We start from the raw sequence: 57,120 nt of genomic DNA, 5'->3' as shown, positions 1-57,120 counted from the left end.
AACTCGCATGATCGACCCTTCGGACGGAACCGCAAGCACGCCGAACTGGCGACTTTGCTTGATTGTAGTTGCCAGAATTGATTCCAACAGACGGACAAAAAAACTGTCGTCGGGCGTGAAAAGTCATTGCGCTTGCGGGGGTGAAATCGCGCATCATGGGCGCAGTCAGCTCAAGGGGATTTCCATGCGCTTCAAATCATCTGCCATGCGTCTTGCCACGTTGTCACTGGGGATGTTGTTCGCCGCGAATGCATTGGCGGCCGACGAGAAACAACTGATTGATTCGATCAACCTCTACCGCAGCCAGGTGCAGCGCTGCGCAGGTCAGGTATCGCAGGAGCTGCCACCGCTGGCCGGCGACCCACGGTTGGCGCTGAACGCCAACAGCGTCGGCAATCTGCAGCAGGCAATGGCCAGCGCGGGTTATCCGATGAAGAATGTACAGGCGATCAGCCTGTCCGGGCCGCGTGATGCGCCATCGGCGATGAAAGCGATTCAGGAGAGTTTTTGCCAGATCGTACTGGACCCGCAATTCGTCGATGTCGGCGTCAGCCACCAGGACCGCGAGTGGCGCATCGTGCTGGCGCGTCCACTGTTGAGCGCTCGCCTGGGCGACTGGCAGGCGGAAGGCCAGAAGCTGCTGGCCGAGCTCAACATCGTACGCAGCCAACCGCGCCAGTGCGGCACGCAATCCTTTGCCGCCACCACGCCACTGGCCTGGAACGCCGCGCTGGCGACGGCGGCCGAGGAGCACGCCCGGTCGATGGCCAACAACAATTACTTCGATCACAAGGACCGCGATGGCCGCATGCCGGGTGACCGGGCTGAATTGGCCGGTTATGGCGGCGGGCAGGTCGGCGAGAACATCGCTGCCGGCCAGGACACCGTGCGCAAGGTGGTCGAAGGCTGGGTGTCCAGCGCCGGTCACTGCGCGAACCTGATGAACCCACAGTACCGGGAGTTGGGCGCGGCCTATGCGGTTGATCCGAAGAGTGATCCGGGGATTTACTGGACGGCGATGTTCGGGGCGCAATAAGTTCAGAACGCCGATAGAAAAAAACCGGAGCCCTGTCATGGGGCTCCGGTTTTTTTTTGCAATCAAATCCTTCATCGACCCTGTCGATCAGCCGGTCATTAATAGTGATTGGACGCCCCTCTAAAGTTGCTCTTAGTCTGCGCACAACAATTCCGGGGATAGCGGAATACTCATTTCACGGAAGCAGGCGAGAATGTCATGTCAGAGCGAGTCTTGATCGATGGGTTCGCCAGGCGTGTGGACTATCTGCGGATGTCTGTCACTGACCGCTGCGATTTCCGTTGCGTGTATTGCATGGCTGAAGACATGCAGTTTCTGCCCCGCCAACGGGTACTGACCCTGGAAGAAATCTATCAACTGGCCGAAAGCTTCGTGGAGTTGGGCACCCGCAAGATCCGCCTCACGGGCGGCGAACCGCTGATCCGTCCGGGGGTGGTGCAGCTGTGCGAAAAGATCGCCGCCCTGCCTGGCCTGCGTGAACTGTGCATGACCACCAACGGGTCTCAGCTGGGCAAACTTGCAGCGCCCTTGTTCGAGGCCGGGGTCAAACGGCTCAACATCAGCCTCGACAGCCTGGACCCGCAACGCTTTCGTGAACTGACGCGCACCGGCGAGCTGGCGCAGGTCATCAAAGGCATCGACGCGGCCAACGCCGCGGGATTTCGCCATACCAAACTCAATTGCGTGGTGATGAAGGGCCGTAACGACCACGAGATCAACGACCTCGTGAGCTTTGCCATCGACCGACATCTCGACATTTCTTTCATCGAAGAAATGCCCCTGGGCACCATCCATGAACACAGCCGCGCCGAGTCGTTTTACGCAAGCAGCCAGGTACGTGAACGGATCGCCGAGCGCTACACGTTGATCGAGTCCGCCGAGTCGACCCAAGGTCCGTCGCGCTATTGGCGCCTGGCCGAGGCCCCGCAGATTCGCCTGGGGTTCATTTCCCCCCACAGCCACAACTTTTGTGGCACCTGCAATCGGGTTCGGTTGACGGTGGAAGGTCGTCTGCTGCTGTGTCTGGGCAATGAGCACGCTGTCGACCTCAAGGCCGTATTGCGCAGCCATCCCGGCCATCCCGAGCGCCTGGAAAAAGCCATCATCGAGGCGATGAAACTCAAACCCTATCGGCACACTTTCGAAGTGAACGACGAGGTCCAGGTGGTTCGCTTCATGAACATGACGGGCGGCTGAACACCATGATCGTTAGACCCAAACCCAATCTGATCGGCGTCCTGACGTCACTCAAGGGCTCGATCGCCAAACGAATTGCCTGGCGCAGTCTTCTGGTGACGCTGCTCGCCTCGGCCATCGTGCTCATCGAAACCTTGCACCCGAGCTATTTTTCCAAGGTCAGTGCAACGCCCTTCACCCTGCTGGGTTTGTCGTTGTCGATCTTCATGAGCTTTCGCAACAACGCCTGCTACGACCGCTGGTATGAAGCGCGCAAAGCCTGGGGCGACATGCTGGTGGATGTTCGCTCGATGGTGCGCGAAACCCAGGTCATCAAGGACGCGAACGAGCGACACCATATCCTCAGCAACCTCTGCGGCTTCGCCCATGCGCTCAATGCCAAACTGCGCAAAGAAAACGAACTGGCGGCCAGTGGTGAATGGCTGAACCCGATGCCCAAGGACAACGCGGCGGATATCAGCGGGCAGATTCTGCTGCAGGTCGGTCAACAGTGCTCGGCGCTCGCCGAGTCAGGCGCGATCAATGAATGGCGCTACACGCTCATGGCCAACCATTTGACCCGCCTGACCCAGGCCCAAGCCGTTTGTGAGCGAATCAAATACACGCCACTGCCCTTCCCCTACACCTTGTTGCTGCACCGGACCATCTACCTGTTCTGCATTTTGCTGCCCTTCGCGATGGCCGAGCCACTGGGCTGGCTGACACCGATTTTCACCGCCATTGTCAGCTATACCTTTTTCGGTCTGGACGCGATTGGCGATGAGTTGGAAGACCCGTTCGGTCGCGATGAAAACGACCTGCCCATCGATGCATTGGTGCGCAGCGTTGAACGAGATGTACTGGCGGCACTGGGCGTGACACAACTGCCGCCGCCGCTGGAACCGGTGGACTATGTGTTGAGCTGATTGGCTCGATGATTCACCGGGCATTGGCACATGCCAGTAGACGCAGAACCTGTGGGAGCGGGCTTGCTCGCGAAAGCGGTCAGTCAGTTGACATCAATGTTGGATGTGCCGACCTCTTCGCGAGCAAGCCCGCTCCCACAGGGGATTTTCGGTTTCAGAACAATTCGCTGAAGGGGCAGGCAGCGGCATCTGGGCCGACGGTGTCACCGCGCACCGGCCGAGCAATCGCCCGGGCGCGGCCTCCGCCGGTGACCGGGGGTTGAAGCATGACGCACTTCACGCCTCCACCTGCACCACTTCAATCCCGAGTTTCTGATAGTCCTCGACATTGCCCGACGCCACGTGGCGCTCGGTGATCAGGGTATGAATGCGCTGACACGGCGCGACCACGAATGGCTCCACCGCCCCCAGTTTGTCAGCGGTGGTGACGGCTACGACATGGGAGGCGCTGGCGAGCATCGCCTGTTTGACCGGCACCTCGTCGAAATGCAGGGAGCTGATGCCAACTTCCGGGTGAATCGCACAGACGCCCGTGAACAGCAGATCAGCCTTGATGCCCTCGATCAGCCGCAGGGTTTCATGCCCGCTGGCCGACATGGTCGCGGGATTGAGTTGCCCGCCGGCCAGAATCACCGTGATGCCTTTGTATTCGGCCAGGGTGATCGCGATCATCGGCGAGGCGGTGACGGCCGTGATTGCAATGTCCAAAGGTAGCGATCGGGCGATCTGCAGCGTCGTGCTCCCCGAATCGAAAATCACAATCTGGCCGTTGTGTACCTGGCGTGCGGCGAGTTTCGCCAGGTGGGTTTTCACCTCATCGGTTTCGCTGACGCGGGTGAAGTAATCCTTGCCGGTGTCCTTGGGCCGCGGCAACGCCCCGCCGTGCACCCGCTGCACCAGCCCGGCGGTCGCCAGCTCCGCCAGATCACGGCGAATGGTGTCTTCGGACACCGCAAAATGCTGGCTCAGCTCGCCCGCCATGACCTTGCCGTCACGTTCGAGAATCAACAGGATTTTTTGCCGACGCAGATGAGGGAGTTCGGCGGCTGAATGTGAATCGTGCATGTTTTTGCCCGCTTTTGCGTGTAGTTGCGTGTTTTCGCGAGACTAGCCAAAGCGCGGGGTAAACACAATCCAGCCAGCTATCGATTGTTTCGATGATTCAAATCATGAAGCCGAATTTTTTATTTGTTTGTGACCTATTCAAGATGGCGCCATCACACATGTTTTGGATGAGAACTTCATGAATCTAAATTTTGCCTTTGCCTGCATGATCGTGGTCTCGTTTGCCATTGCGTTGGGGCACGCCTGATCAGCGGAAACCAAGGGGTTGCCGAAGCAGAAGTGGTCGAGCGCCTGGCAAAAGCCGGCGGAAAAGCCGTAATCCTTCCCAACAAGGTCTATAACCCGTATCCACATGATTTGGATCAGGGAGCCTTGAAGGCGCCCTCGCTAAATTGATCTCTTGAAAAAAGCCGACAAGTGACTGTCCGCCAGGAGATTTCCCCCGCATGAAAGCAGCCCTGAAAATTGCCGCCAGTGATTCCGCATTCGATTGTTTCCACACCTCCCGAGAAGTCATTGCGCTCAATCAAACTGACTACACCGATGTCGCGGTTGCGGTGTTCTCTGTGGAAGATGTGATGACGGGCGCCCTGGACGCCCTGCAGCGTACCGGTTTTGATATTCCCATTTTTCTCGTCGCCTCCCCCGGTTCCGGCAACCGCGCCCGGGACGTCTACCAGCACCTGCAAGATGTTCTGCTTCAGGTGAATGGCATTTTTGACCCCTCACGCAACAACGCCGAATACCATGGCAACCAATTGGAGACTGCGGCAAAAGCCTATGAAGAAAGTCTGCTGCCGCCGTTCTTCGACGCACTCAAGCACTACACCGAATCGGCCAACGCTACGTTCGCCTGCCCGGGTCACCAGGGCGGCCAGTTTTTCCGCAAACACCCGGCTGGCCGGCAGTTCTTCGACTTCTTCGGCGAGACCCTGTTTCGCGCCGACATGTGCAACGCCGACATCAAGCTCGGCGATTTGCTGATCCACGAAGGCCCGGCCCTTCTGGCGCAAAAACACGCGGCGCAGGTGTTCAACGCCGACAAGACCTACTTCGTACTCAATGGCACATCGGCCTCCAACAAGGTGGTCACCACCGCGCTGCTCACGCCTGGCGATCTGGTGCTGTTCGACCGCAACAACCACAAATCCAATCACCAGGGTGCGTTGATCCAGGCCGGGGCGACCCCGGTTTACCTGGAAACCGCGCGCAACCCTTATGGGTTCATCGGCGGAATTGACGCCCATTGTTTCGAAGAAGGCTATCTGCGCGAACTCATCTGCGAAGTCGCACCGGACAAGGCCGAGCTGCCACGGCCGTTTCGTCTGGCGATCATTCAGCTGGGCACCTATGACGGCACCGTCTACAACGCCAGACAGGTCGTCGATCGCATCGGCAAACTGTGCGACTACATCCTGTTTGACTCGGCGTGGGTGGGCTACGAACAGTTCATCCCGATGATGAAGGACTGCTCGCCGCTGCTGCTGAACCTGCATGAAAACGATCCCGGCATCTTTGTCACGCAATCGGTGCACAAACAGCAGGCGGGGTTTTCCCAGGCGTCGCAGATCCACAAGAAAGATCGCCATATCAAGGGCCAGGCCCGTTATTGCAGCCATGCGCAGCTGAACAACGCCTTCATGGCCCAAGCCTCCACCAGCCCGTTTTACCCGCTGTTCGCCTCACTGGATGTGAACGCGCGCATCCATTCCGGCCGCAGTGGCCTGCGCCTGTGGGAAGACTGTGTGAAGTTCGGCATCGACGCGCGCAAGCTGATTCTGGAAGCATGCACCATGGTTCGCCCCTTCGTGCCGGACACCATTGACGGTCGCCCCTGGCAGGACCATCCCACTGAAGACATCGCCAAAGACATCCGCTTTTTCGAATTCCATCCGAAGGATCGCTGGCATGCCTTCAGCGGTTACGCCGACAAGCAATACTTCATCGACCCCTGCAAGTTGCTGTTCACCACGCCCGGCATCGACCCGGTCGATGGCAGTTACACCGACTTCGGTATCCACGCGGGCATCCTCGCCAACTTCCTGCGCGAAAATGGCATCGTTCCGGAAAAGTGCGACCTGAACTCGATTCTGTTCCTGCTCACCCCGGCCGAAGACTGGGCGAAGATGACGCATCTCGCCTCACAGATCGCGCGCTTTGAACGCTTCATCAGTGATGACGCGCCGATGAGCCGGGTGTTGCCGGCCATCTATGCGCAGCATCAGGAGCGCTATCGCAACTACACCATTCGCCAACTCTGCCAGGAGATGCACGACCTCTACCGCACCCACAACGTCCAGCAATTGCAGAAGGCAATGTTCCGCAAGGAACACTTCCCGAAAAAGGCCATGAACCCACAAGCAGCGCAGTTCGAATTCATCCGTGGCAACGTCGAACTGGTGGCGCTGGCCGACGCGCAGGGGCGCATCGCTGCCGAAGGTGCGCTTCCCTATCCACCCGGCGTGCTCTGCCTGGTGCCCGGGGAAATATGGGGCGGTGCGGTGCTCAAGTACTTCCTGGCGCTGGAGGAAGGCATCAACTCACTGCCTGGCTTCACGCCGGAACTCCAGGGCGTGTACTTGAAACAGGAAGGTGATCGCATTCGAGCCTACGGGTACGTGATCAAGACGCGCCCACATTAAGTGACGCGCACATCATCTGTAGGAGCATGGCTTGCCCGCGATGGGGCCCTCGAGAACGCCAACAGCATCGCGAGCAAGCTTTGCTCCTACAGGGCCGGTTTGCACAGATCTCATTCAGATAACAATTGCCCGCAGCCACTGATGCGCCGGATCGCGATGCGGCTCACAGGAGGAAATCAGCCCAGGGGTAAACGTGATGGCGAGTGGATATCTGCGCGAAGCCGATTATGCTTCAAGAAACCTTGCAGCGATGCGAGGCCGTCAGCCTGTGTGCATGCTTCGCGCAATCCGTAATCCGACGACATCAGCCCCAGGGCCTGGGTGCGGCAAAAAGGTAACGAGGTACTCCGGCCTATAACAAGAACGACGGAGAAGACTCATGGCCGCAATCGACAACACTTCCACGGGCAGCGCGCCCCACCACGGGATCACCAAGGAGGAGCGCAAGGTCATCTTTGCCTCGTCCCTGGGCACCGTGTTCGAGTGGTACGACTTCTACCTTTATGGGTCTCTCGCGGCGATCATTGCCAAGCACTTCTTCGCCGGCGTCAATGAGACAACGTCCTTCATCTTCGCGCTGCTCGCGTTCGCCGCGGGCTTCGCGGTACGCCCCTTCGGCGCCATCGTGTTCGGCCGACTGGGGGACATGATCGGACGCAAACACACCTTTCTCATCACCATTGTGATCATGGGTATCTCCACCGCCGTGGTGGGCTTTTTGCCCGGCTACGCGACCATCGGCGTGGCGGCACCGATCATCCTGATCAGCCTGCGTCTGCTGCAAGGCCTGGCCCTGGGCGGTGAGTACGGCGGCGCGGCGACCTACGTGGCCGAGCATGCGCCGAAAGGCAAGCGCGGCTACTTCACCTCGTGGATTCAAACCACTGCAACCCTTGGGCTGTTCCTTTCGCTGCTGGTGATCCTCGCCTGCCGAACCATTCTCGGCACCGAAGCATTCGAGGCCTGGGGCTGGCGGATTCCGTTCCTGCTGTCGATCCTGCTGTTGATCGTCTCGGTGTACATCCGCTTGCAACTCAGCGAGTCACCGGTGTTCTTGAGAATGAAGGAAGAAGGCAAGTCGTCCAAGGCGCCGCTGACCGAATCCTTCGCCCGCTGGGAAAACCTCAAGATCGTGATCATGGCCCTGCTCGGCGGCACTGCCGGCCAGGCCGTCGTCTGGTACACCGGACAGTTCTACGCGCTGTTCTTCCTGCTGCAGACGCTGAAGATCGATCCGCAGACCGCCAACCTGTTGATTGCCGGCTCGCTGCTGATCGGCACACCGTTCTTCGTGATATTCGGCAGCCTGTCCGACCGTATCGGCCGCAAGGGAATCATCATGGCCGGCTGCATCCTGGCGGCAGTGACCTACTTCCCGATCTTCCATGCGCTGACCCAATACGGTAACCCCGACGTGTTCATCGCGCAGGAGAAGAACCCGGTCACGGTGGTCGCCGATCCCGGCCAGTGCTCGTTCCAGTTCGACCCGGTGGGCAAGGCCAAATTCACCAGCTCCTGCGACCTCGCCAAGACGGTGCTGGCGAAGAAGGCCATTCCCTACAAGAACGTGAAAGCCGAACCGGGCACCGTCGCGCAGGTCCGCATCGGCGACAAGGTGATCCCGAGTTTCGAGGGCACCGGCATGCCGGGTGCCGACTTCAAGGTCAAGAACGACGCCTTCGCCGCCACCCTCGGCACCGCGCTCAAGGAGGCCGGCTACCCCGAGAAGGCCGACCCGGCCAAGACCAACTACCCGATGATGGTGCTGCTCCTGACCATCCTGGTGATCTACGTGACCATGGTCTACGGCCCGATCGCCGCCTGGCTGGTGGAACTGTTCCCGGCGCGCATCCGCTACACCTCGATGTCGCTGCCCTACCACATCGGCAACGGATGGTTCGGCGGCTTTCTGCCCACGGTGGCGTTCGCCATGGTCGCGGCCACGGGTGATATCTACTACGGGCTGTGGTACCCGATTGTCATCGCAGTGATGACGGCCATTCTTGGCACGTTCTTCCTGCCGGAAACCAAGGATCGGGAAATTCATCACACCTGAGGCTGGCACCCGCCCTCTCCTGCCAGGGAGAGGGCGATCCGGAAGGAAATGGGACAGATCTATTTATTCGGCTCGTCAGGAACGCAACACGCCAATCGCCCGCCGATACTTTTCAACGCGCTCCAGGTCTTCCCATGACGGCTGCGCGATCCGCGACAAGTCGCTGTTCTCTTCCAGGTCCGCCAGTTTCACCACCCGGCCTATCGGGTTCTGTGCCGCGCGCTCGACGAAGGTTTCATAGGACTCGCCCGGCACTTTGGTGACCGACTCGATGGCGGTCAGAACGGCTTCGCTGAAGCCTTCCTTGCGCAGGTCATCAAGGCTGATGCCGCAGTCCTCGACCACGTCATGCAGCACCGCGACGATGCGTTCTTCCAGCGTGTTGACCCGCAACATGACTTTCAGCGGATGCAGGATGTAAGGGCTACCGCCCTTGTCGACCTGCCCCTCATGCGCGGTGGCGGCGATGGCAATGGCGCGTTCCAGTGTCTGGCTCATGGCGTTCTCGAAAATCCGGGTTCAGCCCAACAGATGCTGTGAAATAAGTTTGGAAATCTCGACCATCGATGTCCTTCCGGTGAATTCAAACTTCACTCTTCCCAGCGCCGAAAAGTAGATTTCCAGCTCAGAATCCAGGTCGAAGGTGCCCGACGTTTCCACGGAGTAAGCGACGATGTTTTTGTAGGGCAACGAAGTGAAGTCTTTTTTGCTGCCGGTGATGCCTTGCACGTTCACTGCGATGATGCGTTTGTTGGTAAACACCACGCCGTCGCGCATGGATTTATAGGCATCAATGACCTGCTCGCCGTCCAGTAGCAACGCGGTGACTCGCTCTGCGTACTCGTTGTTTTGCTTGAGTTTGAAAAAGCCTTTGTTGTTGAAATCGATCATCCGCCATTCCCTTCCTTAAAGAGTGTTCCCTGGATTGCCAGCGCGTGGCGCGGCGAGCATACCATCGGGGCTGCGCTTTTTTCGCCCTCGCCCATGGCGGATCTAAAAAACCAATGGAACCCCGCGCCCCATCGCGTTTTCGAAACCCTATCAGCACTCATCTTTGATCAAGCAAGGCGCCATTGGAGAGGAAATCCCGATGAACAGTAGACTGCTGTTTTTGCTGGCCAGCCTGAGTCCAACCCTGGTCATGGCTGAAGGCTGTGACGTGCTGACCCGCTCTCAAAGCCCTTCCGTGCCGGTGGTCGAAACGCATAGCTGCTATGAGTACGAAGGCATGCCGGTGAACGCCATCGATTGGTCATGCAGCAACGAGAGCAAAGACATGCTGACCAGCACCAAGAAAAAAGTCGAACAGTGCGCCGATCATGCTCAGGCCACTTGCATCGCCACGTTGACCCAAGAATCGCTGGCCAATCCTCACTCCACCAGCAAGGACAAGAGCAGCACATCGCTGAGTATTCCGAACAATGCTCAGGTCACTACGTATTACTACGGCGCTGAGCATTTGAGTCAGGCGAAGATTGATTGCGAGTCGGGTGGAGGTCACTGGAAATCGCAGTAACCCCCAGGAGCGTGGGTTAACCCTTAACAGCCGCTTCAATCGCAGCGATGTCGATTTTTCCCATCTCCATCATGGCGTCGAACGCGCGTTTGGCCGCTGCTTGATCAGGATTGGCTATCGCGGCGCTCAGAACACGGGGGGTGATCTGCCATGACAATCCCCACTTGTCCTGGCACCAGCCGCATACATTTTCCTGACCGCCATTTCCGACAATTGCGTTCCACAAGCGGTCCGTTTCGGCTTGGTCGTCGGTTGCCACCTGGAACGAAAAAGCCTGGTTGTGCTTGATCCCCGAGCCCCCGTTCAGTCCGAGACAAGGGATGCCCATCACCGTGAACTCGACCGTCAGGACATCGCCCTGCTTGCCTGCCGGATAGTCGCCAGGCGCGCGAAGGACTGCGCCCACAGCGCTGTCGGGAAACGTCTTGGCGTAGAACGTCGCAGCGTCCAGCGCGGTGCCGTCGTACCACAGACAAATCGTGTTTTTGCTGATCATCTTGGTTCTCCAGAATCAAAACGGGTTCGTGCATTCTGGTACGGGTTCGCTCTTCGTGCACCTTGAAGTCAGAAAACCCCAAGCGCTGAGTGACGCCCATGCCAATCAGCTCCCCGCGTCCACCGGATGGATCACCAGGTAGCTGTCGACAGCATCGTCGATGGTTGGAAAGAATGCCGTTTCGCCAAGCCGCGCGAACAGCCCGAATCGCTTCAGCTTGTCCTTGACCGGGTCCTTCATCTCGGCCACGCACAACTTGATACCCGCCGCGTGCAAGGTGTCGTCCAGTTCAGCCAGCATGTCGGCAGAGGTCACGTCCACACTGGTGACGGGTTCTGCCGCAACGACCAACCAGCGCACGGGCGTAGGCGACGCCGCTACGGCGGCAAGCACTCGGTCATTGAACAGTTCGGCATTGGCGAAAAACAACGGCGCATCCCAGCGAAACAGCACCATGCCGGGGATAAGGCTCGCGTCGGGATAACGCTGGATGTCGTGGTAGCCCCTGACCCCCTTGGCTTGCCCCAGCACCGCGGAATACGGCCGCCAGCCATCCCACAGAAATTCGATGACGGCGATCACGATGGCCAGCCCGATGCCCTCGATCGCACCGAACACGGCCACACCGACGGTGCAGACGATCGACAACCAGAACTCCCAGCGCTGGATACGATAAATGCGTCGCAGGTCGGCGACTTCAATCAGGCCGATGGCCGAGGCGATCACGACCGCTGCCAGTGCGCTGCTGGGCAAACTCTGCAACAAGTTCGGCGCCACCATCAGCAGCAGGGCAACGGCCAGCGCGCCGACAACTCCGGTCAACTGGGTTTTGGCGCCTGCGGCTTCGGCCACGGGGGTGCGTGAAGAACTGCTGCTGATTGGAAAGCCCTGGAAAAACCCCGCCGCCAGATTGGCAAAACCGAGCCCTGCCATCTCCTGGTTCGGATCGACATAGGAATGGGTCCGTGCCGCATACACACGCGAGAGCACGCTGGTGTCGGCGAACGACACCAGGGCGACGGCGAAACCGCCGATGAGCACGGGGACAATATCGGCGCGGGTGATCCAGGGGATGGCGAACGCCGGTAAACCTTGCGGCAGAGCGCCCAGGACCGACACACCCGCACGCGCGGCAAGGTCCAGCACACCGACGGCAATGGTCGCGCCTGCCACAGCGATCAAGATGCCCGGCACGCGTTTGAAGCCCTTGAGCAGCAGGATCACGACCAAGGTGGCTGCGCCAATCATGAACGCGGTCCAGTTAGTCTTTCCTTCCATCACCGCGGTGATGATCGCCCATATGTTTCTTAGCGGGCCGTCGGACTCAATCGAAAAACCGAAAAACTTGGGCAATTGACTGATCAAAACCGTCAGCGCGATGCCGTTCATGTAGCCGTAGCGGATCGGTTTGGAAAGCAACTCCGTGATGAAGCCCAAACGCATGATGCCCGCCAGGATGCACACGACCCCTGAAACGATCGCCATCATGCCCGCCAGGGCGACGGCGCGATGCGGGTCGCCGCCCGACAGCGGCAGCACGACTGCAAGGATAACGGCGGCCAGTGAGGAATCCGGGCCCAGCACCAGAATCCGGCTAGGCCCGAACAATGCGTAAGCGAGTAGCGGAACGATGGTCGCGTAGAGGCCATAGATGCCGGGTACGCCCGATGCCACGGCGTAGGCGATACCGACGGGCACCAACATCGTGGTGAGCACCAGCCCGGCCATGATGTCGTGACGCAACCAGGCAACCTGATACCCACGCAGCGTGCGAAGCCCGGGAAGCCAGCGGCTCCAGCCCGATTGCACACCGGTATTGCGGTGTGCAATCCGGCCCGGTTCCGGGACGGGAGGTGAAGAATCCGAATCGCTCATAGAGCTGTGGCCTATAGGTGTACAGCGCAGATTCGATTAAAACGTGCCCGTCAGAATTTTTCGGGCACTCGCCGGTGCGGATAATCCGGGTCGCGATAGCCGCCTGGCTTCTGCCGTTTGGGCAATATCACCTCCTCGCGTTCGACTTCCTTGTACGGGATCCGGCTGAGCAAATCGTTGATGATGTTAAGGCGCGCCCGCCGCTTGTCGTTCGAGTTGGCCACCAGCCAGGGGGCATGATCGGTGTCGGTTGCCTTGAACATGTCGTCACGCGCGCGTGAATAGTCATACCAGCGGCTGTATGACTTGAGGTCCATGGGGGTCAGTTTCCAGATTTTTCGCCCATCCTTGATGCGCTCCTGAAGCCGGCGGGTCTGCTCCTCTTCGCTGACTTCCAGCCAGTATTTGAGCAAGATCACGCCCGAGTCGACGATAGCCCGCTCCACCAACGGCGTTGTCCGCAGGAAATTGGCCACCTGCTCTTTGGTGCAGAACCCCATCACCCGCTCGACGCCCGCCCGGTTGTACCAACTGCGATCGAAGATCACCACTTCACCGGCCGCGGGCAGGTGCGGCAGGTAACGCTGGACATACATCTGGCTTTTCTCTCGATCACTCGGCGCCGTTAGCGCCACCACCCGAAAGACACGCGGGCTGACACGTTCGGTAATCGCCTTGATCGTTCCGCCCTTGCCAGCGCCATCGCGCCCCTCGAAGACGATGCAGATCTTGATGCCCTTGGCTTTTACCCACTCCTGCAACTTGACCAACTCGACATGCAGGTGGCGCAGTTGCTCCAGGTATTCCTTGTTTTTCAGCTGCGGGGTTTCAGCAGCATTACGCTTAGGGGCTTTCTTCTTGTCCTTTGCCATGACCAAGACCTCATAGATGCCAGTCGCCGATAGGTATTGAGCGTAGGTTGCTTTCTGCTCATCCGCCGAGCGCGATGATCGCGGTGATCAGTACAGCGCCGATGACTGCTGTCGCGAGACCGCCTTGCCACGGTCTTGCGCCTGCGTACTTCGAGAGCATCCAACCGGCGATGAACAGCACTCCAAGTCCGATCAGGTTAGACAGGCGCACGGCGAGTGCCGTTTGGTCGAGCAACAGAAACGGCACGACAAGCGGGAATGTCGAGAACACCACCAACAGGAAAACGCCGAAAGCCCCCCTGAAATCATCCCAACCGAGGCGCGGCTGTACCGGCATGGATGAATATTCGACCAGGCGGCGACGCAACGATTCCAGCTCTTCAGGGCCGGTCGCAGCGGCGAGACGCGGGGGTAACGCCTCGGCAATGAGCGCTTGCCCGGCGGCGGCATCCGTCGCGCCGAGCAGGTTGGTGCGAAGCGTACGGTTGCGCGTGCGCTCAATCAGGGTTCGCAACAAATACATCACAGCGTCCGCGAGTCCCCAGGCGAGGTTGCAACCCAGCGCGGCGATCATCATCGTGCGCTCCGCCTCCTGGCCTGACGTGGCCACGCTGATCGTCCCCGTGAAGGTCATTGCCATCAGCAGGCCGAAGATGACCTCTGTGACACGGTCGACCGGATCAAGAACACGGGCCCGCTTTTGCTCTCCAGTGCTTCGCATGCGCTCATCCTCGCCACGGCTGCGTCAGCGTGGTCCTGTCCTGGTTTTCAGCCGTGCCTGGATGGCCAAGACCCGGCCTGCGCAAGCACATCGAACAGCTTAGTTCAGACTTGACCTATCACAACGCGACGCATCGACAACGACTAAACTTTTGCGATTGCACCTGTTTGCAAGGAGATTTCTCTTAGCGCCACTCCCCCTGTCCGAACTCGATGCCGCCCTGCAGGCCGATGCCAGCGCCTAACGTTTAAAGGGCGAGCCGCCAAGCCAAACGCTCTGCATCAGTTATTTATACTCAAATGCCAGCTTAATAATATTTTACCGATACCAGGGTGATCCCTAGTCTTGACCCCAAGAAATGGCAGGCCGTTACCGACCTAAATCCAACTTCGAAGGGTGTAGAGATGACCACTGAAAAAATAACAACAGATACGCTGATTGTTGGCGCCGGTCAGGCTGGCGTGGCCATGAGTGAACACTTGAGCAAACTCGGCGTGCCGCACCTGGTACTGGAGCGCAACCGTATCGCCGAACGCTGGCGCACCGGGCGCTGGGATTCGCTGGTGGCGAATGGTCCGGCCTGGCACGACCGTTTTCCCGGTCTCGATTTCGACGACCTCAGCCCCGACGACTTCGCCCCGAAAGAGCGGGTTGCCGACTATTTCGAAGCCTACGCCAAAAAATTCAACGCCCCGATCCGCACCGGCGTGGACGTGCTGAACGTTGAGCGCAATGTCGGTCGCCCGGGCTTCACCATTGAAACCTCTGAAGGCGTGATCGAAGCCAACCGCGTAGTGGCTGCCACCGGGCCTTTCCAGCGTCCGGTTATCCCGCCAATCGCGCCGAAAGATCAGCCATTCACCCAGATCCACTCGGCCGAATACCGCAACCCGGCGCAACTGCCCGAGGGTGCAGTGCTGGTGGTCGGTGCCGGGTCGTCAGGCGTGCAAATCGCTGATGAACTGCAGCGGGCCGGCAAGAAGGTTTACCTCTCGGTCGGCGCCCACGACCGCCCTCCTCGCGCCTATCGCAACCGTGATTTCTGCTGGTGGCTGGGTGTGCTCGGCGAGTGGGATCAGGCGGCGATGAAACCCGGCCGGGAACACGTGACCATCGCCGTGAGCGGCGCGCATGGCGGCCGCACCGTGGACTTCCGTGGTCTGGCTCATCGCGGCATGACGCTGGTGGGTTTGACCCAATCGTTCAACGGCGGCGTAGCGACTTTTCAACCGAACCTTGCCGAGAACCTGGCGCGCGGCGATGAGAACTATCTGGCGCTGCTCAATGCCGCCGATGCCTACATCGAGCGCAACGGTCTGGACCTGCCAGAAGAACCTGAAGCGCGTATTACCTTTTCCGATCCGGAATGCGTGACTCACCCGATTCTTGAGCTCGATCTGGCCAAGGCCGGCGTGACCTCGATCATCTGGGCCACCGGTTTTGCCACGGATTACAGCTGGCTCAAGGTTGATGCCTTTGACGACAACGGCAAACCAGCGCATCAGCGCGGCGTCTCGAGCGAGCCGGGGGTGTATTTCCTCGGCCTGCCGTGGCAGTCCCGTCGCGGGTCTTCGTTCATCTGGGGCGTTTGGCACGACGCCAAGTACGTGGCTGATCACATCGCCATCCAGCGTTCCTACCTCGACTACCACGACGCCGCGCAACGCGAGGCTGAAACCGTCCCGGCCGCCCATAAAGCAACCGTCAGCGCTTGAGCCATTTTTCTTTAGGAGCTTCAAATGTCCACGCCAACCCATACCCGTATTCGCATGTTCAACACCAAGGAAACCTACCCGAACCAGAGCCTGGACAATGACCTGTGCCAAGCCGTCCGGGCCGGCAACACCGTTTATGTTCGCGGCCAGGTCGGGACTGATTTCGAAGGCAACCTGGTGGGCCTCGGTGATCCGCGAGCGCAAACCGAGCAAGCCATGCGCAACGTAAAACAGTTGCTGGAAGAGGCTGGTAGCGACCTCAGCCATATTGTGAAAACCACCACCTACCTGATCGATCCGCGGTATCGCGAGCCGGTGTATCAGGAAGTGGGCAAGTGGCTTAAGGGCGTGTTTCCGATTTCGACCGGGTTGGTGGTGTCGGCGTTGGGGCAACCGCAGTGGTTGATGGAGATTGATGTGATTGCGGTGATTCCTGAGTAAGGAAGTAGACCGAGGCGCGGCCTTCGCGAGCAAGCCCGCTCCCACAGGGGATCTTCAGCGAACACATAGTGTGTGTGCGACGCAGATCAAATGTGGGAGCGGGCTTGCTCGCGAAGGGGCCCGCCCAGACACCCACTTTGCCAAGGCTAAACCAGGAGCAAAACCCATGACCTTCTCCATCGCAGCACGTTGCCCCGAAACCGGTCAGTTCGGCATTGCGATCAGTTCCTCAAGCATCGCCGTCGGCGCCCGCTGTCCCTGGCTGCTGCCCGGCGTCGGCGCCGTTTCCACACAAAACATCACCTTGCCGTCACTCGGCCCGGAAGTCCTCGCCCTCATGGAACAGGGCCTTGCACCGGCCGAGGCACTGGACAAAGTCCTGACCCGCAACGGCTACAGCCAATATCGCCAGATCACGGCGATTGACCACCTCGGCCGAACCGCGCACTTCAGCGGCGCACAAACCCTGGGCAACCACAACGCCGTCTCCGGTGACCAATGCGTCGCGGCCGGCAACATGCTGGCGGACCGTGCAGTGATCGAGGCCATGGTCGAGGCGTTCGAGCATGGTGAAGGCCAACTGACCGACCGCCTGCTCGCGGCCATGAAAGCGGCCATCGCCGCGGGCGGTGAAGCCGGGCCGGTGCATTCGGCGGCGGTGGTGGTGGTCGGCGAATTGACCTGGCCGATCATAAACCTGCGGGTGGATTGGGCAGATCACGATCCAATCGGCCAGCTTGAGAAACTCTGGGACGCCTATCGCCCACAGGTCCAGGACTACATCGACCGCGCCCTGGCCCCCGACAAATCCCCTGGCTACGGCGTCGCCGGAGACGACCGATGAGCAACAGCCTCGATTTGCTGAAAACCTTGGTGGCGTTCGACACCACGAGCCGCGAATCAAACCTGCACCTCATCGAGTTTGTCCGCGACTACCTTGAACGCTTCGACGTGCCTTGCGAGCTGGTCTACAACGAGCAGCGCAACAAGGCCAACCTGTTCGCGACCATTGGCCCGGCGGACCGGCCGGGCATCGTGCTGTCGGGGCACACCGATGTGGTGCCCGTCGACGGCCAGCCGTGGACCGTTGCGCCATTCGAACTCACCGAGCGCGACGGCAAGTTGTACGGTCGCGGCACGGCGGACATGAAAGGCTACATCGCCTGCGTACTCGCCCTGGTCCCGTCGCTGGTGAACGCCACGCTGCGGCTGCCGGTGCACATCGCGCTTTCGTACGATGAGGAAGTCGGCTGCCTGGGTGTGCGTTCGTTGCTGTCGGAATTGGAAAAGCGTCCGGTCAAACCGATGCTCTGCATCATTGGTGAACCGACCGAGCTCAAACCGGTGCTGGGCCATAAAGGCAAACTGGCGATGCGCTGCGATATTCACGGTGAAGCGTGCCATTCGGCGTACGCACCGCTTGGGGTCAATGCGATTGAATACGCCGCCGAACTGATCGGTGAACTGGGGCGGATTGGCAACCGGCTCAAAGCGCCCGAGCATCACGACACCCGTTTCGATCCGCCGTTCAGCACGGTGCAAACCGGCGTCATTTCCGGCGGCAAGGCCTTGAACATCGTCCCCGCCGATTGCCGCTTCGACTTCGAAATCCGCGCCCTGCCCTCGCATGATCCGAGTGAGGTTGCGCAGGAGCTGAAGGCCTACGCCGAGCAACAGGTCTTGCCGCGCATGCGTGCAGTGAGTGAACAGAGCGAGATTCGCTTCAGCGAGTTGTCGGCGTATCCCGGTTTGGCGACCGATGCGCACAGCGAAGCGGCTGAATTGATTGCTGCGTTCTCCGGCTCCCGAGAGTTCGGCACCGTAGCCTTCGGAACCGAAGGTGGCCTGTTCGACGCAGCAGGCATTCCCACCGTCGTCTGCGGCCCCGGCAGCATGGACCAAGGCCACAAACCCAACGAATTCGTCAGCCTCGAACAACTCACAGCCTGCGACACTATGCTGCAACGAATGCTGCAATCGATCAGCTGAATCACAAAGATCCAGAACACCCAAAACCCCCTGTGGGAGTGAGCCTGCTCGCGATGAGGCCATGTCAGCCAATATCAATGCAGCTGACCCACCGTATCGCGAGCAAGCCCGCTCCCACAATTGCCGCATTCGCAGACAACTCTGTGGCGAGGGAGCTTGCTCCCGCTTGAGTGCGCAGCACTCACAAAAATAGCCAGTCAACTCGCAGAATTTCAGGGCCGCTGCGCAGCCCAGCGCGAGCAAGCTCGCTCGCCACAAAACAGCGCCCGGCTGGGGAATTCCTAAACGCCACTGGCATACATTTTTTAGCGTCTATACCCACAAACTTACTAATTTATCTCTCACTCCCCACCGCACATCATCAACTCCAACAAGAAAAGCGTCGCCCCCGTGCAGCGCTCACCGAAGTACGTCCACGTACTCAAATTGCCTTGGAGTCCGTCATGGTTACCGCAGCAACAACCTCCGCCCCGCTCATCGAAAAACACACCATCGGCTACGTGCCGCCCGAAGATCGCCACGGAAAAACCCGCGACCTGTTCACCCTCTGGTTCGGCGGCAACATCGCACCGTTGCCCATCGTCACCGGCGCCCTCGGCGTGCAAATGTTCCACCTGAACCTGGTGTGGGGCATCATCGCCATCCTCGTCGGCCACCTGGTCGGCGGCGTGCTGATGGCCTTGCACTCGGCGCAAGGTCCGCAAATGGGCATTCCGCAAATGATCCAGAGCCGCGCCCAGTTCGGCTCCCTCGGCGCACTGCTGGTAGTGCTGATCGCCGGCATCATGTACATCGGCTTCTTCGCCTCCAACATCGTCCTCGCCGGCAAATCCCTGCACGGCGTGGTCGACAGCGTGCCGGTGCCCGTCGGCATCGTCATCGGCGCCCTCGGTTCGGGCATCATCGGCATCATCGGCTACCGCTTCATCCACGTGCTCAACCGCATCGGCACCTGGGTGCTCGGCGCCGGCATCGTGCTGGGCTTCGGCTACATCTTCACCCACGTGCAGACCGCCGACTTCCTCACCCGTGGCAGCTTCAACATCTCCGGTTGGCTCGCCACCGTATCGCTCGCTGCACTTTGGCAAATCGCCTTCGCGCCCTACGTCTCCGACTACTCGCGCTACCTGCCCGCCAACGTGCCCGTGGCCGCAACGTTCTGGACCACTTACCTGGGCACCGTGCTCGGCTCCAGCCTCTCGTTCATCTTCGGCGCCGTCGCCGTCCTCGCCACACCCGTCGGCATGGACACCATGGACGCCGTCAAACTCGCCACCGGCTCCATCGGCCCACTGATGCTCGTGCTGTTCCTGCTCAGCGTCATCAGCCACAACGCCCTCAACCTCTACGGCGCCGTACTGTCGCTGATCACCCTGGTCCAAACCTTCGCCTACCGCTGGATCCCCACCGCCAAAAGCCGCGCCGTCCTCTCGGTCATCGTCCTCGCCGCCTGCTGTTTCGCCGCCGTCGGCGCCTCCGCCAACTTCATCGGCCACTTCGTCGACATGGTGCTGGTGCTGCTCGTGGTGCTGGTGCCGTGGACCGCGATCAACCTGATCGACTTCTATGCGATTCACAAAGGTCAGTACGACATTGGTTCGATCTTCAAGGTCGATGGCGGAATCTATGGGCGGTACAACCCGCAGGCGTTGTTGGCGTATGCGATTGGGATCGTGGTGCAGATCCCCTTCATGAATACCCCGCTGTACGTCGGCCCCATCTCCGAACACATCAACGGCGCTGACTTGTCCTGGCTGGTCGGCCTGCTGATCACCTCCCCGCTCTACTACTGGCTAGCCAACCGCGACACCGCCTACAAACGCCGCCTCTCAACCGGAAAACTCGCCAACTCGATCTAACTAACCCCCCAATCCCCTGTGGGAGAGAGCCTGCTCGCGATGAGGCCATGACAGCCAATATTGATTTAGCTGACAGCCCCCCATCGCGAGCAACCCCACTTGCGCCTTGCCCGCGACTACCCAAAAACCCCGAAATTTAATGAACCCCGCCCACACCCACCCACCTAACTGAATGACTATCAGGAGGGTGACCCATGCAAACCGAAACCATCTGGATCGTACTCGCCGCAATACTTGTGCTGGTCGAGGTATGGGCAATCAACAAAGTGCGCAAAGCCGAAGGCAAATCCAGCAACAAACTCGTTTGGATGGTGGTAATCGTGTTTGTACCGCTGTTCGGGCTGATAGCGTGGGCACTGGCCGGACCGAAACACACCGATCAGAACCCGTATTCACCGCAGGCCAGGCAATAACGTTGCATGCTGTGCGGCAAGTATTTTTTGAACTGCCCAATCGCAAACAACAAAGCCCCGAAGATTCGGGGCTTTGTTGGTCCTGACCACCCGATTTCATAAACCTGACATCCGAAATTCGCGTAGGAATTTACCCTTTGTGGCGAGGGGATTTATCCCCGTTGGGTCGCGAAGCGGCCCCAAAACCTGCCCCTAATTTCCCAAGGTCCTCCACACGACCCGAATCACCGCGACAAGCCCGAAAACAGTGGCATTCAGCCTTGTCACAACAAACGCCCAACCGTCCTACAGCCCGGTTGTGAGCACAAAAATGGACGCCTATATTCGACCCGTCGCTTACACAATTGGCGATGGGTTTCGCAGCCCTAATAAAGAGATGACCAATACCGTCGAATGAGAACTCTGGCAATATTCGCCCGCGTTTCATTTCATGGCGGTTGTGCGTGGGAGACTTTCGAGTCTGCCGGGTGTCGGTCATCTCTCGGTCTGCGAACCCGCGTACAACTGCCACCCAATTGTTTCGCAGCAAAAAGGTGGCGCCTCTATCTACTTCCATAGAGAACTACTTATGACCATGAACAATCCGCCTCGCCGCTTCACCCCCATGTCCCAATTCGCCACCGACTACCCCGTCCTGCTGATCGACAGCGACGCCCCGCTGCGCGAACTCCACAACTGCGTCAGCGAACGCCTCAGCGCCGTCCTCAAATACCTCAACCTCATGGCCTGCACCAGCCTCCCCGACTACGCTGAAAACGACATCAACACCGTCACCAACATCGCCCGGATCATGATCCAGGATGTAAGCGATGTGTTTCGGGTGATTGAGCAGCGTGGGTTTGATACACCTAACGATCATTGATAATTTTCATACATTAAAAACCCGCCTTAATGTGGGTTTTTATTTTACGGCTTACTATTTTCTAACATAGATTTAAATCCCCCATCCCCACCATTAGCTGGAAACCGTTTCATTCTTTACGGCTTAGAGCTACAAAAATTATTACTTCTGGCAAGCGCTTGACACATAGCAGAATACCAAGAATTCGGAGCACTTATTAACGCGCTTGTAGACATATCCCAAATCAAATCCCTCAAAGAACAACCACCCAACCTCATAGAACTTCTCAGCTGTTCTCTGAGCGAAGAAAAACCTTCCGCGGCCTGCACCGCAAACCTTCGGGCCAACTGATAATCCCTGAAGTGGGAGTTCACCCTGTCAACTAACTCAGGAGGCCAAGCATAAGGCGTCGACACATAAAACTCAAAAGTAACTGGGTCAATCGTCTCCAACCTAGCAAAAAGCCATTGATCATTAATTATCCGATCCCTATCAAAATAAGGATGGATCACTTGCGCTCCTAAACTGCTCGGAGCTCCTTCTCTTTTTATCTTATTACAGTCCTGACAAGCCGGAACTAAATTAACTGGAAGTATGGATAGAGCCGGGTACTTAGCCTTAGGCAGATAATGATCGAGCGTATACACATGACCAAACCCACAGATAGGGCATATAGCTGCACTATTTTTTATTTTCAGATAAATATCACGACCAGGCTTAGATTCATCAACCATGTAGTACGTATAAAAACTCTTCAGTTCACCCTTCGTTACCTCGCTGAAAACTACATCATCATCTGCCCCATCAAATTTCTCGAAAGTATAAAGCAAAGATTTTCCTGCAAACCCCAGATACTGCTCTGCTGCTTCAAGATAATACTCTTCAAAATTTTGAATTCTGGCTTTCAGACCAACTTTTAACACACCACTCAAGCAAGCCCGATAAGAGTCTTCAGCAGAAACCGTAGGTTTTTTTAATGCCTTCATATTCCGCCTCTTTCAATTTTTCTATTTGAAAGCAAAGCCATTAATATTGATTTTCCTTCATACCCTAAATACCCGCCAAACTCTTCTACAATTTCCGTATAACTTGCCCCCGTAGTTACCGCTTCAGCCAGAAGATCATGAAAGCCTGCCTTTGATACTTCCAACCCAAAGATTTCTCTGGTAAGAACTCCGACGTTTTCCGCAAATGTTTCAATGGTCGGTCGTTCTTGCGTCCCTTCATGGCCAGAACGACGGAGTTTCCAAACGCAAGAGGAAGGTACTTCCTGAAGGACTACAGGGGAATGAGTAGCAACTATAGAAACCCCATTTCTTGCTAATAATAAATCCGAAAGTGCGCGAGTAAAGGCCGAAAGTAGAGGAGGATGAAGATGGCTTTCCGGCTCATCCAAAAGCACAAGTGCTTTCTCATCTACTGTTTCAACCAGTTTAGTTATAGTTAACAAAACAATTGCATGCCCTGAACTCAAAGATAAAAATAAAGTTCCTGCACGCTCTCGCAAACTTTTGGCATCAGTCATGCCGGCCAAACCAGACAACTTAGTCTCTGCAAAGTTCGTATCAGACTCCAACTTAGATATCGCTTGCAACCATTGCTCTTTCTTATTTGCCGTACCAAAAAAAGACTCTAAACTTTCAACAAAATCAGAACACAGCTTTTCTGACGTTTTAAGTAAAAATTCTCCAGGACTAGAACCGACAATCTGTTTCAATCCGACGTAGTAATAACAAACCCCTTTAGTTCTATCAGGTTGGTTCGGGGGAGGAATAAACGGGTCAAATGCGCTAAAAGAAACGGAAATCACACTACTAAAATAATCTGATGGTAGCGATCTCTCCTTTCCTTGATAGGATAATGTTGAAAACCTTCCGCCATTTTCGCTTTGCTGCCCTAAAACAGCTGCCACCATCCCATTTAATAAGGTAGTTTTACCAGTCCCATTTCTTCCGATCAGTACATGCATATTGGTTGACGGCTTAGAGCTTTCAATTACTGAAAAATCCAAGCTAAATCCAGCAACATCTTGAGCAGCCGGCAAAATATATCGAAAATCAAAATCGGTAAGTAAATTCCCCCCATCTACGACCCTACGATACTGAACATCGATTGATGAAAGACTACCTCCTCTCAATAATGATTCTTTAAAAACCTGCTGTTGCTTTGCAACCTGCAGGCCCCCTTTATCAACCACAACATCGCACAAAGATGAAAGAAAACTGTAAATCCCGGCCCCAGAAAAAACCCTCCTCAACTTTAAGTAATACTCAGCTTCTTGTCCCAAAGAAAAAAAGCCATTACTCAAAGCAGGGAATTCACCTGACAATTTCGCACTTGTCCACCCAATCACTTGATCAACATACCCAATCTTTAAGCTTCCTATATCATGGGCCACGCCACTTTGATCATGCACAACTAAATAAAACTGTGTTTTGAAACCATAATCATCCCAATTATTTTCAATAAGGAATGCTGTATTTTTATGGATACCGCGTATCGCAGAACCACTTTTAACAACTTTAAAAACAAAACCCATAACGCCCCCTCACACACCATAAAATATCGCCTACAGCAATCCTAGCAAAACTTAAAAACCCAGGATCAACTCATCACGCACTTTAAAAAACATCAATAAGCAATTAATGATTAGACATTTATTTTTCAGCCCTCAAAAAATCTAAAATCCAAGCAGCAAAAATCACGAACAAAGCAATAACTAGAAAAACAAACAGATCAGATTTCACGCCCTAGAGCTAAAATTAATCCTGCCTGTTTTTTTTACCACACTTACTACTCTGTAGATGTACTGTTGCTAGGTGCAGCCCCTTCAGTAAACGTATAGTTAATCACCACATCATCACGCATTAACACATCCAAAGCCTTCTGCGTTCCAGTGGTAGTTACTTTCATCGTGACCACATAACTTTGGGCGTGAGCAGACCCAGTGGCGTAGGTATAAACCCACTTTTCATCAGTTTCATTTACCGGGCTCTTGGCAAAGGGTTCGCCAAAAAGGGTTTTGAGGTTACTTGCAGTCGTTTTTCCTTTGACGATGCTCGGGACGTTCTCTGTGGGGAAGTCTCTGCCACTTGTGTAATGCGAAGTCGCGCAACCGTTAAGCGTGAAAGCCACAAAAAGGGCCAGCGTTGCTTTTTTCATGTCTCGTCCCTGATGAATTGATTTCGGGACAGGATATGCCGATCCACACCCAAAATGCCATCACTGGTAAACGATCCTTCATGACCATGTGTAAAGGCCAGAGCACAATCGATCATTGGATGCGGCGTTGGACCGGACGCGACTGCGGATCGCAACACTCTTTCTTATGAAAAAAAATCCCCCCTACACATAGCCGGACGTGCCCACCCAGTCCCCCAACCCACTTCCTCTATCAAAGCAAAAGCCCCTTAACCATAGGCACACATGCTAGCTGAAGCCGAGAAGGTGAATGATAAATAGCCGGCTCGTCACCGACATAACCGCACCGCCATAAAAATCTGCCGCGTTTAACGTGGCATCTAGAATGACCTCCTTAATCCCGCGCCAGTCCTTCGAAGTGATTCAGGATTTTCGAACCAACGCCTTGCCGCATAAAACCCGGAAGCACGAAGATCGCACCAACTTCGCAGTTCTCCAGATCCAGCATCCCGTGGCCCCCCGCTCACCGTCAATACAACCCAGATCAAAGTGCATATCCATCAACTTGCCATACCCACCATAGGCAGCTCCTGCCGTCCAGGCGAGCATTTGTTCCATGGTATAGGCGCCGATGCATTGGTGCCGTATAGCTTGAAGACGAATGTCGAATGCGGTTTGGGCATCACTTGGTTTGGCGCGTCTAATTTCGAACATTTCATGCTCCGTAATCATCTGTGGACGGAGTACTAAAAAGCCCCGTCCATTTCTGGCGGGGCTTTGGGTAACCACATCAAATCCTATGAACGTGTGACCTCATGGCCCGCCGGAACCGGTAATGGAGGAGCACATCATGTTCACGTGGCGTGTGTAGGTCATAGGTCTGTAGCGTTTGGGATGGTCCGGGTTGTCAATTTTTGGTAAAAAAATAGGCGTCTCGTTTCCTCGCCGTACCGAAAATCAAACAACATGCATTAGCGATTGAACTGAATTCCACCTTCAGTCCGAGTTGCTGCCCCTTCCAAAATTAGAATCGGAGCAACATAGCTGGCGATAGCTGTGCGAGTGACATTCTGATTGAGCCAACCTTCGAGACTGCCTGCTCCAGCGTCTGTTCGGGATGGGGTAACTGGTATTGTCCGACCTGCAAACTCTGTCAGGAGTTGCCGATACTGCTGAGAATTTATGACCAGGCGACGACCTCGGCCGTAAATTATGGTTGTGCCTTGTTGAAGATCGCCTTCGTAATCAAACTCGCCTCGCCCGCCCCAAGTATCGAACATCTTTTAGCTCCATTTAAAAAAACATTCAGCGTTTAGTGGGTGTGTAACTCATCAGAAGTTCGCCGGCGTATTCGCACTAATAATCTCCGCCTCATCCGCCCCAATATTCCGAAACCGATGCGGCAACGTCGTCGGAAAGTAATACCCATCCCCAGCATTCAACACACTAATCTGCCCATCAACCGTCAGCTCAACCGTCCCCCGCGTAACCAGCCCACACTCCTCCCCTTCCGAATGCACAATCGGCTCTTCCCCCGAACTCGCCCCAGGCGCGTATTGCTCGCGCAACAGCCGCATCTGCCGACTCGGCACCGATGCCCCAATCAACAACAACCGCAACCCATGACGCCCGAGATCCGGCTGTTCATTAGCGCGGAACACGTATTGATGCTCGCGCGGCGGCTGATCAAAGGTAAAGAAGTCCGCCAAAGACATAGGTATGCCTTCGAGCAGTTTTTTCAGGGAGCTGACGGAGGGACTGACGCGATTTTGTTCGATCAGGGAGATGGTGGCATTGGTGACGCCGCTACGCCGGGCCAGCTCGCGCTGGGAGAGTTTGTAGCTTTCGCGTACTAGTTTGAGTCGTGAGCCCGTGTCCATGACAGCCTTATGCGAAGAATACTTAAGGGTTATGGGGGTGGATGGCGGGCGACTTTTGGCCGCGAAAAACACCGCTTCCCTGTCCCGGAAATTTGAAAGGCGGGTATTAAATCACGTTTGGTGGTGTTGCTCAGCAGGTTCGATAAATGGTTGGGTAAAAAGGTTGTTTTGGCCTGGGGTTGGGTGGTTTGGCTGTGCAGACTGTGGATGTGATTGCTGTGTGTCAGTTGGGATTGATGGTGGCTGGCAGGGCCTCTTCGCGAGCAAGCCCGCTCCCACAGTTTGGTTTTGGTTGATAACGGATTTTGTGTCTGCCAAACATCTCGTAGGAGCCGAGCTTGCTCGCGATGGCGGTGTGTCAGTCGATATCAATGTTGACTGTGCCGCCGTCATCGCGAGCAGGCTCACTCCCACAGTTTTGGCGTGGGCGATCATAGGTTTGTGCCCATCATCGATCTGCTGTGGGAGTGAGCTTGCTGGCGAAAACGGTGTGTCAGCCACTTTGATGGCGGCTGACAGTGCCCTTTCGCGAGCAAGCCCGCTCCCACAGTTGATCAGTGGTGTTTCCACAGTATCTGCATAGAGGTTAGATGCCGAATCGGTCACGCAGTGCGTAGTACGCGGCGCCCATGGCGGTGAGTGGGGCCTGGAAGGTGCGGCCGCCGATCATGGGCATGTGCGGGAGTGAGGCGAATGCATCGAAGCGTTCGGCGTCGCCGCGGATCATTTCCGAGATCAGTTTGCCGGCCAGGTGCGAGCAGGTGACGCCGTGGCCGCTGTAGCCTTGCATGTAGTAGGCGTTTTTCTCGATGCGGCCGAATTGCGGCATGCGGGACATGGTCAGCAGGAAGTTGCCGGTCCAGCGGTAGTCGATCTTCACGTCCTTCAGTTGCGGGAAGGTCTTGAGGATTTTCGGCTTGATCAACTGCTCGATGTCGTCCGGTTCACGGGCGCCGTAGACCACGCCGCCGCCGTACAGCAAGCGGTTGTCAGCGGTGAGGCGGTAGTAGTCGAGCAGGTAGTTGCAGTCTTCCACGCAGTAGTTGTTTTTGATCAGGCTGCGCGCAACCTTCTCGGACAACGGTTCGGTCACGACGATTTGCGAGCCGCACGGCATGCTTTTGCGCGTGACGCGGTTGTCGAGGTCTTGCGGCAGGTAGGCGTTGCCGGCGATCAGCAGATACTTGGCGCGGACCACGCCTTTGGCGGTACGCACGGTGATCGGTTCGCCGTAGGTGATTTCCACTGCGGCCGATTGTTCGTAGATTTTGCCGCCCAGGCCGATGATGGCCGAGGCTTCGCCGAGGGCCAGGTTCAGCGGGTGGATGTGGCCGCCCTGCATGTCGAGCAGGCCGCCGACGTAGTTGTCGCAACCCACTTCGCGCTTGATGTCTGCCGCGTCGAGCATTTTCAGGTTTTTGTTGCCGTAGCGTTCCCAGCTGCTTTTCTGCTCGGCCAGGCCTTTGAGCTGCTTTTTGTTCAGCGCGGCGAAGATGCCGCCGGGCTTGTAGTCGCACTGGATGTCGTAGTGCTGGATGCGCTGACGGATGATGTCGGCGCCTTCGAAGATCATGCTGCCGAGGACTTCGGCGGTTTTGTCGCCGTAGCGTTCTTCGATGACATCGACGTCGCGGCTGTAGGAGTTGACCAGTTGGCCGCCGTTGCGACCGCTGGCGCCGAAACCGACTTTGGCGGCTTCGAGTACGGTCACGCTATAGCCGGCTTCGGCGAGGAACAGGGCCGAGGACAAACCGGTGTAGCCGGCGCCGATGATGCAGACGTCGCAATCTACCGCTTGTTCGAGCACCGGGAAGTCACCGGTGAAGTTGCGGGTGGCGGCGTAGTAGCTGTTTACATGTGCTTGTTTCATAGGTTTCTCCGATGGCCGCTGGCATGTGCCGGCGGCCGTCGCTTTTTTATAGGTGTTAGAGCTTGATCCAGGTCGCTTTGAGTTCGGTGTATTTGTCGAACGCGTGCAGCGATTTGTCCCGACCGTTACCCGACTGCTTGTACCCGCCGAACGGCGCGGTCATGTCACCGCCGTCGTACTGGTTGACCCAGACGCTGCCGGCGCGCAAACCGCGAGCGAAGGTGTGAGCCTTGCTGAGGTTGCTGGTCCACACGCCTGCGGCCAGGCCGAAGATGCTGTCATTGGCGATGGCCAGCGCTTCTTCCTCGGTGTCGAAGGTGATCAGCGACAGCACCGGGCCGAAGATTTCTTCCCGGGCGATGGTCATGGCGTTGGTCACGCCGTCGAAGATCGCCGGTTCCACGTACAGGCCGCCAGTGGCTTCGAGGGTGCGGCTGCCGCCGGCGATCAGTTGCGCGCCCTGGTCTTTGCCGACCTGGATGTAGCGCAGCACGTTGTCCAGTTGGCGCTGATCGACGACCGCGCCGACGGTGGTTTCCGGATCGAGGGCGTGTCCCGGTTTCCAGGCTTGCAGCGCTTCCACCAGCAGCGGAATGAACTGCTCGCGGATCGAACGCTCCACCAGCAAGCGCGAACCGGCGGTGCAGACTTCGCCCTGGTTGAAGGCAATCGCACCCGCCGCCGCTTGTGCTGCCGCGCGCAAATCCGGCGCGTCGGCGAACACCACGTTCGGGCTCTTCCCCCCTGCCTCGAGCCAGACGCGTTTCATGTTGCTTTGGCCGGAATAGATCAGCAGTTGCTTGGCAATCGCGGTCGAGCCGGTGAAGGCCAGCACGTCGACGTCCATGTGCAACGCCAGTGCCTTGCCGACGGTGTGACCGTAGCCCGGCAGGACGTTGAACACGCCTTTCGGGATGCCCGCTTCCAGTGCCAGTTGGGCGATGCGAATCGCGGTCAGTGGCGACTTTTCCGAAGGCTTGAGGATGAACGAGTTGCCCGCCGCGAGGGCTGGGGCGAACTTCCAGCTGGCCATGATCAGCGGGAAGTTCCACGGCACGATGGCGGCGACCACGCCCGCAGGTTCGCGGGTGATGAGGCCGAGTTGGTCGTGCGGTGTGGCGGCGACTTCGTCGTAGATCTTGTCGATGGCTTCGGCGCTCCAGCGGATCGCGTTGGCGGTCGCCGGGATGTCGATGTTCATCGAGTCGTTGATCGGTTTGCCCATGTCGAGGGTTTCGAGCAGGGCGAGTTCTTCCTGGTTGGCCAGGATCAGGTCGGCGAAGCGGATCAGTGTACGCTTGCGTTCGGCCGGGGCGAGATTGGCCCAGATGCCGGATTCGAAGGTGCGACGTGCGACGGCGACTGCCGCATTGGCGTCGGCTTCGTCGGTGCTGGCGACGTTGGCCAGGAAGCGGCCGTCGACCGGGCTCATGCATTCAAAGGTGTCGCCGCTGAGTGCCGGGCAGTATTGGCCGTCGATGAATGCGCGGCCTTCGAGTGTTAGGGACTGGAAGCGTTGCTCCCAGTCGCTGCGAGTGTTTGTCATGGTTGTGACTCGACGCAGAGGAAAAAGTAGTGGGACTGAATGCCGCCCAACCAGGGAGTTGAAATGCAGCCCCCTGTGGGAGCGGGCTTGCTCGCGAAAGCGGTGGATCAGTCAACACCGATGCCGCCTGATCCACCGCCTTCGCGAGCAAGCCCGCTCCCACATTTGATTGGTGGTGTATGCAGAGAATGCGTACACCACTTGGCTCATCAAACCGTATGCAGATACCAGTTGTACTCAAGGTCCGAGATGGAATTCTCAAACTCGGCCAGCTCGCTTTCCTTGCACGCCACGAACACGTCGATGTACATCGGGTCGATGTAGCGCGACATGACTTCGCTGTCGTCCAGCTCGCGCAGTGCATCGCGCAGGTTGTTCGGCAGGCTCTGCTCGTTCTGCTCGTAGCTGTTGCCTTCAACCGGTGCGCCCGGCTCGATTTCGTTGGTCAGGCCGTGGTGAATACCGGCCAGGACCGACGCCATCAACAAGTAAGGGTTGGCATCGGCGCCCGCTACGCGGTGTTCGATGCGCACGGAGTCCGGCGAACCGGTCGGCACACGTACTGCAACGGTACGGTTGTCGATGCCCCAGCTCGGCGAGTTCGGCACGTAGAACTGCGCGCCGAAACGACGGTACGAGTTGACGTTCGGGCAGAGGAACGCCATCTGCGCCGGCAGGGTCTCGAGCACACCGCCGATCGCGTGACGCAGTGCGGCGTTCTGCTCGGGATCCTCGCTGGCAAAGATGTTGTTGCCTTCTTTGTCGAGAATCGAAATGTGCACGTGCAAACCATTGCCCGCCTGGCCCGGATATGGCTTGGCCATGAAGGTGGTGTCCATCTCGTGGTCGTAGGCGATGTTCTTCACCAGACGCTTGAGCAACACCGCGTAGTCGCAAGCCTTTATAGGGTCGTTGACGTGATGCAGGTTCACTTCGAACTGCGCCGGGGCGCTTTCCTTGACGATGGCGTCAGCAGGAATGCCCTGCTCTTTCGCGCCTTCGAGGATGTCTTGCAGGCAATCGACGTATTCGTCCAGGTCGTCGATCAAGTACACCTGAGTCGACATCGGACGTTTGCCGGAAACCGGCGAGCGTGGCGATTGCGGACGACCGTTCACGTTGTCCTGGTCGATCAGATAGAACTCGAGTTCGAACGCGGCGCAGATGGTCAGGCCCATTGCATCGAACTTGCTCACGACCTGACGCAGCACTTCGCGAGGGTCAGCGAAGAACGGCTGGCCTTCGAGTTCGTGCATGGTCATTAACAGTTGCGCGGTCGGGCGCTTCTGCCAGGGCTCGATGCTGAGGGTATCGGGGATGGGGAAGCAGATTCGGTCTGAGTCACCGATGTCCAGACCCAGGCCGGTGCTTTCCACCGTAGAACCGTTGATGTCCAGAGCAAACAGTGACGCCGGGAGGTTGATGCCTTTTTCGTAAACCTTATGAAGACTGGTGCGTTCGATGCGCTTGCCGCGCACCACACCGTTCATATCCGCAATCAGAAGGTCGACGTACAAAACCTCAGGATATTTCTTAAGGAATGCGTTTGCTTCGTTGAGTTGAACGGTACGCAGAGGGACCGACATGATGCACCTATTAGCTGTTAATTATTATGTTCACTACCTTGTTGCGAGCCCAGTCAACCCGAACGGCAAAGTGAAGTCAATAGCGAACACCTGGCCTCTCAACCTTTATTTTCGGGCCTTTCTTGGGCGTGAGAGTGCCAAATCAGTCTTGCGCCCCGCGTAAACCCTGAAGATCGGACGTGCGGCGTTTAGAATTTTTTACATGAGAGTTGTTAATTAAAATCAACAAGGCTAAGCTCCGGAAAAGCTCGTTCAAGTGTGAAACTTCGAGGTGATAAAAATGGCACTCAAGCCATTGATCGGCGTTACAGCGTGCGTCAAACAGATTGGCCTGCACCCCTACCATGTCAGCGGCGACAAGTACTTGCGTGCTGTCAGCATCGCGGCTTTGGGGCTGCCGGTCATCATTCCTTCCTTAGGCGACCTGACCGAAATCGATGACCTGCTCGCGCAGCTCGACGGTCTGCTGCTGACCGGCTCGCCCTCGAATGTGGAACCCTTCCACTATCAAGGCCCCGACAGCGCCCCCGGCACGGATCACGATCCGCAACGGGATGCCACCACCCTTCCCTTATTGCGTGCAGCCATTGCGGCGGGCGTTCCGGTGCTCGGCATCTGCCGGGGCTTTCAGGAAATGAACGTGGCGTTCGGCGGCAGCCTGCATCAGAAGGTCCACGAACTCCCCGGCATGCGGGATCACCGGGAAGCGAATCATCCGGACCTGGCGGTGCAATACGCACCGGCGCATGCGGTCAACGTGCAACCGGGCGGTGTGTTCCAGGCGCTGGATTTGCCACAGGTGTTCCAGGTCAATTCGATTCACAGCCAGGGCATCGACCGACTGGCGCCCGGCCTGCGTGCGGAAGCCGTCGCGCCGGATGGTCTGATCGAAGCGATCTCGGTGGAACACAGCCCGACCTTCGCCGTCGGTGTGCAATGGCACCCGGAATGGCAGGTGCTTTCGAATCCTCCTTATTTGAGTATTTTCCAGGCGTTCGGTGATGCATGCCGGCGACGGGCGGCGCTACGTAACAAGCGCTGACTTAACACTCGATTAATCAATTTACTGCCCCCGTGAGTCAGGCGGGCGTGCCTTTGCGCGCCGGTCCCTCACGACACCAACAAACGCGATAACAACAAGTACCACCAGGCAGCCAGGACGGCGGCGCCGAATAAGCCCAGGCCGGGCGATGCCAGTGAGTCAAACGCCCCCCCTGTGGGAGCGGGCTTGCTCGCGAAGAGGGAGTGTCAGTCGACATTGATGCTGCCTGATACACCGCTTTCGCGAGCAAGCCCGCTCCCACTGGGGATCACCGTTGAGTTGACTGGCGTCGTACGGATTGGGCTTGCAATCAACTATTAAGTCAGGCCGCGTTGGCCCGACGACTGAAACCTGTTGGGAGTTTCACATGGCAAACGCCTCCAGCATCTACAGGAAGGCTCTTGAAGGTCACCAGTCACCGAAAAAGGTGCTGGTGAAAATCGACCGCGTCACCAAGAAATTCGACGAAACCACCGCAGTGGACGATGTCTCACTTGAGATCCATCAAGGGGAAATCTTCGCCCTGCTCGGCGGTTCCGGTTCGGGCAAATCGACCCTGCTGCGCATGCTCGCAGGTTTCGAGCGTCCGACCGAAGGGCGGATTCTGCTCGACGGTGTCGACATCACCGACATGCCGCCGTACGAACGGCCGATCAACATGATGTTCCAGTCCTATGCGCTGTTCCCACACATGACGGTGGCGCAGAACATCGCGTTCGGGCTGAAGCAGGATCGTCTGTCCACCAGCGAAATCGACGCCCGCGTTGAAGAGATGCTGCGATTGGTGCACATGACCCAATATGCCAAGCGCAAACCCCATCAGTTGTCCGGCGGTCAGCGTCAGCGTGTGGCCTTGGCTCGCTCCCTGGCCAAGCGTCCGAAGCTGTTGCTGCTCGACGAACCGATGGGTGCGCTGGATAAAAAGCTGCGTTCGCAGATGCAACTGGAGTTGGTCGAGATCATCGAGCGCGTCGGCGTGACCTGCGTGATGGTGACTCACGATCAGGAAGAGGCCATGACCATGGCCCAACGCATCGCCATCATGCACCTCGGCTGGATCGCGCAGATCGGCAGCCCGGTGGACATTTATGAAGCGCCGGTCAGCCGCATGGTCTGCGAGTTCATCGGCAACGTGAACGCCTTCGACGGCACCGTGGTCGAGGACTTGGAAGGTCACGCGATCATTCACAGCCCGGACCTGGAGCAGAAGATTTACGTCGGTCACGGCGTCAGCACCTCGGTGCAGGACAAGTCGATCACTTACGCCATTCGCCCGGAAAAACTGCTGGTCAGCACCACCCAACCGGATACCCGTTACAACTGGTCCAGCGGCAAGGTGCATGACATCGCCTACCTCGGCGGCCACTCGGTGTTTTACGTGGAATTGCCTGGCGGCAAGATCGTGCAGTCGTTCATGGCCAACGCCGAACGCCGTGGCGCCCGTCCGACCTGGGACGACAAGGTCTACGTGTGGTGGGAAGACGACAGCGGCGTGGTACTGCGCTCATGAAAACACTCAATCAGCAGTTTATGCGGCTGATGCCGAGTGGTCGAAAACTCGTCATCGGGGTTCCTTTCCTGTGGCTGTTCCTGTTCTTCATGCTGCCGTTCTTCCTGGTGATGAAGATCAGCTTCTCGGAAGCGGCCCTGGCCATTCCTCCTTACTCGGAGATCTACACCTTCGCCGAGCAGAAATTCCAGCTGTTGCTGAACCTCGGCAACTACTCGTTGCTGACCCAGGATGAGTTGTACATCTCGGCGTACTTCGGCTCGTTGAAGGTGGCGTTTTTAAGCACGCTGATGTGCCTGGTGATCGGTTTCCCGATGGCCTATGCGATCACCAAAGCGAGCAAGGAAACACAAAACGTTCTGCTGCTGTTAATCATGATGCCGACCTGGACCGCAATCCTGATCCGCGTTTACGCGTGGATGGGCATCCTCAGCAACAACGGTTTGCTCAACGCGTTTTTGATGTGGACCGGGCTGACGGATCACCCGATCGAGATCCTCAACACCAATACCGCCGTGTACATCGGCGTGGTGTATGCGTATCTGCCGTTCATGGTGTTGCCGCTTTACGCCAACCTGGTCAAGCACGATCAAAGCCTGCTGGAAGCCGCTTCGGACCTGGGTTCGAGCAACTTCAACAACTTCTGGAAAATCACCGTGCCGCTGGCCAAGAACGGGATCATTGCCGGCTGCATGCTGGTGTTCATTCCGGTGGTCGGTGAGTTCGTGATTCCGGAGCTGTTGGGTGGCCCGGAGACCCTGATGATCGGTCGCGTGCTGTGGCAAGAGTTCTTCAATAACCGCGACTGGCCGGTGGCGTCTGCCCTGGCGGTGGTGATGCTGTTGATCCTGATTGTGCCGATTCTGCTGTTCAACCGCAGCCAGGCCAAAGAGATGGAGGCACGGGGATGAAACGCTTCGGATTTTCAAAGTTCATGCTGATTTTCGGCCTGTCGTTTATCTACCTGCCGATGTTGATTCTGGTGATCTACTCGTTCAACGCCTCGAAACTGGTGACGGTGTGGGGTGGCTGGTCGTTCAAGTGGTACGCCGGCCTGCTCGATAACTCGCAACTGATGGGCTCGGTAGTGCGCTCGCTGGAAATCGCCTGCTACACCGCGATTGCCGCGGTGGCGCTGGGGACGTTGGCGGCGTTTGTGCTGACTCGCGTCACGCGCTTCAAGGGCCGCACGTTGTTCGGTGGTTTGGTGACGGCGCCGCTGGTGATGCCGGAAGTGATCACCGGTCTGTCGCTGTTGCTGCTGTTCGTGGCGATGGCGCAGTTGATTGGCTGGCCGCAGGAACGTGGCATCGTCACCATCTGGATCGCCCACACCACGTTCTGTGCGGCGTATGTGGCGGTGGTGGTTTCGGCGCGCTTGCGTGAGCTGGACCTGTCCATCGAAGAAGCGGCCATGGACCTCGGGGCGAAGCCGTTCAAGGTGTTTTTCCTGATCACCATTCCGATGATCGCGCCGTCACTGGCGGCCGGCGGCATGATGTCGTTTGCCTTGTCCCTGGATGACCTGGTGCTGGCGAGTTTCGTGTCCGGCCCGGGTTCGACGACCCTGCCGATGGAAGTGTTCTCGGCGGTGCGTCTGGGCGTGAAGCCTGAGATCAACGCCGTGGCCAGCCTGATTCTGCTCGCCGTATCGATCGTGACCTTCATGGTCTGGTTCTTCAGCCGCCGCGCCGAAGCGACACGCAAACGTGCGATCCAGGAAGCGATGGACCAGACCGCCAGCGAATCCTGGCAGCAACCTGAAAAACAAATGGTAGAAGCGACGGCCTAGTGCCATTGCCGATGGGTTAAGTGAGCATAATCCCGTGGAGTAAACCCAAAACCTATGGAGTAAACCCAAACTCTGTGGCGAGGGGATTTATCCCCGTTCGGCTGCGCAGCAGTCGTAAAAACCAGTGAATGCGGTGTACCTGATACTCCGCGGTTGCAGGTTTTGGGGCTGCTTCGCAGCCCAACGGGGATAAATCCCCTCACCACAGGTTTTGTGTTCACTTAACAGGTTCTGGGTTTACTCCACAGGTTCTGGGTTTACTCCACAGGGTTTGGGTTCACTGCAATGGTTTTGTGTTCACTGCACAGGTTTTGTGTTCACTGCATTTTTGCTGTGTGATTTTGAATAAAAAAAGAAATGGAGTTGTACCGATGAAAATGTTTGGCAGGACTCTGCTGACACTGTCCTTATTGGGCGCGATGGCCACCGGCGCCCAGGCCAATGACAAGGTACTGCGCATCTACAACTGGTCGGATTACATCGCCCCGGACACCGTCAAGAAGTTCGAAGACGAGACCGGGATCCGCGTGACCTACGATGTGTTCGACAGCAATGAAACCCTTGAGGCACGGCTGCTCGCCGGCAAATCCGGCTACGACATCGTCGTGCCGTCCAACAGTTTCCTGGCCAAGCAGATCAAGGCCGGCGTCTATCAGGAACTGGACAAGTCGAAGCTGTCGAACTGGAAAAACCTCAACCCGGTCCTGCTGAAAAACGCTTCCGCCAGCGATCCCGATAACGGCCACGCCTTCCCGTACATGTGGGGCTCGATCGGCATTGGCTTCAACCCGGAGAAGGTCAAGGAAGTGCTCGGCAGCAACGCGCCGACCAATTCCTGGGACTTGCTGTTCAAACCGGAAAACGCCGCGAAGCTGAAAGCCTGCGGCATCAGTTTCCTGGATTCGCCGACCGAGATGCTCCCGGCCGCCCTGCACTATCTGGGTTACCCGGTGAATTCGCAGAACAAGGATCAGATCGCCGAAGCGGAAGCGCTGTTCATGAAGATTCGGCCGTCGGTGGCGTACTTCCATTCGTCGAAATACATCTCCGACCTGGCCAACGGCAACATCTGCGTGGCGGTCGGTTACTCCGGTGATGTGCTGCAAGCCAAGGCGCGCGCTCAGGAAGCGGGCGATAAGGTGAAGGTCGATTACAGCATTCCCAAGGAAGGCGCGGGCAGTTTCTACGACATGGTCGCGATCCCCCGGGACGCGGCGAACGTGGAAAACGCTTACCTGTTCATGAACTTCCTGATGCGCCCGGACATCATCGCCGAGATCACCAACAACATCGGCTACAGCAACGCCAACGCGGCGGCCACGCCGTTGGTGGATGAAGCAATTCGCGATGATCCAGGTTCGTATCCGTCGCAGGCTGTGATGGCGACGTTGTATGCCATTCCGGACATGCCGATTGGCGTTCAGCGGGTGATGACTCGCGGGTGGACGCGGGTGAAGCTCGGCAAATAAAAATATGCAACACCACCGATCAAATGTGGGAGCGGGCTTGCTCGCGAAAGCGGTGGTTCAGTCCCCATCGATGTTGAATGTGACGGCCCCTTCGCGAGCAAGCCCGCTCTCACATTTGATCGATGTTGTTTTCCTGTTTTCCGTTCACGTAGCGCCTTACCACCGCTGCACTCCTGTCTGCAGAACGGCCTCACCTGGCTTCCTCGGTTAAGGTGAATTTGGGCGCCCTCCTCGGGCGCCTTTTTTTATGAGAGGACGAGCGGCCACTCGGCCAGCGCTCGGTAGCGGCCCTTATGGGATTCGAACAGGGTGAAGTGATCGGCCCGCAGATAGAACTCGGGCGGCGTCGCTGACTCAGGCACCGGCACCCGGTAATCACGCATCAGCGTCAGGTGCGGGCGAAACTCCTTCGGCGAATCCTCAAACCCGAACGGCAGCATTGCCTGCTCAAGCGCATACACCAGCCGCAGCAACTGCGGTGATGCCTGCTCCGACGCGAGTACCAACACCCCTGCCCTGCGCCAGACATCCAGCCGATCAAGCGCCACCCTCAAAGGCACACCCGGCGTTCGAATGTTGGCAGCGGCCGTGCAGATATCGGCGATTTTCGCCACTTCGACAGCCCCCAAAAACTTCAACGTCAGGTGAAAGTTTTCCACCGGCACCGGGCGTCCGTTCCTGAGCTCAAGCGCGCTGCGCCATTGGGCGATGGCCCGACGTTGCTGGGGTGTGCAGTTCAGGGCAAAAAACAGTCGTTTTAACGGCTCATGGGATTCGTCGCTCATCTCTGGCACCTCCTGACATCCAAGTTATAGTTCATGCAAACGATTCAACTGGAGGGGGCCATGCGCGAGATCATCAGCAAGGAACCGTGGTGGGCCGTGCCACCGAAACCCGGTCAGGATGAGTCCGAGCTGGAATGGGGCTGGCTGGTTCATTACAACGAAGGTGAGCCGCGCTTCGAGTTCATTAAAGAGCGGCCGACGGACAGCGAGATTCGTAATCGCAAGAGTTGCAGGACCACTCCGACGCCGGAGTGATCCTGTCGTTGGTTTCAGGCTTTGACGATCATTTCGAACCCGCCAAAGATCAACCGCTGACCATCGAATGGCATCGGGTTGACGTCCGGTTGCATGCGCGGATCGTTCATGAGTTTTGCCATGCCTGCATCGCGGGTGGTCTTGTCCGGCCAGATGATCCAGGAAAACACCACGGTTTCGTCTTCCTTGAGTTTTACTGCCATCGGAAACGAGGTCACTTTGCCGTCAGGGACGTCGTCGCCCCAGCATTCGGCGACGCTGAGGGCGCCGCTTTCCTTGAAAATGACCGCGGCGGTTTCGGCGTGCTTCTTGAATTTTTCGCGGTTGGCGGTGGGTACGGCTGCGATGAAGCCATCAACGTAGGACATGGTCGTTCTCCTTGGGTTATGGGGCGATCTGCTGGTTAGTCGATTCCGTCGGTGCCCAATCGACAGATCCACCGCCCGAACTGACCGACGGTACTTCGGCGCTCCCCGCCAGATTGCCCTCGATCTGCGCCGCCATGTAAAACGTGCCGGCCATCACGCCGGTGGTCGGGTTTTGCACCAGCTTCAGCCAGGCTCTGTCGAACGTGTTACCCAGACTGCTGCGAATCAGAGCTTCGCTGTCAGGTCGGTCACTGGCCTGGATCAAGGCGCGAATTCCCGCTACCCCCACGGTAATCAGTCCTCCAGCCAGTTTCCCTGCCGCCGCGGCCACTGCACTGGCCGCCCCTCGCGGGGCCATTTCGGCTTCCATCCGCTTGCTGGCGCGCTTGGCCACCGGGGCCATGGCGGTGTCTGTCGAAGCCACCCCCTTGTCACCGCCGGCCTTGTGGATTTTCTCGATCAGCGCCGCATAGGCCGGCAGCGTATTCAGTGGTTGGGTGTGCACCACTTGATACAGCGAAGCGTCCCGGGCAGGCGGTGGCCCGAGGGCGATGGCGGGGATTTTCTGGATTCGGCCATTGAGCTGAGCCATCGGCACGCCGTGGCGCTGGGAGATTTTCTGCAGTTCTTCCTGAAGGATGTCGACGTAGAACGCCGTTGCCTGGCCGAGAATCGCATCGGGATCGATTTCCACCGAGACCGGCGCCAGCACGCGCTGTTGGTATTGCTCCAGCAGATAGGCTGCCAGGCGCTTGGCCGAGGCATCCTGCTCGCCCTTGGCGCTGATGGTGTACCAGCTGACCTTCATCGACAGCCATTCCTGGGTCCAGTAACTGCTGAACCAGGGAATGAAGTTCTCTTCGGTCAGTTGATAGACCCGCGTTCGCCAGTAATCCATGGCACCGCGCGCGTAGATTTTGGTCTGCTCGGTGGCCGATTGCGACGCCGCGACAATCTCTTGGTCGACCATCTGCCAGGTGCTTTGGGGAACAACCACCGGCACCACTTCCACCGGGGCACGCGCAGTCGTGACGCATCCCGCCAACACCACCAACACGGCGACGATCAGCGAACGCACGTTCAAGATCGCGGTTCCTACAGACTTGCCCGAACGGGATGTCCGGTGGTTCAAAGGTCTATTAATTTGAGTATAGGTGGCGGTGTTTGTTCGCTTGGGGTTGAGGTGTTCTTAAGGGCCTCTTCGCGAGCAAGCCCGCTCCCACATTCGACCGCATTCATCCGGGAGAACTCGGTTAAATGTGGGAGCGGGCTTGCTCGCGAAGAGGCCGGATCAGACGGCGAAGATCCCACCATCACTTATGTCGATATTCACCATCGCCGCGAATGCCTTTCGCGTAAAAACCGTCAGCGTAGGATCAGCCCTAACCCAACGCAAAACCCCGCATCGGAGGGGCGAATCATGATTATCCATCTCCTGACCTGCCTGGCCCTGACGGCCATGACACTGAGCATTTTTTCCTGGTACGTCCTGTCCGAGGAGCGCACGTCATGATTCACTCCGTGACCCTGGCCGTAAGCTTTGCGGTGTTTGGCAACAACTACTATTCCCAGTCATTCGTTTCGCGCAAAACGTTCGAACTGGTGTTCGACAAAAACTTCGAGACGCTGCTGATGCCGTCCGCCGCCAATCACTTCAACAATGAAGTGATCGGGCTCAATGATCAGTTCCGGTTCCTGAGCGATGTGCTGGAAGAGCACCTGCTGGCGACTGAGCTCGCCACTACCGCCCCCCGGAATCGATACTTCTGAGCAACTGCCCCAGGCCCTCGGTAAAACAGGTCGGTGAGTTCAAGGAAAAACGCTCAAGCAGGCGACTGTTGTCGGCTCGCGAATGTTTGATATCACCGGAACGCGGCGCGTCGTAATTCAATGTCAGCGGCCGCCCCAAAAGCTCGCTTAACGTCGCCGCCAGTTCGTTAACGCTGGTGGATCGGTTAAACCCGACATTGACCGGCTCGTTAATCGGCTCTGGCTCACCGACTGCCTGTACCAGGATCTTTACGAGGTCATTGACGTATACAAAATCCCTTGTTTGCTCCCCATCACCGTAAACCGTGATGGGGAGTTTTTTTTGCGCCCTCTCGCTGAAAATGCTGATGACACCGGAGTAAGGCGATGAAGGGTCCTGACGGGGTCCGTAAATATTGAAAAACCGCAGAATGACCGGTTCAAGACCATGCTGACGGCGATAGAAATCGAGGAAATGTTCACTGGCCAGCTTGTCGGCGGCATACGGCGTCAGTGGATTCTTGGGCGTGTCCTCGGTAATCGCCATGCCCTCGCCATTGTTGCCATAGATCGCCGCACTGGACGCGTAAACCACTCGTCTTATGCCTGCCTCGCGCATGGCTTCGCAGATATTCAGCGTGCCGACGAAATTGCTTTGGTGAGTGGCGACTGGGTCATCGACCGACGCCTGCACCGAGGCCACCGCCGCCAGATGCACCACCGCGCTACAGTCTTTCATCGCCCGCTCCACCGTCGGCGCGTCGGCGACATCCCCCACCACCAGGGTCAAATGGCAGCGATCAATCGGTAAGTTCGACAATTTTCCACTGGAAAGGTCGTCCAGAACCCGAACGCTATAACCGCTTTCCAGCAGTGCTTCGACCAAGTGCGAACCGATGAAACCGGCACCGCCCGTCACAAGAATTCGTTCAGCAGTCATGATTTATTTACTCCCCGGTGCAGTGGTGGTTGTTTTATCCATTGCAATGAAGTCGCCTATTTGCGAAATCAGTTCACGGCTGTCACTGAGCATTCGTTGCCAGTCGGTGGGAAAGCGAACATTCAACGGCAGTTGATCGATTCTCCAGCGCGGCGACAGGGGGCGATCAAACCGGGCGGCGACCTGCAAGCCCATCTCGCTGGCAGCGAACGGCCCACGCAACACCGTCGGCGTACGACCGGCGCTGTCGACGGCCTGGACAACATGGGCCGGCAACCACTCGCCATCGGGCATGCGAACGCGCAGCGGCTGGCCAATCGCGGCGTAGCTGATATTCAGCGGTTCCAGATAAATCCACAGCAGAGGCTCTTCCAGCCGCTCAAGGCGCATCAACAACGTACCCGCACCGACGTTCTCGCCGGGCGTGACCAACACCTCCGCAATGCGACCGCTCTGCGCAGCCTTGACCGACAACGCGGCGAGGCGCGTTTTCAACCACTGTTGCTCGGCGGTCTGTTGAATGATTTCGCGCTCCACGCTCAATGGCGACTGATGAGCCAGTTGATCGCGGCGCTCGAACGCCAACAGGTCCGCTTTAAATGCGTCAAGTTCGGACTGGGCGGCCAGCACTTCTCCACGAGACACGGCGCCTGATTCAACGAGGCCTTCAAGCACCTGCACGCGCTCCTCCGTCCTGCTCACTCGGGTCCTGAGCAACTGACGCTCCCTCGTGTCCAGTTTGGCGTTGGTGACGGGCACTGATTTCTTCGGCATTGCGGCAAGCTGCGAGAGCCGCGCACGCCATTCGGGATTGTCGAGACTGACCAACGGCTGATCGATCTGGACCTGCTCCCCGGCCATGACGAACAGCTGATCGACCCGACCGGCATCCCGTGCGCGGACCTCAAGAATCGGCAGGCGCAATTGCGCCGGCGCGTCGATCATCACCAGGCCATACGTCAGCTTCGCTCCCAGCCAGATCAAGGGGCTCGCGACCAGGAACAGGATCAGATACCAACGCGCGCGAAACGCCATGCGTTTGCCCGGCGCGTAGAGCACAGTCAACCCCTGTTCCTGGGTGGGGTTCAGTTCTTTGCGACTATCGAATCGAATCTTCATGACGGCTCACCGTTTTGGAAAGTCTCGCCAGGCTTGCCAGTCAATACCGGCAATCCCCCGTGGTTGCAGCTGTTCGCGCCAGACACGGGTCTGGTGCTGCAACTGCTCAGTCGACGCGCCGGCCCAGGATTCAGTGGCATCCAGTTGCGGCTCTGTGCTTTGCGCCAGGCGAAATTGCAGATCAGGCCAACGTTGGGCGATCTGCTCTGCCATGCGTGCGCTGTTTTTCGGATTACGGGTGTAGATCATGAGGCTGACCTGACGCACGCCCGCCTCGGGAAGCGCGCAGGGCAGACAGGTTTTGCCGGGTTTTGCCTCAGCGAACCAGCGATGGTGGCTGGAGATTTCTACCGGCCAAGGGCTGGCGGCGGAGGCTGCGCGCAAGGTATCGAGCAAGTCCTTCAAGCGCTGATCCGGGACTGGCACGCCCAGTTGTTCGAGTTCCAGGTCCAGGTGCAGGCTGGTGAATGAAAGCCCCTTCAGCTTCGCCAGTAAGTCAGTGAGCTGATGACGGTCCTGCGGCTCCATCCAGGCCGGATCACCGAGCAACAGGCTGACTTGCACCCCCTTGCCGGCCGCGTCCTGCAGCAATTGCGCCAGCCGTTGGCGCGTGGTGGCAAGGTCTTTCAACTGGGCGGACTTGAGGCCAAGGTAGATCTTGTCCATCCCGGCCTTACGCAATTGCTCGAGTTCCGCCTTGCGTTGATCGGGATCGAGCAACGCTTCGCTGTCCCAGACATAACTGGCCTGGGACCAATGGCTCGACGGCGCCACCGCTGCCTGAGCCGGCAAGGGTTGTGCGGCCAGTATCATCGGGGGCAACGACAGCGTCAGCAGCAGAAGTATCGATCGCATCATCAAAACCTCGTGGCTCGTTTAAGCACCCACCACGGCGCCATAGAGCTTTCTTCGTGGCCCCGGCGAAAGATCTCGTTGAGCATGGCCACTGCGCTCCAGCACCGCAGGAGTAGCATGAACAGCGGGAAGAAAGGCACCAACAATCCCAGGACACTGTCCTTTGCAGGTCGGTCGGACACCATCAACAACATGGCGGCAAATAACATCGCGGTGATCATCAGGTACAACGAATAAATCAGTACGAACAGAAACAACAGCGTCTTGCCCGGCAAAACAAATAGCGCCAGCAAGGTGTAGCTGAAGATGAGAAACGGCAGCACCAGCTGAAAAAAGAAGCCGCTGAGCAGGATCATCAGAAAGCTCGGCCAGCCCAACAACCTGGGGTTGATGTTGTGGTGGTGCTTGCGGATGTACAGAAAAAACAGGTCGCCATCCCAGCGCAAGCGCTGCATCAGAAACTGACTGAGCGTCGACGGTGCATCAGTGTGTCCAATCGCTTCCGGCTCGAAGGGAATCCTCAAGTCGTGTCGCTTGAAGTAACTCTTGATGCGCAACGTCAGGTCCAGATCCTCCGCGGTATGCGTGTTCCAGCCACCGATTTTCACCAGGAAGCTGCGGCGGAATGCCCCGAAAGCCCCCGAGACGTTATTGACCAGGTTCCATTCGGCCAGACCGATTTTCGACATGTGGATGGACAACAGGTATTCCAGCGCCTGCATCGCGGTCACCCACGAAGCCCAGACATTGCGCACTCGCAGGCTACCGGCGACCGCAGGCACCGTCGGGTCCTCGAAATGGCGCACGATGGAGCTGACCATGTTGTTGTCGAAGGACGTATCTCCATCGAGTGCCATCACGATTTCACCGCTGGCAAGCGACAGGCCGGCGTTCAATGACGACACCCGCCCGCCCCTCTGCCATTTCGCAATCGGGCGCAAATGGCGTCTGGGGTACAACTTCGGGTCCACGTTGAACTTGCGAACGGCGCTGAGCGTCGGCTGGTTCACCGTGGCCCCGTCCACCACCGGAATCATCTCGATGTGGCCGGGGTACGTCTGCTCGCACAGGCTTAACAGCGTGGTCTGAACGTCCATTCCTTCGCTGTAGCAGGTAATGATGCAAGAGACCTTGGGCCGATAGACACTGATCTTCGGGACACGGGAACGCCGACGTGCGAACCAGCGCAATACCCCCAGCATCACCATGATCATCAGGGGCAATTCAAAGATCAGAAACAAAGGAAAAAGCATGAAAAACACCCGGCTCAAACCATCCGGCCCCATGAGCGAGCTGAGTGCGCTGAGGAGTTGCTCCAGAAAAGGGCTCATGGCGGTCACGCCAACTCACTGGCCAGACGGGCCAGTAGTAGTTCGCCATCTTCCTGCTCGAGCAGATCCTGGGGCGCCGTGATGCTGACGACACGCAAGGAAATGTCGCTGACCTCCGGCGCTGAAAACAATTCGGCGACTCGGCTCAAGCGTTGTTTGACGGTTTCCAGGCCCTTGTCATCGGTATGCGGAAGCATGATCCAGAAGTACTCTTCGGTACTTCGAGAGCAGCGGTCCGTGTCCCTGACGGTTTCTTTCAAACGCTCGGCCACGCTATCGATGAAGGCATGACCGTGATGTTCACCCAGGCGAGTCAACGTATCGGCCAGGTTGACGAAGCGCAGGCCGAGCAGTGAGAAGGCAGGCGTCTGGTATCGGCGTACGACTTGCATCTGCCAGGTCAGCAGATCATAGAAATCCTTGCCGCCTAACAGATTGAGTCGACCGAAGTGATGGACCGTCTGATCGCTGAACTCCTGGCGGCAGCGGAAACGGCCGGCCTCGGCCAGGCGGAAATCTCTGACCTCGCGTACTCGCAACTTGTCAGGCGTGTGTGACAGGCCGCAATCCAGGCAGCGCGCCTGCACGTCGGCATCGACAAAAAACGCCTGGCATGACCGACAGCGATAGTTCTCCATAGGTCGGTCGTAATCACTGCCGATATGGCGCAACCGGTTCAAGCAGTTGGGGCACAACAACACCCCGTCTTTGAGAAAGTTTTCCTGTGGCCCCACATGCCCACAGGTAAAGCAGTGCAATGAAGGCTGACGTGAAATGTCCAGGGCCTGGCATTCGGCACACACATCAATGTAATTGAGCCGGCCCGAGCCACACTCCGAACACAGGCGAACGCGATCGACCAGAACCCCCTCTTGCAGCCAGTCCTGCTGCACCATCAAGCTGAGCCAGACAAACGAGTTGACCTGCTCGTTATCCGCCAGGGCGTCCAGCAACGGATAGCGATAATGCTGAGGCACCTCCGGGTCTCGAAGGGCATAGATGTGCGCGTTGTCGCGCAACCACAACCACGAAAGCACCCGACTTTCAAAACGCTCGGGGGCAGAACCCTGTTTGAACAACCTGTAGCGTTCTTGCCACACGCTCCAGAGGGTTCTGATTTCGTTGGAATCGACAGGGCACCCACCATCACCCAAGGCTTCACACCAGCCGTTCTGATCACGGCAACAGTAAATGAGGCTGTAGCGATAAGGGGGAATGACGCGCAACTTTCGAAGCACCCGCCCTGCGTAAGCGGCCGGCAGGTCCAGCAGCACGACATCGAAGGTGGGGGCAGCCAACAGGCTGGCTATATCGGCAAAGTGTTCAATCTCTGGACTGTTCAAGCTGGGAGCTCTAATGCCCAGTATTGCAATCCGTGGAGTTTGAGTCGGCATGACGCATGGCCTCTGCAGACAGACAAGTACGTTTAATAGGAGTTAGAAACACTAGCACCGCATCGGAAAAACGTCAGTATTATTATGAAGTTATTTTTTGATATATAGACCGCCAATATTTCGCCATCAACGTTAATTGGATCCCGCCTTTTCCACCGAGTTTCAGCGCGATAAATCGCCCAATCACGAGAAATAATAATTGCTTATATTTCATAGTGTTATACACACTAAGTAACTTAATATTTACAGCCACACTCACTGCTAGTTAATGGCCATCATTGATAGAGCTACGCCATTTAACGGCATCAGCAGTTAATTCCCATTTGCGACAAAATCTTTACGTACCACCTGCATATTAATAAGTTCAAAGTGTTTTTATACCAAAATGACTCACTTATAGAACCAGAATAGGCATGAAATAGTTACATGAGTGAAACACCCCTGTTTCAACAATGAACATTAGATCAAATCTGACAACTTTCTTACTCGGCACAAACATCCCGAAGGCAACCCCGCAACCAGCGATGCACAGGATCGGCCTCCAGCCGCGGATGCCAGAGCATGGCGACGGTGAACGCCGGCAGAGACAACGGCAGTGCAAAGCTGTGCAGGCCGGTGCGCAGACTGGCGGTGTGGCGTTCGGGAACGCTGGCGATCAGGTCAGTGGCCCGGGCGAGCGCCAGCGCAGTGGAGAAGCCTGCAACGGTCGTTGCTATGTGCCGCTCCAGTTCCTGGAACTCAAGGGCTTCATCAATGGGTCCCTTGTCGAGCCCCCGCCGAGAGACGCTGATGTGGTTGCCTGCCGCATAACGCGCGGGAGTTATCTCACCTTCGCTCAGCGGATGCCCCCTTCGCACGACGCCAATAAAACGATCCCGAAACAATCCCTGGGTACGCAACTCCGGCCCGGTGGCCTTCCCCACCACACCCGTTTCCAGATCGACCGTCCCGTCGCGCAGTGACGCGCTGTCTTTGTCGGGTTTGTGCATGAAGCGCAGCCGCACGCCAGGGGCTTGCTCGGCGACGCGGGCAATCAGGTCCGCGCCAAAATTCTCGACAAAGCCTTCACTGGTGCGCAGCGTGAACGTGCGGCTGAGCTGTTTGAGGTCGGGTTGCTCGGCAGGTCGAAGGACTGCTTCTGCGTCCTGCACCAGCTGACTGACCCGCTCGCGCAGTTCGAGCGCGCGCGGGGTGGCAACCAGACCCCGTCCGGCCCTGACCAACAGCGGATCGCCGGTGGTTTCACGCAATCGCGCCAGCGCCCGGCTCATGGCCGACGGGCTCAGACGCAAGCGTTTGGCGGCGCGCGCCACGCTGCCTTCAGCGAGCAGCACATCAAGGGTGATCAGCAAGTTTAAATCGGGAGTGGACATGGGGCGCCCCGTGGCAGAGTGATATGGCGTTGAACGCACGTATCAAGTGCAAACGGTGCGCCTTCCGCCATGTTAGGCCGGGGCGTAGCTTTCTGATAGCTCCGCTTCGGGAGTGGCCAGAAAAGAGGAACAGCATGAAATCAATCAGCGCAGTCGCAGAGCGTGCACAACAAACACCGTCGGTTCGGTGGGCGCTGGCCAGCCTTTCACTGTCGATACTGCTGTCCTCGCTCGGCACCAGCATCGCCAATGTGGGTTTGCCGACCTTGGCCCAAGTGTTCAACGCCTCCTTCCAGCACGTGCAGTGGATCGTTCTCGCCTACCTTCTGGCGATTACCACCCTGATTGTCAGTGTCGGGCGGCTCGGTGACCTCACTGGCCGTCGGCGGCTGCTCTTGGCCGGCATCGGCGTGTTCACCCTGGCGTCGGCCCTGTGCGGGTTGGCGCCCTCGCTCTGGATGCTGATTGGCGCCCGGGCGCTGCAGGGAATCGGTGCGGCAATCATGATGGCGCTGACCATGGCCTTTGTCGGCGAGACGGTGCCGAAGGCAAAAACCGGCAGCGCCATGGGCTTGCTCGGAACGATGTCGGCGATTGGCACCGCTTTGGGACCGTCGCTCGGTGGCCTGCTGATTGAAGGGTTGGGCTGGCAGGCGATCTTCCTCGTCACCGTACCGCTGGGCTTGCTGACGCTGGTGCTCGCGCATCGTTATTTGCCCGCCGATCGCCAGAAGCCCAAAACCGATCGCGCCGGCTTCGACCCGCTGGGCACTTTGCTGCTGGCATTGACGCTCGCCGCTTATGCGCTGGCGATGACCCTTGGGCGAGGCAATTTCGGTCCGTTCAACATCGCCTTGCTGTTGGCGGCGGGCGGCGGCGCCTGCCTCTTTGTGTTTACCGAGGCTCGAGTCGCCTCACCGTTGATTCGATTGGCGATGTTCCGCGATCCCGTGCTCAGTGGCAGCCTTGCCATGAGCCTGCTCGTCGCGACCGTGATGATGGCGACGCTCGTGGTCGGCCCCTTCTATCTCGCGCATGGGCTGGGGCTCGATGCTGTTCTGGTTGGACTGGTCTTGTCGGTCGGGCCGTTTGTCGCGGCACTGACGGGTGTGCCCGCCGGCCGTATTGCCGACCGCGTTGGCGCCCAACGCATGACCCTCGCCGGGCTCATCGCCATGGCGACCGGGTGCCTCACGCTGTCGGTATTGCCGGAGACGTCCGGCATCGGCGGCTACCTCTTGCCCATGGTCGTGATAACCCTCGGCTATGCCCTGTTCCAGACCGCCAACAACACGGCGGTCATGGCGGATGTTGAGCCGGACCAGCGCGGCGTCATCTCCGGCATGCTCAACCTGTCGCGCAATCTGGGGCTCATCACGGGGGCCTCCGTCCTGGGCGCGGTGTTCGCGCTCGCATCGGCCTCGGTCGACATGGCAACGGCGCGCCCCGAAGCGGTTGCCAGCGGTCTGCGGGTCACCTTTGCCGTGGCGCTGGTGCTGATCGCTGTCGCACTGGCCATCGCGCTGGGAAGCCGCGCGCTGGCAGTGCGTCGTGACCGCCGGTAAGCCGGTCGTTTACTTCTCCAGCACGACCAGTGGCGTGTCTTTCTTCACAATGTACGTCGCCAGCTCAGACGCTTTGCCTGCGCCGACATTCTTCGCCACGTGCGCGGTGCCTGCGGGGATGTACAAGGAATCGCCAGCCTTGAGCGTTACAGGAGGCTGACCTTCGAGTTGATATTCAAACGTGCCTTCAATGACGTGAGCCACTTCCACCCCGGGATGAGAATGCTTGGGGGACACCACACCCGGATCGAAATCAACGAGGACCTGGATCACTTCACGCCCGGCGACGTCGAGGTCCTGGCGCAGCAGATCGGTGCGGTGAAGACCCGCCTGCCAGCTTTTTACAGCAGGCGCCTCTTGTGCTTGAGAGAGGCCCGCGAAAGCGGTGAGTGCCGCGGCAACGGCGACGCCGAGCATGCCAGCGCAGATACGGTGGTTGAAACGGGACATGGCATTTCTCCAATCAATCAATGCGCGGGAATGCGCGCGGAGCTTGCCGCGGATGCGGTGGCTCTATTGGGAGGCCGCCGTGTATCGCGCAAGTGTCGCCAATGCCTTGGTTTTGTATGCGAAGGTAGCTGCAGGTACGCGGGATACGTTGCGATACAAACGAATCTCGCGGAATCGAAAAAGCCCGCACAAGGCGGGCTTTGTAAATCGAGTAGGTGGCCGGCGCTGGTCTCCGGCTTACAAGGTTTATCAGGCCTCCCACAGAACAGTTTTGTGCTGTCCTGCTTCACACGGCATAAGGGCTGGATCTCAGCGCGGAGATCTTTCTAACCGTGTACCCTTCGGAACGCGCCCCACGTTTCCTCGCCATCCGCTTGCGCATCAGTCTGCGTCTTCACCTACAACTTCAAGACTAGTACAAACTCCAAAGCGCAAGGCGGGCTTTTTAGACCGATTTTGCACAGCGGCAAGCGCAGCAGGATGAAAAAACACTAATACTCGTCCCCCTTACGGGTTCGGACCGGGCGAATGACCTGCCGACGGAAAGTCAGCAGGTCAATCGTCGTTTACAGGTCAGTGATTTCCTTATGGCGCGGCACCAGCGCCTTCATCACACTCCACGCCACCAGATAGGCCAGCGCACAGATGGCGAACATGATCATGTAGCCGGTATGGATATCGCCGATCAGTTTGTAATGGTCGATCACCCAACCGCCGGTCTTGGTCATCACGACCCCGCCCAGGCCGCCGGCCAAACCACCAATGCCAACCACCGACGCGATGGATTTTTGCGGGAACATGTCAGACACGGTGGTGAAGATGTTGCACGACCACGCCTGATGCGCCGATGCGCCCACGCCGATCAGCAGCACCGGCACCCAGAAACTGATGTAACCGAATGGCTGCGCCAGCAGTACCAGCAACGGGAAGAAAGCGATCACCAGCATGGCTTTCATACGACCGTCATACGGCGCATCACCGCGTGACATGAAATAGCTCGGGAACCAGCCGCCGCCGATACTGCCCACCATGGTCATGCTGTACAGCACGGCCAGCGGCAACACGATGGCCTGGCCCTTCATGCCGTATTGCGCAGACAAATAGGTCGGAAGCCAGAACAGGAAGAACCACCACACGCCGTCGGTCATGAATTTGCCGAAGGCAAAGGCCCAGGTCTGGCGGTAGGTCAGCAACTTGAACCACGATACTTTTTTGGCAGCGGCACCCGAGTCTGTGCCGGTGAGTGCTTGCGCGCCCTGATCGCTGCGGATGTAGGCCAGCTCTTGCACCGACAGGCGTTTTTGCTGCTCCGGTTTTTCGTACAGCGCAATCCACACCGCCACCCAAACGAAGCCCAACGCACCGATCACGATGAACGCCGCTTCCCAGCCCCATAGACCGGCGATCAGCGGCACGCTGATCGGCGCCAGGACTGCGCCCACGTTGGCGCCGGAGTTGAAGATACCGGTGGCGAAGGAACGCTCCTTCTTCGGGAAATATTCGGCAGTGGCCTTGATCGCAATCGGGAAGTTACCCGCTTCGCCGATCGCCAGCACGGCGCGCGCCAGCATGAAACCTGCAATCGAAACCGGGATGACGGCAATGCCCAAGGCGCTGCTGATGCCGGCAATACCCTCGCCCATCGGCTCTGCAAAGGCGTGCATGATCGCGCCGGTCGACCAGATGCCGATCGCTATCACATAGGCCTTCTTGGTGCCGATCTTGTCAACGAAGCGGCCGGCGAACAGCATGGAAATCGCGTACACAAACTGAAAGACAGAGGCGATGTTCGCGTAATCGGTGTTACTCCAGCCAAATTGCGTCGACAGATCCGGCGCCAACAGACTCAGTACCTGGCGGTCCAGGTAATTGACGGTGGTGGCAAAAAACAACAGCGCGCAAATCGTCCAGCGGTACTTGCCGACGGCCTGGCCGACTCGTTGCGCATTGATGGGCTCGTTCAGATTCATGGCATCACTTTATTGTTGGTTTATGGTGATGATCTCTCGGTTTCAAGCGAGATCAATGGTGTCGTGATGGTCCACGCCACGGTATTGCGGGCTCGAAAATGGGTACTTCATGCACAGCGGCAGAAGTCGGACATTTGGCAAGAGCTATCGGGCGTTGGGTGGGACAGTTGTATGTGACTGGCCTGACCGTGGGGATGGGCAAGCAGTCGAGGTCGAACCGTAAGAAGCGGCATTCAGCAGGATGCGCAGGCGGGTGGAATTCATGATGGGGCCGACACTCGTTTTTATTTTTAGTGTTTAACAGCCGATAATCGTCTGTCGTCGTACAACCGTGTCTTTTATATCGAGTTCACTACCGGGCTGTCAATCTGAAAAAACAGCCGCTCGTCTCGACAAAGGCTGCCCATTAAAAGTGCAGCTTTGTACAGGTACCGCCGGTTGTAGGCCCGTCAGGCTTTCATTTTTCGTGTGTTGATCGCCAGGTCTGAGTGTCTTGATATCAAGAAAAGTCGTACGACAACACCATCCAGCACGATGACAGGCCAAAACCAGACCGTAACCACTCGACGCCAATTGCTGCATCTACTGCAACAATGAACTGCAATTGCCCTTACTAGTGCTTCACTGGCAACTCAATAGACTCTCAGCACGACCAACGCATCGGGAGTTCCAAATGGTAAGCACCGTAATAATTCAGGAAACTGGCGGGCCTCAGGTTTTGCGGTTCGAAAAAACCACTGAGCAAACACCGGGTGCAGGAGAAGTCTGGCTGGAGCAAGCAGCCATCGGGCTCAACCCTTTGGACGTGAGCCAACGCTGCGGCGCTGCCCGTGTTCCCCTGCCCTCAGGATTAGGCCTTGAAGGCGCCGGACAGGTGACAGCAATTGGGGCAGGCGTCACCGAAGTCGCCGTGGGGGACAGGGTCGCGTACGCCACTGGCCCCATGGGTGCCTATGCAAGCGGTCGCCTCTATCCGGCCAATCGACTCGTGAAGATTCCCGATGACCTCGGCTTCGACGAAGCGGCGGCCCTGCTCTTCAAGGGCATCACCGCCCACTACCTGCTCAAGACGACCTTCCCTGTTGGCCCAGGTTCCACAGTGCTTTTATATGGCGCGGCGGGTGCGTTGGGGCAAATCATGGTGCCTTGGGCCAAACACCTGGGTGCCTTCGTGATAGGCGTGGTCTCGAAGCAGGACAGTATCGAGCGGGCCAAGGCCACCGGTTGTGATGAAGTGCTGGTGTTTGACCCGGCGACACTGGCCGCCCAGGTTGCGGAAGTCACCCACGGGCAAAAGGTTGACGTCGTGTATGACCCCATCGGGCGGGTGTCTTTCGAAGCCTCCCTCGACAGCCTTCGCCCACGTGGCTTGATGGTGTCTTTCGGCATGGCCTCGGGCATTCCGGCCGCTATCGAGGTCAGCACCCTCAACGCCAAAGGCTCTCTGTTCCTGACCCGACCGTCTCTCGCCGCGCATACGGCCACCGCGCACGAGTATCAGCAGCGCGCACAGGAGGTGTTGCAAGCGGTCGCCGCCGGTATCATTCAACCTCGAATCTGGCGTCGCTACCCATTGGCTGACGTAGCACAGGCACACGCCGATCTGGAAAGTGGACGGTCGCAAGGTGCAATCGTCCTTACGCCCTGAGTAGAACCCGGGACGAAGCCTGCGGCCCGAGTCCTTGTTTCCTTGAATTTGCGAGGTTTGCCGTTGCATGGATCTGTTCGATAGCCGACAGGCAGATGAACTCGCCACCCTCTTGGCGCTGTCCGAACACGGCTCTTTTGCCGCCGCCGGAAGGATGCTGCAACGGCATCCATCGGTGCTGTCCAAACGCCTCGGCGCGTTGGAACTTCGTCTCGGAATACGTCTGGTGGAACGAACCACAAGGCAACTGCGCTTTACCGACGAGGGACAGCGTCTGGTCTCGCAGCTTCGTCATGCCGTCAGTTTAATTTCCCAAGCGGAGCAAGAGGCAGCCCAAGGCGCGGCACAGGTCAGGGGACGATTGCGACTCGCCCTGCCCGCCGCAATGGGGCGATTATGGCTCAGCACGATGGTGTCCGAGTTCGCCCTGGCTTACCCCGAGGTGTCGCTGGAGGTCGAATACTCGGAGCGATTCGTCGACATCGTCGCGGAGGGTTTCGATGCCGCGATCCGAATTGGTGAGCTGTCAGACAATCGACTGGTGGCCAGGAAGTTGTGCGATCACCGCCGAATCCTCTGTGCTGCACCCGCCTACCTGCAACGCCAGGGCGAACCGAAGACACCGGCAGACCTCGCTGGACACAATTGCCTGGGCTTCACCGGACTGCATTCCTACCCGGAATGGAAGCTGACCCGCGATGGCGATCAGCAGAGCATCAGGGTGCGCAGCGCCATGGTCAGTAACGACAATGAGGCGCTGCTGTCCGCCGCCCGCATGGGGCTGGGCATTCTTGCCGGCGGTGAGTGGCTCATGACGAGGGACATCGATAGCGGTCAGCTCGTCAGGGTGCTTCCCGACTGGCAGCTGGATGCAGACGCCGGTGTCTATCTGGTGCGCCCGTCAGCCAAGTACAACACGGCAACGACGACGGCGTTCAAGCACTGGATCGAGGCAGCGTTTGCGCGAGGTGCGCCATGGCAGCTGCCCCAACCGTAGCGCTTGAAACCGGAACCTGTCAGCAAGACCTCGTCAGGATTTCGCACGCCTGTTCGTGTTGAGCGCCACGGCGGCGAGAATCAGCGCCTTCAACGCGCGCTCATCAAGCGTGTCGCCCTCATGCAAATCAATGGCACGTCGGGTGTTGCCTTCGAGGCTGGCGTTGAAGAGGCCGGAAGGGTCTTCCAGCGAGGCGCCCTTGGCAAACGTCAGCTTCACCACCTGCTTGTATGTCTCGCCAGTGCAGATGATGCCGGCGTGCGACCACACTGGAACGCCCCGCCACTTCCATTCCTCGACCACGTCGGGGTCGGCCTGACGGATAAGCGTTCGGACCTGAGCGAGCGTCTCGCCCCGCCAATCGCCCAGCTCCTTGATTCTCGCATCGATCAGCTGAGAGGCCGAAACTGCCCCCTCTTCTTCCTTTGCACCGACCTGCTCTTTGTTCATGGTGGTTGTCGCCTTCTTCATGAGGGTGTCCAAAACCGGGCTTTACAGCGTTTTTTGACTGTTGCCGAGGGTCTTGGCCTTTTCGATCCCCCAGTCAAAGGCAGCCTCCATGTCCAGCAGGTGCGGTTTTGGATCGTGGTCCTCAAAAATGGCCGTGCCGTCCGGCCGGTAAACACCGATGAACATCCCCAGTGAGCCGTCCTTCAATATTTCGGCTTTGACCTCGATCTTGCATCCGTTCGACAGCGTTTCCTTGTGGTGCATATGGCGTTCAGTCATGGCTGCATTTCTCCCGTCGTTGAAGTCCGAGTAGCGCATTTACCCATTGGCCATGTTAGCTCAGTGCGGCGCACTAAAAGGCCTGCCAGGACAGCGGCGTAATGCCACCTATACTAGAAGCCACCGCCCCCTCGGGGTCTGCACTCCCAACAATAAAAAGCAGAGGTGGAACATGGTCTGGCAGCAAATCTACGATCCGTTCGGTAACCCGATACTTTCAACCATCATGGCAGCGGTGCCGGTCGTGGTGATGCTGGCAGCCCTGGCGTTTTTCCATGTCAAAGCGCACCTGGCCGCCTTGATGGCCCTGGCGTCTGCGCTGGTGATCGCGATCTTCGCCTTCGGCATGCCGGCGAACATGGCCGGTTCGGCCGCCCTGTACGGCGCCGCCAACGGCTTGCTGCCCATTGGCTGGATTGTGCTCAACATCATCTTCCTGCATCGACTGACCACCGAGAACGGCTCGTTCAAAGTGCTGCAGGATTCCCTGGCGCGCATCACCGACGATCGACGCCTGCAATTGCTGCTGATTGCTTTCTGCTTCGGTGCGTTCTTCGAAGGGGCAGCCGGATTCGGCACACCGGTGGCGGTGACCGGGGCGATTCTGATCGGGTTGGGCTTCTCGCCTCTGGCCGCGTCTGGCCTGGCGTTGATCGCTAACACCGCGCCTGTGGCGTTCGGTGCGCTGGGCACGCCGATCATCACCCTGGCCAAGGTGACCGGGCTGGATGAAATGGAGCTGTCGATGATGGTCGGCCGGCAATTGCCGTTCTTCTCGGTGATTGTGCCGTTCTGGTTGATCTGGGCCTTCGCCGGCTGGCGCAAGATGCTGGAAATCTGGCCGGCGATTCTGGTGGCCGGGGTCAGTTTCGCCGTGCCGCAGTTCCTGGTGTCCAACTACCACGGACCGATGTTGGTGGACGTGATCGCCGCGCTGATTTCCATGGCCTGCCTGACCGGTTTCCTCAGGGTCTGGAAACCCGCCACCGTGCATACCTCCGCCGCGCTGTCCGGACGCGTCGACAACTCCAAAATTGCCGAAGAGCATGACGAAAAACCCGTCGCCAGCGCGACCTTTGCCAGCGATGCCAAACCTGCGGTGATGCGCGCGTGGATGCCGTGGATCATCCTCACCGTGTTCGTGTTCGCCTGGGGCACCCAGGGTTTCAAAAACATGTTCGATACCCGTCCGGCGATTGATCCGGCCACCCATTCGGCCAAGCTCGACCCTCAGGGCAAACCGATGCGCGAAGCGAACCCGATCTTCGCTCCGGTCGTGACATTCACCACGATCCACCAGCAGATCGAGAAGGTCCCGCCGGTGGTCCCTGCGCCTAAAACCGAGGACGCGGTCTACAAGTTCACCTGGTTCACCAGCACCGGCAGCGGCATCCTTCTGTCGGCGATCCTCGGCGGGTTGCTGATGGGTTACTCCATTCCGCAACTGATCAAACAGTACGTGCGAACGCTGTGGGTGGTGCGCTACTCACTGATCACCATTACCGCCATGCTCGCCCTCGGTTTCCTCACCCGTTATTCGGGCCTGGACGCCACCATGGGCCTGGCCTTTGCCGCGACGGGCATCTTCTACCCCATGTTCGGCACCCTGCTCGGCTGGCTCGGCGTTGCGTTGACCGGCTCGGACACGGCGTCAAACGTGCTGTTCGGCGGCTTGCAACGGGTAACCGCCGAGCAATTGGGCCTCAGCCCGGTATTGATGGCGGCCGCCAACAGTTCCGGCGGGGTCATGGGCAAGATGGTCGACGCGCAGTCGATCGTGGTGGCCTCCACCGCCACCCGCTGGTATGGGCATGAAGGGGAAATCCTGCGTTATGTGTTTTTCCACTCGATCATCCTGGCCATTCTGGTCGGGGGGTTGGTGACGTTGCAGGCGTATGTGGCGCCGTTCAGTCATATGGTTGTTGGTGGGCATTGATTGATGTAGTTCGGGGTGGGATGGGGTGCATATCCGTTTTTGCGGGAGTGGGCCCCTGTGGGAGATTCTATGGTTGAGGGAAAGCCCTCAACTGGCTTTTGGCTGATATTCGCTTTGCCCTTTCAGCAAGGCGAATACCACCCGAGCAAGCTTGCGAGCCAGCATCACCAGCGCCTGAGTG

53 protein-coding genes and 2 pseudogenes (1 of these 55 only partly in view) are annotated in these 57,120 nt (G+C 58.0%); 24 read left to right on the top strand and 31 right to left on the bottom strand.

All coding sequences use genetic code 11. The annotated features are described in order from the left end of the window. On the bottom strand, positions 1-9 hold the 5' end (the start) of the coding sequence (locus KW848_RS19600) for a cell wall hydrolase (protein ID WP_192409745.1). It extends 612 nt beyond the left edge of the window; the window shows 9 of its 621 coding nt (coding positions 1-9); the start codon lies at positions 7-9; its stop codon lies off the left edge, out of view. A gap of 175 nt (positions 10-184) precedes the next feature. Between KW848_RS19600 and KW848_RS19595 the strand changes: the two genes are divergently transcribed. The 3 genes from KW848_RS19595 to KW848_RS19585 all read left to right on the top strand — a co-directional run bounded on the left by KW848_RS19595 (position 185) and on the right by KW848_RS19585 (position 3,138). After that, the gene (locus tag KW848_RS19595; RefSeq protein ID WP_111452490.1) at positions 185-1,036 is read left to right on the top strand and encodes a CAP domain-containing protein; all 852 of its coding nucleotides are present in this window, start codon (positions 185-187) and stop codon (positions 1,034-1,036) included. A 198-nt stretch (positions 1,037-1,234) separates the two neighbouring features. After that, the gene (moaA, locus tag KW848_RS19590) at positions 1,235-2,233 is read left to right on the top strand and encodes a GTP 3',8-cyclase MoaA (protein ID WP_218537786.1); all 999 of its coding nucleotides are present in this window, start codon (positions 1,235-1,237) and stop codon (positions 2,231-2,233) included. Positions 2,234-2,238: 5 nt separating this feature from the next. Beyond that, a complete protein-coding gene (locus tag KW848_RS19585) occupies positions 2,239-3,138 on the top strand; it encodes a bestrophin family protein (protein ID WP_192409598.1) in 900 nt (299 codons plus the stop codon). Between the two features lie 276 nt (positions 3,139-3,414). On the opposite strand, the gene KW848_RS19580 is transcribed toward KW848_RS19585, so the two are convergent. Then, entirely contained in the window at positions 3,415-4,203 is a 789-nt protein-coding gene (locus KW848_RS19580) for a DeoR/GlpR family DNA-binding transcription regulator (RefSeq protein WP_218537785.1), read from the bottom strand. A gap of 446 nt (positions 4,204-4,649) precedes the next feature. Between KW848_RS19580 and KW848_RS19575 the strand changes: the two genes are divergently transcribed. Then, on the top strand, positions 4,650-6,845 hold the full coding sequence (locus KW848_RS19575; RefSeq protein ID WP_218537784.1) for an ornithine decarboxylase: 2,196 nt from the start codon (positions 4,650-4,652) through the stop codon (positions 6,843-6,845). 379 nt (positions 6,846-7,224) lie between these two features. After that, positions 7,225-8,901 (top strand): MFS transporter, encoded by a 1,677-nt coding sequence (locus KW848_RS19570; RefSeq protein WP_192409601.1) that lies wholly within the window; start codon positions 7,225-7,227, stop codon positions 8,899-8,901. Between the two features lie 75 nt (positions 8,902-8,976). On the opposite strand, the gene KW848_RS19565 is transcribed toward KW848_RS19570, so the two are convergent. Next, a complete protein-coding gene (locus KW848_RS19565; RefSeq protein ID WP_218537783.1) occupies positions 8,977-9,399 on the bottom strand; it encodes an HD domain-containing protein in 423 nt (140 codons plus the stop codon). Between the two features lie 21 nt (positions 9,400-9,420). Beyond that, complete coding sequence (locus KW848_RS19560; RefSeq protein ID WP_046049313.1) at positions 9,421-9,792, bottom strand: PH domain-containing protein; 372 nt, start codon at positions 9,790-9,792, stop codon at positions 9,421-9,423. 199 nt (positions 9,793-9,991) lie between these two features. Between KW848_RS19560 and KW848_RS19555 the strand changes: the two genes are divergently transcribed. Further along, positions 9,992-10,417 (top strand): hypothetical protein, encoded by a 426-nt coding sequence (locus KW848_RS19555; RefSeq protein WP_218537782.1) that lies wholly within the window; start codon positions 9,992-9,994, stop codon positions 10,415-10,417. A 16-nt stretch (positions 10,418-10,433) separates the two neighbouring features. On the opposite strand, the gene KW848_RS19550 is transcribed toward KW848_RS19555, so the two are convergent. The 4 genes from KW848_RS19550 to KW848_RS19535 all read right to left on the bottom strand — a co-directional run bounded on the left by KW848_RS19550 (position 10,434) and on the right by KW848_RS19535 (position 14,381). Then, entirely contained in the window at positions 10,434-10,913 is a 480-nt protein-coding gene (locus KW848_RS19550; RefSeq protein ID WP_192409604.1) for a VOC family protein, read from the bottom strand. A gap of 105 nt (positions 10,914-11,018) precedes the next feature. Further along, entirely contained in the window at positions 11,019-12,788 is a 1,770-nt protein-coding gene (locus KW848_RS19545; protein WP_218537781.1) for a SulP family inorganic anion transporter, read from the bottom strand. A gap of 50 nt (positions 12,789-12,838) precedes the next feature. Further along, a complete protein-coding gene (gene ppk2 / locus KW848_RS19540; RefSeq protein ID WP_218537780.1) occupies positions 12,839-13,660 on the bottom strand; it encodes a polyphosphate kinase 2 in 822 nt (273 codons plus the stop codon). A 58-nt stretch (positions 13,661-13,718) separates the two neighbouring features. After that, positions 13,719-14,381, bottom strand: a complete 663-nt coding sequence (locus KW848_RS19535; protein ID WP_218537779.1) for a VIT1/CCC1 transporter family protein — start codon at positions 14,379-14,381, stop codon at positions 13,719-13,721. Between the two features lie 404 nt (positions 14,382-14,785). Here KW848_RS19535 and KW848_RS19530 point away from each other — a divergent pair, with 404 nt between their 5' ends. The 7 genes from KW848_RS19530 to KW848_RS19500 all read left to right on the top strand — a co-directional run bounded on the left by KW848_RS19530 (position 14,786) and on the right by KW848_RS19500 (position 21,660). After that, complete coding sequence (locus tag KW848_RS19530) at positions 14,786-16,096, top strand: NAD(P)/FAD-dependent oxidoreductase (protein WP_218537778.1); 1,311 nt, start codon at positions 14,786-14,788, stop codon at positions 16,094-16,096. A gap of 24 nt (positions 16,097-16,120) precedes the next feature. Further along, the gene (locus KW848_RS19525; protein WP_008027166.1) at positions 16,121-16,537 is read left to right on the top strand and encodes a RidA family protein; all 417 of its coding nucleotides are present in this window, start codon (positions 16,121-16,123) and stop codon (positions 16,535-16,537) included. 166 nt (positions 16,538-16,703) lie between these two features. Further along, positions 16,704-17,381, top strand: coding sequence for a DUF1028 domain-containing protein (locus KW848_RS19520; RefSeq protein WP_218537777.1), 678 nt, complete (start codon positions 16,704-16,706; stop codon positions 17,379-17,381). Next, entirely contained in the window at positions 17,378-18,526 is a 1,149-nt protein-coding gene (gene argE / locus KW848_RS19515) for an acetylornithine deacetylase (RefSeq protein WP_218537776.1), read from the top strand. Before KW848_RS19520 ends, argE begins: the two co-directional genes overlap by 4 nt. Positions 18,527-18,969: 443 nt before the next feature. Next, complete coding sequence (locus KW848_RS19510) at positions 18,970-20,385, top strand: cytosine permease (RefSeq protein ID WP_218537775.1); 1,416 nt, start codon at positions 18,970-18,972, stop codon at positions 20,383-20,385. Between the two features lie 194 nt (positions 20,386-20,579). Further along, entirely contained in the window at positions 20,580-20,798 is a 219-nt protein-coding gene (locus KW848_RS19505; protein WP_218537774.1) for a PLD nuclease N-terminal domain-containing protein, read from the top strand. Positions 20,799-21,366: 568 nt separating this feature from the next. Then, complete coding sequence (locus KW848_RS19500) at positions 21,367-21,660, top strand: fructose-bisphosphate aldolase (protein WP_218537773.1); 294 nt, start codon at positions 21,367-21,369, stop codon at positions 21,658-21,660. A gap of 116 nt (positions 21,661-21,776) precedes the next feature. On the opposite strand, the gene KW848_RS19495 is transcribed toward KW848_RS19500, so the two are convergent. From KW848_RS19495 to KW848_RS19460, 9 genes and pseudogenes are all read right to left on the bottom strand, one after another. Beyond that, the gene (locus KW848_RS19495) at positions 21,777-22,625 is read right to left on the bottom strand and encodes an HNH endonuclease (protein WP_218537772.1); all 849 of its coding nucleotides are present in this window, start codon (positions 22,623-22,625) and stop codon (positions 21,777-21,779) included. Continuing rightward, positions 22,622-24,178: an AAA family ATPase gene (locus KW848_RS19490; RefSeq protein WP_218537771.1), complete on the bottom strand. Its 1,557-nt coding sequence runs from the start codon at positions 24,176-24,178 to the stop codon at positions 22,622-22,624. Before KW848_RS19490 ends, KW848_RS19495 begins: the two co-directional genes overlap by 4 nt. A 254-nt stretch (positions 24,179-24,432) precedes the next feature. Next, positions 24,433-24,801 carry a hypothetical protein gene (locus KW848_RS19485; protein ID WP_218537770.1) on the bottom strand — a complete coding sequence of 123 codons (369 nt, stop codon included), beginning with the start codon at positions 24,799-24,801 and terminating at the stop codon, positions 24,433-24,435. A gap of 232 nt (positions 24,802-25,033) precedes the next feature. Next, positions 25,034-25,494, bottom strand: a pseudogene (locus tag KW848_RS31875) (GNAT family N-acetyltransferase). A 257-nt stretch (positions 25,495-25,751) separates the two neighbouring features. Continuing rightward, on the bottom strand, positions 25,752-26,060 hold the full coding sequence (locus KW848_RS19480) for a hypothetical protein (RefSeq protein ID WP_218537769.1): 309 nt from the start codon (positions 26,058-26,060) through the stop codon (positions 25,752-25,754). 51 nt (positions 26,061-26,111) lie between these two features. Further along, complete coding sequence (locus KW848_RS19475) at positions 26,112-26,660, bottom strand: cupin domain-containing protein (RefSeq protein WP_007895886.1); 549 nt, start codon at positions 26,658-26,660, stop codon at positions 26,112-26,114. Between the two features lie 586 nt (positions 26,661-27,246). Further along, positions 27,247-28,530, bottom strand: a complete 1,284-nt coding sequence (locus tag KW848_RS19470) for an FAD-binding oxidoreductase (RefSeq protein ID WP_218537768.1) — start codon at positions 28,528-28,530, stop codon at positions 27,247-27,249. Positions 28,531-28,585: 55 nt separating this feature from the next. Then, the gene (locus tag KW848_RS19465) at positions 28,586-30,076 is read right to left on the bottom strand and encodes an aldehyde dehydrogenase (protein ID WP_192409614.1); all 1,491 of its coding nucleotides are present in this window, start codon (positions 30,074-30,076) and stop codon (positions 28,586-28,588) included. A gap of 209 nt (positions 30,077-30,285) precedes the next feature. Then, positions 30,286-31,662: a glutamine synthetase family protein gene (locus KW848_RS19460; protein WP_111448612.1), complete on the bottom strand. Its 1,377-nt coding sequence runs from the start codon at positions 31,660-31,662 to the stop codon at positions 30,286-30,288. A gap of 280 nt (positions 31,663-31,942) precedes the next feature. Here KW848_RS19460 and KW848_RS19455 point away from each other — a divergent pair, with 280 nt between their 5' ends. From KW848_RS19455 to KW848_RS19435, 5 genes are all read left to right on the top strand, one after another. Continuing rightward, positions 31,943-32,704: a gamma-glutamyl-gamma-aminobutyrate hydrolase family protein gene (locus tag KW848_RS19455; protein WP_218537767.1), complete on the top strand. Its 762-nt coding sequence runs from the start codon at positions 31,943-31,945 to the stop codon at positions 32,702-32,704. 367 nt (positions 32,705-33,071) lie between these two features. Continuing rightward, positions 33,072-34,214, top strand: a complete 1,143-nt coding sequence (gene potA / locus KW848_RS19450) for a polyamine ABC transporter ATP-binding protein (RefSeq protein WP_111448614.1) — start codon at positions 33,072-33,074, stop codon at positions 34,212-34,214. A 29-nt stretch (positions 34,215-34,243) separates the two neighbouring features. Next, entirely contained in the window at positions 34,244-35,125 is an 882-nt protein-coding gene (locus tag KW848_RS19445; RefSeq protein ID WP_161990859.1) for an ABC transporter permease subunit, read from the top strand. After that, a complete protein-coding gene (locus KW848_RS19440; RefSeq protein ID WP_111448616.1) occupies positions 35,122-36,006 on the top strand; it encodes an ABC transporter permease subunit in 885 nt (294 codons plus the stop codon). Before KW848_RS19445 ends, KW848_RS19440 begins: the two co-directional genes overlap by 4 nt. A 371-nt stretch (positions 36,007-36,377) precedes the next feature. After that, positions 36,378-37,475 (top strand): polyamine ABC transporter substrate-binding protein, encoded by a 1,098-nt coding sequence (locus KW848_RS19435; RefSeq protein WP_218537766.1) that lies wholly within the window; start codon positions 36,378-36,380, stop codon positions 37,473-37,475. 245 nt (positions 37,476-37,720) lie between these two features. Here KW848_RS19435 and thpR read toward each other — a convergent pair whose 3' ends face one another. Next, positions 37,721-38,260 (bottom strand): RNA 2',3'-cyclic phosphodiesterase, encoded by a 540-nt coding sequence (thpR, locus tag KW848_RS19430; protein WP_192409617.1) that lies wholly within the window; start codon positions 38,258-38,260, stop codon positions 37,721-37,723. 60 nt (positions 38,261-38,320) lie between these two features. Between thpR and KW848_RS19425 the strand changes: the two genes are divergently transcribed. Continuing rightward, positions 38,321-38,515 carry a hypothetical protein gene (locus tag KW848_RS19425; protein ID WP_008151815.1) on the top strand — a complete coding sequence of 65 codons (195 nt, stop codon included), beginning with the start codon at positions 38,321-38,323 and terminating at the stop codon, positions 38,513-38,515. A 14-nt stretch (positions 38,516-38,529) separates the two neighbouring features. On the opposite strand, the gene KW848_RS19420 is transcribed toward KW848_RS19425, so the two are convergent. Together KW848_RS19420 and KW848_RS19415 are read right to left on the bottom strand one after the other, a co-directional pair. Continuing rightward, a complete protein-coding gene (locus KW848_RS19420) occupies positions 38,530-38,883 on the bottom strand; it encodes a DUF1428 domain-containing protein (RefSeq protein ID WP_111448619.1) in 354 nt (117 codons plus the stop codon). 16 nt (positions 38,884-38,899) lie between these two features. Further along, the gene (locus KW848_RS19415) at positions 38,900-39,967 is read right to left on the bottom strand and encodes a hypothetical protein (protein ID WP_218537765.1); all 1,068 of its coding nucleotides are present in this window, start codon (positions 39,965-39,967) and stop codon (positions 38,900-38,902) included. A gap of 425 nt (positions 39,968-40,392) precedes the next feature. Between KW848_RS19415 and KW848_RS19410 the strand changes: the two genes are divergently transcribed. Then, on the top strand, positions 40,393-40,653 hold the full coding sequence (locus tag KW848_RS19410; RefSeq protein WP_218537764.1) for a hypothetical protein: 261 nt from the start codon (positions 40,393-40,395) through the stop codon (positions 40,651-40,653). Here KW848_RS19410 and KW848_RS19405 read toward each other — a convergent pair. The 6 genes from KW848_RS19405 to KW848_RS19380 form a co-directional block, all read right to left on the bottom strand. Next, entirely contained in the window at positions 40,625-41,572 is a 948-nt protein-coding gene (locus tag KW848_RS19405; RefSeq protein ID WP_218537763.1) for an NAD-dependent epimerase/dehydratase family protein, read from the bottom strand. The genes KW848_RS19410 and KW848_RS19405 overlap by 29 nt on opposite strands. A 3-nt stretch (positions 41,573-41,575) precedes the next feature. Then, positions 41,576-42,691 (bottom strand): HlyD family secretion protein, encoded by a 1,116-nt coding sequence (locus KW848_RS19400; protein WP_218537762.1) that lies wholly within the window; start codon positions 42,689-42,691, stop codon positions 41,576-41,578. Positions 42,692-42,697: 6 nt separating this feature from the next. Next, on the bottom strand, positions 42,698-43,549 hold the full coding sequence (locus tag KW848_RS19395; protein WP_218537761.1) for a hypothetical protein: 852 nt from the start codon (positions 43,547-43,549) through the stop codon (positions 42,698-42,700). Further along, the gene (locus tag KW848_RS19390) at positions 43,549-44,877 is read right to left on the bottom strand and encodes a glycosyltransferase (RefSeq protein WP_218537760.1); all 1,329 of its coding nucleotides are present in this window, start codon (positions 44,875-44,877) and stop codon (positions 43,549-43,551) included. Before KW848_RS19390 ends, KW848_RS19395 begins: the two co-directional genes overlap by 1 nt. Positions 44,878-44,882: 5 nt before the next feature. After that, on the bottom strand, positions 44,883-46,271 hold the full coding sequence (locus KW848_RS19385; RefSeq protein ID WP_218537759.1) for a diguanylate cyclase domain-containing protein: 1,389 nt from the start codon (positions 46,269-46,271) through the stop codon (positions 44,883-44,885). A gap of 482 nt (positions 46,272-46,753) precedes the next feature. After that, positions 46,754-47,644, bottom strand: coding sequence for a LysR family transcriptional regulator (locus KW848_RS19380; RefSeq protein WP_218537758.1), 891 nt, complete (start codon positions 47,642-47,644; stop codon positions 46,754-46,756). Positions 47,645-47,778: 134 nt separating this feature from the next. On the opposite strand from KW848_RS19380, the gene KW848_RS19375 reads away from it, so the two are divergent. Then, positions 47,779-49,209, top strand: a complete 1,431-nt coding sequence (locus KW848_RS19375; protein ID WP_218537757.1) for an MFS transporter — start codon at positions 47,779-47,781, stop codon at positions 49,207-49,209. Positions 49,210-49,218: 9 nt separating this feature from the next. Here the strand turns inward: KW848_RS19375 and KW848_RS19370 are convergent, their stop codons facing one another. After that, the gene (locus KW848_RS19370; protein WP_111448628.1) at positions 49,219-49,659 is read right to left on the bottom strand and encodes a cupin domain-containing protein; all 441 of its coding nucleotides are present in this window, start codon (positions 49,657-49,659) and stop codon (positions 49,219-49,221) included. 566 nt (positions 49,660-50,225) lie between these two features. After that, positions 50,226-51,629 carry an MFS transporter gene (locus tag KW848_RS19365; protein ID WP_218537756.1) on the bottom strand — a complete coding sequence of 468 codons (1,404 nt, stop codon included), beginning with the start codon at positions 51,627-51,629 and terminating at the stop codon, positions 50,226-50,228. Between the two features lie 673 nt (positions 51,630-52,302). Here KW848_RS19365 and KW848_RS19360 point away from each other — a divergent pair. Together KW848_RS19360 and KW848_RS19355 are read left to right on the top strand one after the other, a co-directional pair. Then, positions 52,303-53,277: a quinone oxidoreductase gene (locus tag KW848_RS19360; RefSeq protein WP_218537755.1), complete on the top strand. Its 975-nt coding sequence runs from the start codon at positions 52,303-52,305 to the stop codon at positions 53,275-53,277. Between the two features lie 67 nt (positions 53,278-53,344). Continuing rightward, positions 53,345-54,274, top strand: a complete 930-nt coding sequence (locus KW848_RS19355; protein WP_192409635.1) for a LysR family transcriptional regulator — start codon at positions 53,345-53,347, stop codon at positions 54,272-54,274. A gap of 33 nt (positions 54,275-54,307) precedes the next feature. Here the strand turns inward: KW848_RS19355 and KW848_RS19350 are convergent, their stop codons facing one another. Both KW848_RS19350 and KW848_RS19345 read right to left on the bottom strand, forming a co-directional pair. Further along, positions 54,308-54,724 carry a DUF1801 domain-containing protein gene (locus KW848_RS19350; RefSeq protein ID WP_218537907.1) on the bottom strand — a complete coding sequence of 139 codons (417 nt, stop codon included), beginning with the start codon at positions 54,722-54,724 and terminating at the stop codon, positions 54,308-54,310. A 42-nt stretch (positions 54,725-54,766) separates the two neighbouring features. Continuing rightward, positions 54,767-55,003, bottom strand: coding sequence for a hypothetical protein (locus tag KW848_RS19345; protein WP_008151753.1), 237 nt, complete (start codon positions 55,001-55,003; stop codon positions 54,767-54,769). A 172-nt stretch (positions 55,004-55,175) separates the two neighbouring features. Between KW848_RS19345 and KW848_RS19340 the strand changes: the two genes are divergently transcribed. Continuing rightward, positions 55,176-56,939 carry an L-lactate permease gene (locus KW848_RS19340; protein WP_111448639.1) on the top strand — a complete coding sequence of 588 codons (1,764 nt, stop codon included), beginning with the start codon at positions 55,176-55,178 and terminating at the stop codon, positions 56,937-56,939. Between the two features lie 87 nt (positions 56,940-57,026). Here the strand turns inward: KW848_RS19340 and KW848_RS31870 are convergent. Next, positions 57,027-57,120, bottom strand: a pseudogene (locus tag KW848_RS31870) (IS110 family transposase); the annotation flags it as partial.

The sequence above is a fragment of the Pseudomonas sp. PDM25 genome (assembly GCF_019219045.1).
Classification (GTDB): domain Bacteria; phylum Pseudomonadota; class Gammaproteobacteria; order Pseudomonadales; family Pseudomonadaceae; genus Aquipseudomonas.
This window is presented reverse-complemented; position numbering and strand designations above follow the sequence as displayed.

Excerpts from the sequence above, each read along its gene's own strand:
- KW848_RS19595 (WP_111452490.1), top strand. The coding sequence starts at position 185 with ATGCGCTTCAAATCATCTGCCATGCGTCTTGCCACGTTGTCACTGGGG.
- moaA (WP_218537786.1), top strand. The coding sequence starts at position 1,235 with ATGTCAGAGCGAGTCTTGATCGATGGGTTCGCCAGGCGTGTGGACTAT.
- KW848_RS19585 (WP_192409598.1), top strand. The coding sequence starts at position 2,239 with ATGATCGTTAGACCCAAACCCAATCTGATCGGCGTCCTGACGTCACTC.
- KW848_RS19580 (WP_218537785.1), bottom strand. The coding sequence starts at position 4,203 with ATGCACGATTCACATTCAGCCGCCGAACTCCCTCATCTGCGTCGGCAA.
- KW848_RS19575 (WP_218537784.1), top strand. The coding sequence starts at position 4,650 with ATGAAAGCAGCCCTGAAAATTGCCGCCAGTGATTCCGCATTCGATTGT.
- KW848_RS19570 (WP_192409601.1), top strand. The coding sequence starts at position 7,225 with ATGGCCGCAATCGACAACACTTCCACGGGCAGCGCGCCCCACCACGGG.
- KW848_RS19565 (WP_218537783.1), bottom strand. The coding sequence starts at position 9,399 with ATGAGCCAGACACTGGAACGCGCCATTGCCATCGCCGCCACCGCGCAT.
- KW848_RS19560 (WP_046049313.1), bottom strand. The coding sequence starts at position 9,792 with ATGATCGATTTCAACAACAAAGGCTTTTTCAAACTCAAGCAAAACAAC.
- KW848_RS19555 (WP_218537782.1), top strand. The coding sequence starts at position 9,992 with ATGAACAGTAGACTGCTGTTTTTGCTGGCCAGCCTGAGTCCAACCCTG.
- KW848_RS19550 (WP_192409604.1), bottom strand. The coding sequence starts at position 10,913 with ATGATCAGCAAAAACACGATTTGTCTGTGGTACGACGGCACCGCGCTG.
- KW848_RS19545 (WP_218537781.1), bottom strand. The coding sequence starts at position 12,788 with ATGAGCGATTCGGATTCTTCACCTCCCGTCCCGGAACCGGGCCGGATT.
- ppk2 (WP_218537780.1), bottom strand. The coding sequence starts at position 13,660 with ATGGCAAAGGACAAGAAGAAAGCCCCTAAGCGTAATGCTGCTGAAACC.
- KW848_RS19535 (WP_218537779.1), bottom strand. The coding sequence starts at position 14,381 with ATGCGAAGCACTGGAGAGCAAAAGCGGGCCCGTGTTCTTGATCCGGTC.
- KW848_RS19530 (WP_218537778.1), top strand. The coding sequence starts at position 14,786 with ATGACCACTGAAAAAATAACAACAGATACGCTGATTGTTGGCGCCGGT.
- KW848_RS19525 (WP_008027166.1), top strand. The coding sequence starts at position 16,121 with ATGTCCACGCCAACCCATACCCGTATTCGCATGTTCAACACCAAGGAA.
- KW848_RS19520 (WP_218537777.1), top strand. The coding sequence starts at position 16,704 with ATGACCTTCTCCATCGCAGCACGTTGCCCCGAAACCGGTCAGTTCGGC.
- argE (WP_218537776.1), top strand. The coding sequence starts at position 17,378 with ATGAGCAACAGCCTCGATTTGCTGAAAACCTTGGTGGCGTTCGACACC.
- KW848_RS19510 (WP_218537775.1), top strand. The coding sequence starts at position 18,970 with ATGGTTACCGCAGCAACAACCTCCGCCCCGCTCATCGAAAAACACACC.
- KW848_RS19505 (WP_218537774.1), top strand. The coding sequence starts at position 20,580 with ATGCAAACCGAAACCATCTGGATCGTACTCGCCGCAATACTTGTGCTG.
- KW848_RS19500 (WP_218537773.1), top strand. The coding sequence starts at position 21,367 with ATGACCATGAACAATCCGCCTCGCCGCTTCACCCCCATGTCCCAATTC.
- KW848_RS19495 (WP_218537772.1), bottom strand. The coding sequence starts at position 22,625 with ATGAAGGCATTAAAAAAACCTACGGTTTCTGCTGAAGACTCTTATCGG.
- KW848_RS19490 (WP_218537771.1), bottom strand. The coding sequence starts at position 24,178 with ATGGGTTTTGTTTTTAAAGTTGTTAAAAGTGGTTCTGCGATACGCGGT.
- KW848_RS19485 (WP_218537770.1), bottom strand. The coding sequence starts at position 24,801 with ATGAAAAAAGCAACGCTGGCCCTTTTTGTGGCTTTCACGCTTAACGGT.
- KW848_RS19480 (WP_218537769.1), bottom strand. The coding sequence starts at position 26,060 with ATGTTCGATACTTGGGGCGGGCGAGGCGAGTTTGATTACGAAGGCGAT.
- KW848_RS19475 (WP_007895886.1), bottom strand. The coding sequence starts at position 26,660 with ATGGACACGGGCTCACGACTCAAACTAGTACGCGAAAGCTACAAACTC.
- KW848_RS19470 (WP_218537768.1), bottom strand. The coding sequence starts at position 28,530 with ATGAAACAAGCACATGTAAACAGCTACTACGCCGCCACCCGCAACTTC.
- KW848_RS19465 (WP_192409614.1), bottom strand. The coding sequence starts at position 30,076 with ATGACAAACACTCGCAGCGACTGGGAGCAACGCTTCCAGTCCCTAACA.
- KW848_RS19460 (WP_111448612.1), bottom strand. The coding sequence starts at position 31,662 with ATGTCGGTCCCTCTGCGTACCGTTCAACTCAACGAAGCAAACGCATTC.
- KW848_RS19455 (WP_218537767.1), top strand. The coding sequence starts at position 31,943 with ATGGCACTCAAGCCATTGATCGGCGTTACAGCGTGCGTCAAACAGATT.
- potA (WP_111448614.1), top strand. The coding sequence starts at position 33,072 with ATGGCAAACGCCTCCAGCATCTACAGGAAGGCTCTTGAAGGTCACCAG.
- KW848_RS19445 (WP_161990859.1), top strand. The coding sequence starts at position 34,244 with ATGCCGAGTGGTCGAAAACTCGTCATCGGGGTTCCTTTCCTGTGGCTG.
- KW848_RS19440 (WP_111448616.1), top strand. The coding sequence starts at position 35,122 with ATGAAACGCTTCGGATTTTCAAAGTTCATGCTGATTTTCGGCCTGTCG.
- KW848_RS19435 (WP_218537766.1), top strand. The coding sequence starts at position 36,378 with ATGAAAATGTTTGGCAGGACTCTGCTGACACTGTCCTTATTGGGCGCG.
- thpR (WP_192409617.1), bottom strand. The coding sequence starts at position 38,260 with ATGAGCGACGAATCCCATGAGCCGTTAAAACGACTGTTTTTTGCCCTG.
- KW848_RS19425 (WP_008151815.1), top strand. The coding sequence starts at position 38,321 with ATGCGCGAGATCATCAGCAAGGAACCGTGGTGGGCCGTGCCACCGAAA.
- KW848_RS19420 (WP_111448619.1), bottom strand. The coding sequence starts at position 38,883 with ATGTCCTACGTTGATGGCTTCATCGCAGCCGTACCCACCGCCAACCGC.
- KW848_RS19410 (WP_218537764.1), top strand. The coding sequence starts at position 40,393 with ATGATTCACTCCGTGACCCTGGCCGTAAGCTTTGCGGTGTTTGGCAAC.
- KW848_RS19405 (WP_218537763.1), bottom strand. The coding sequence starts at position 41,572 with ATGACTGCTGAACGAATTCTTGTGACGGGCGGTGCCGGTTTCATCGGT.
- KW848_RS19400 (WP_218537762.1), bottom strand. The coding sequence starts at position 42,691 with ATGAAGATTCGATTCGATAGTCGCAAAGAACTGAACCCCACCCAGGAA.
- KW848_RS19395 (WP_218537761.1), bottom strand. The coding sequence starts at position 43,549 with ATGATGCGATCGATACTTCTGCTGCTGACGCTGTCGTTGCCCCCGATG.
- KW848_RS19390 (WP_218537760.1), bottom strand. The coding sequence starts at position 44,877 with ATGAGCCCTTTTCTGGAGCAACTCCTCAGCGCACTCAGCTCGCTCATG.
- KW848_RS19385 (WP_218537759.1), bottom strand. The coding sequence starts at position 46,271 with ATGCCGACTCAAACTCCACGGATTGCAATACTGGGCATTAGAGCTCCC.
- KW848_RS19380 (WP_218537758.1), bottom strand. The coding sequence starts at position 47,644 with ATGTCCACTCCCGATTTAAACTTGCTGATCACCCTTGATGTGCTGCTC.
- KW848_RS19375 (WP_218537757.1), top strand. The coding sequence starts at position 47,779 with ATGAAATCAATCAGCGCAGTCGCAGAGCGTGCACAACAAACACCGTCG.
- KW848_RS19370 (WP_111448628.1), bottom strand. The coding sequence starts at position 49,659 with ATGTCCCGTTTCAACCACCGTATCTGCGCTGGCATGCTCGGCGTCGCC.
- KW848_RS19365 (WP_218537756.1), bottom strand. The coding sequence starts at position 51,629 with ATGAATCTGAACGAGCCCATCAATGCGCAACGAGTCGGCCAGGCCGTC.
- KW848_RS19360 (WP_218537755.1), top strand. The coding sequence starts at position 52,303 with ATGGTAAGCACCGTAATAATTCAGGAAACTGGCGGGCCTCAGGTTTTG.
- KW848_RS19355 (WP_192409635.1), top strand. The coding sequence starts at position 53,345 with ATGGATCTGTTCGATAGCCGACAGGCAGATGAACTCGCCACCCTCTTG.
- KW848_RS19350 (WP_218537907.1), bottom strand. The coding sequence starts at position 54,724 with ATGAACAAAGAGCAGGTCGGTGCAAAGGAAGAAGAGGGGGCAGTTTCG.
- KW848_RS19345 (WP_008151753.1), bottom strand. The coding sequence starts at position 55,003 with ATGACTGAACGCCATATGCACCACAAGGAAACGCTGTCGAACGGATGC.
- KW848_RS19340 (WP_111448639.1), top strand. The coding sequence starts at position 55,176 with ATGGTCTGGCAGCAAATCTACGATCCGTTCGGTAACCCGATACTTTCA.